Raw genomic sequence first — 45,455 nt, forward strand, 5'->3', positions numbered from 1 at the left:
CAACCGACGTGCCCAGGCCCCCCACCGGTGACGTTCCTGCTTTGCAGACCGGGTGACGTTTCTGGATGGTTGCAACATATAGAAGCTCGTAATTTCGGTATCTTATGAACCGTCCTTACCAAATACGCTGCACCCTTCCGCCCGGCACGGTATCCAGCGTCGTGTCCTTCGAGACAACCGGCATGGCGCGTTCGAGCGCGGTCGCGACGATGATCCGGTCGAACGGATCCCGGTGCGCCCAAGCGAACCGTCCAGCGAGTTCCATGACGGCTCCGGACGCCGGGATGACCTCGAACCCATCGGATCGGAGCCGCGCGTCGAGATCGATGGAAAGCAGTTTCTCGACCTTGGGCCATTTGCCGAGCATCGCCTTGTAGGTAATCTCGTAGACGCTCGCCGCACTCACGCAGCGTTCGGTCGCGTTCGAGAGTGCGTCACGCGCCGGACCTGACAGAAGGTCTGGCGCCAGCATCGCCCAGATCAGCACATGCGTATCGAGGAGCATCAGAGCCCCATGTCGTCGAGCGTCTCTGCATCGGTCGGGCCGACCATATGATCGAGCGATGACGCCTCGCCCCCGAGCGACCCCCATGCGCCGAACGGAAACGGCCCCCGGGGCCGCGCCGGCACGCAGGCGATCACGGGCCGACCGTTCCGACAGATCGTCACGGTCTCGCCACGCTCCACGGCCGCAACGAGCTTCGAGAACTGGGTCTTCGCCTCGTGGATGTTGAACTGCATCGACGCCTCCCGGTGGACTAAAGCTAGTCTAACGCTTCCAGTAAGACAATGATCGCATTGGCACGTGCTCCTGAAAAGTATGGGAACAACAAAAGATGTTATCTATTAGATACTTGTGTTTCGACCCTCATGTTATACTACATCGTTCATGCGCGGTTGTTGTAGCAGCGAAGAACTGGATCGAGAGCGATCATGCCGCCCTCAAGCGCCTTTTCGGAACGCGACAGTCTTTCCGCTCCTCGCGATCTGCCAAAGCAACCCTCGCCGCCATCGAGACGATCCGGACCATCAAGAACGGCCACTTCTCAAAGAAGGCACCCGGTGTCCGCAGTGAGATCGACTTTGTCTGAGATCTGTTTGGTCAATCAGCCACCAGGGGGCAGACCATACGGTCACGGGCTTCACCAGCAGCAGAAGCCGCCATCGACTAGGAGGTCGACGCCGGTGCAGTAGGACGCTGCGTCCGACAGCAGAAACACGGCGGGACCGACCATCTCGTCGACGCTCGCCATGCGCTGCATCGGGGTCTGGCTCTCGAACTCCTTGGTCTGATGGACCATCTCCGGGCGTGTGTTCATCGGAGTCGCCGTGTAGCCTGGCGAGATCGAATTCACGCGGATGCTGCGGTCGACCCACTCCATCGCCATCGACTTCGACATGTGGATGACACCGGCCTTCGAAGCGTTGTAATGAACCTGGTTCAGGCCGCGGTTGACGATCACGCCCGACATCGAGGCAATGTTGACGATCGAGCCACCCTTACCATGCGCCATCATGGCGCGCGCCTCGGCTTGGCAGGACAACCAGACGCCCTTCATATTGATGTCCATGAGGGTCTGGTACTGCGACTCCTCCATCTTTTCGCAAGGGTTGGCATTGGCGATTCCCGCGGCATTCACGGCCAGCGTCAAGGGACCTAGTTCGGATCCAGTCTGCGCTACGGCATCCGCCAGCGCCTCGGCGGAGGTCACGTCCGCGGCAATCTGCACCGACCTTCGGTTTGCCTTGCCGATGAAATCGGCGGTCTGGGCGAGCCCGTCGTCGCTGCGCCGATCCAGCAGCGCCACGTCTGCGCCGCACTGGGCGAGGCCCATGGCGATGCGCTGGCCGATCCCGCTGCCGGCCCCGGTGACAAGCGCCACGCGCCCGCTCAGGTCGAACAATGCAGGCGCGTTCAGAGTGATCTTGGCCATGCTCGGCCCTCCGTCTTCGAGTGTCGTTCTGCCCGAGTGTGCTCAGGACATGATGAGGCCGCCATCGACGTTGATGGTCTGGCCGGTGATGTAATCGGCGTCCGCGCTCGCTAAAAAGGCGATCAAGGCTGCGACGTCGCTACCCTCTCCGGCGCGCTTCATGGGGATGTTCTTTACCCAGCTCGCCATCAGCTCGCCCGGGCCGTACTCGCCCAGCATCTCGCCCCAGACGCGGTCATTGTAGTCCCACATGTCGGTCCTGATGATGCCGGGGCAAACGGCGTTTACGGTGATCCCGTCGATCGCCACCTCCTTGGCGAGGCTTTGGGTCAGACCGACAACGCCAAACTTCGAGGCCGCGTAGTGCGGCGTGTATATGAAGCCCTCGCGCGCTTGGCCGGAGGCGATATTGACGAGCCGCCCGCCACGCCCGGACGTGCGCATGCGCCGGATTGCCTCCTGACAACAGAGGAACGCGCCTTTGGTGTTAACCGCCATGGTCGCGTCCCAGTCGCGCTCGCTCAAGTCCTCGATCCGGGCAATGGTGATGATTCCGGCGTTCTGGACCGACACGTCGACGGGGCCGAACCGCTCGTCGACGCGGTCGTAGAGAGCGGCGACGGCCTCGCCGTCGGTCACGTCGCAGATTACGCCGATCGCGTCACCGCCGCCGTCGCGCAGCATCGCCGCGGCCTCCTCGACCTGTGGCTCGATGGAGGCGATCGCTACCTGCGCGCCCTCCGAGGCGAAGCGCTGCGCTATGGCGTAGCCGATGCCCTTATTACCTCCCGTCACGACGACGGTGCGGTCCGCGAAACGGTTCATGCTGTTCACTCCCGGGTGGTCAGGCGGTGGCAAGTTCTATGACAGAGACGTCGTTCGCCTCGGAATGGTCGAGGATGCCGGTCTGTCGTCCGGCGGCCATCACCATGATGCGGTTCGACACGCCGAGCACCTCCTCGAGGTCGGAGCTGACGACGATCACGGCGACGCCCTTCTCGGCCAAGCCGACGATGATCTCGTAGATCGAGGATCGCGCGCCGACATCGATGCCGCGGGTAGGCTCGTCGAGTACGACAACCTTCGGGTCGCGCGCCAGCCACTTGGCAATGACGACCTTCTGCTGGTTGCCGCCCGACAGTTCACTCGCGTTCTGATGGCCGCGGCCCTTTACGCCGAACCGCTGGATGTTGCGGTCGGCGAACTGCCTGATGCGCCCGCTCGTTACAATGCCGCCGCGACCGACCTTGCTTAGATTCGCGTAGCCGATGTTCTCGGCAATGGAATGCTGTGTCACGAGCCCCTGCTGCTTGCGATCCTCGGGGACCAGGACAATCCCGTTGCGGATCGCGTCGCGCGGGCTCCGCGGCGTGATGTCTTGGCCGTTCAGCAGGACCTGCCCGCCGGAAATCGGATCGGCGCCGGCGATAGCGCGAACGAGCTCGGTGCGCCCTGCACCCACGAGCCCCGCAATGCCAAAGATCTCACCCTTGCGAACCTTGAAGTTGACGTCCGCGAAGTGACCCAAACCGGAGCCAAGCCCCTTCACCTCCAGCACCGTCTCGTCGCTGGGCGTGGGCAGTGCGGGGAACATCCGCTCCAGGCTGCGGCCGACCATCGCTTCGACGATGGTGCGAACGGGGATATCGGCGCTTTCGAACTCCTGCACCTTCTCACCATCGCGCATGACTACGATGCGGTCGGTAATCTGGCGGATCTCCTCTAGCCGGTGAGAGATGTAGATGATGCCAACGCCCTGCTCGCGCAGGCGAGCGATCTGCTCGAAGAGCTTGCGGGTCTCCTCGCCGCCGAGAGCGGCGGTTGGCTCGTCGAGAATCAGCAGCTTCGCGTTGAGCGTTAGCGCCTTTGCGATCTCGATGAGCTGTTGGTTCGCGGTCGAAAGACCCTGAACCAACCGGTTCGGCGAGACGTCGAGCCCGAGACGGCGAAGCCCGCGGGCGGCCTCCTCCTGCATGGTGCGGCGGTCGATGCGGCCGCCTTTCCTGGGGTAGCGGCCGACAAAGATGTTCTCGGCGATCGTCAGGTGCGGCAGCAGCAATAGTTCCTGGTGGATCATGCCGACACCCGCATCTATCGCCTCGCGCGGGTTGGCCGGCGCATAAGGCTTTCCCTGCCAGGTCATCATTCCAGCGGAGGCGGAGACCGTTCCGGAGATGATGTTGGAAACTGTAGACTTTCCGGCGCCGTTCTCGCCAAGCAGGGCGACCACCTCGCCGGCATGGACGTCGAGGTCGACGCCATGCAGCACCTCGATCGGGCCGTATGATTTGCGGATCTCGCGGAGCGAGAGGATGGGCAATGCGTTGGCGGTCATGGGCGGTCCTCCCGGCAGATCCGTCGTCGGGTGGCCGAGGCCCGCGGTCGCGGGCCCCGACCGGAGCGTGCCTGAAGGATTAAGGATGCTCGTCGACAAATTCTTGAGCATTCTCCGGCGTCGTCAGATAGCCCGGCAAGAGCTGCTCCGACGGGAGCTCTTCGCCGGCCACCAGCTGGATCGCGCTGTCCACAGCAAGGCGACCGATGCCCCGCACTTGCTGCGTGGCAGTCGCATCGAAGCCGCCCTCGACGAGGATCGGCAGGGCCGTCGTGTCGCCGTCGAAGCCGCCGATGTAAACGCGCTGGTCGACACCCGAGACCTTCACCCCCTGCGCCGCACCAAGTGCCAGGCCATCTGCCTGTGCAAAGATGATGCTGACGTCAGGGTTCGCCTGGAGGAGGTTCTGCGTAATGTCGAGGCCTTCGGCTTGCGACCATTGCTGCGACCACTGCTGGGCGGCGAGCTCGACGCCCTCGTTCTCCTCAATGGCCCTCATGCAACCCTTGGTGCGCTCGACCTCCGGCGTGGTGCCGCGCTGCCCATGGATCATGATCATTTGACCCTCGCCTCCGGCGAGGCCGATGATGTGGCTGCAGACCTCGTAGGCCGAGGTGGCGTTGTCGGTGGCGATGAAGGTGTCGCCTGGCTCGCCTTCGGCGTTGCGGTCGACGTTGACGACGGGGATACCGGCCTGACGGGCGAGGCGCGTCGGCACGGTCGCGGCCGCGGCGCCGGCGGGGAGGTAGATCAGCGCGTCGATGTCCTGGGTCAGCAGATCTTGGACCTGGCTCACCTGCGTGGCGCTATCATTCTTGGCGTCGACGGTAATGACCTCGATGCCCAACTCCTCGGCGTACTGCTCCACGCCAATCTTGATTTGGTTGAAGTAATCGGCCTGCAAGTTGCTTACGGCGAGGCCGAGACGCTCGACTTCCTGCGCCTGGGCGCCGCCGAATGCAGTTGCCGCCAGCGCCGTTGCGGCCATGAGAGTTGCCTTGAGTTTCATGTAGTTCTCCTCCGGTGTGGTCCGATGCCTGCGGGACTGCGATGTCGATCGACGTCCGCGTCAGGCTCGGGTGGTTTTGGCGGCGGTCCTCCGTCCGCCAAATCTCTGGATCAGCGTTTCTTGAAGGCCTCGGCAGCGACAGCGAGGGCGATGACGACACCGATCACGACGGCCTGCGTGAACGGCGAGACGCCCAATAGGTTGAGGCCGTTGCGCAGGACGCCGATGATCAGGACGCCGACGATGGTCCCGGCGATGCCGCCCTGCCCTCCAGACAAGCTCGTGCCGCCGATGACGACTGCAGCGATCGTGTCGAGTTCGTAGGTAAAGCCGGCGGTGGGCTGGACCGAGTCGAGCCGCATGGCGAGGACGACGCCGCCCAAGCCAGCCAGAAGGCCGGACATCACGTAGACGCCGACCGTCAGGAAGTTGACGTTGATGCCGGCCAAGCGCGCGACTTCCGGATTGCCGCCAATGGCGTAGAGGCTGCGGCCGGCGGCTGTGTAGCGCAGGAAGAACCAACCCGCCAAGAACACGACCAGCATTACCGCGACGGTCGCCGTGATGAAGCCACCATGGCGGATGAAGGCCAGCATGCTGAACCAGGCAGGAAAGCCGACGATCTGCTGGCCGTCGGTGATCATGTTCGCGAGACCGCGCGCGATCGACATCATGGCCAGCGTGGCAATGAATGCAGGCACGCTGAAAATCGTGACCAAAAGTCCCGAGACGACGCCTGTCGCCGCGGCGACACCGAGCGCCAGCACGATGGCAAGCTCCAGTGGATAGCCTGCCACATTCGCGAGATAGCCCATCACCATCATCGCGAGCGCCAGAACGGATCCTACCGCAAGGTCGATGCCTCCGATCAGGATCACGAAGGTCATGCCAACCGCCATGATCCCGAGCACCGTGATCTGATCGAGTACGTTGAGCAAGTTTCGCGTCGTCAGAAACGAGTCTGTGGCGAAAGACAGGAAGACACAGAGGAGGATCAGACCAATGAGCGGACCAGTCGCGCCGCTAAGGGTAAAGAGATCGGGCAGCCTAGCTCGCTCACTAGTCCGCGTAGATGTCACAGCCATTCATTTCCCTCCCCACAGCATAAATATGCAATGCTGATAATAAATGCCTATGTGTATTAAGCGGAGCTGTCAACACCAGACCTTCAGACAGCTAACAGCCCCCAGGTAGGCTTCAGACTAACAACCAATCGCTTGACCACGGAGAGCGGGTATGATTAATTGATATAGAATAATTATGCAGGAACGAACATGGAAACCGAGGAACTCCGTAAAATTGCGAACCGCGTTCGGCGCCGCGATCTTCAAGCCGTCTTCGAAGCAGGGGCCGGTCACATCGGCGGCGAGATGTCAGTCACCGACCTGCTGACCGCCCTGTATTTTAAGACGATGTCGGTCGATCCGCAGGCGCCACAGGACCCCGCGCGGGACCGCTTGGTACTTAGTAAGGGGCATACAGCCTTGGCGCTCTACGTCATGCTCTCAGAGCGCGGCTTCTTCCCCAAGGGGGAGATCTCGACCTTCCTAAAGTACGGCTCAAGGCTCAACGGCCACCCGAACCGTGTCAAGGTTCCGGGCGTTGAGACCAATACCGGGCCGCTGGGTCATGGCCTTCCCATCGGGGTCGGCATGGCGAAGGCCGCGAAGCTCGACGGCGCGGCTTGGCGGACCTTTGTCATAACCGGCGACGGCGAGATGCAGGAGGGTTCCAACTGGGAGGCCATCATGGCGGCCGCGCAGTTCGGGCTCGACAACCTGACACTCATCATCGACCACAACCGCCTGCAGCAGGGCGCGCGGCTGGCCGACACCAACGACCTGGCTCCACTTGCCCCCAAGCTCGAAGCCTTTGGCTGGGCGGTCGAGGAGATCGACGGGCACGACATGGATCAGATCTGCCGGGCGCTGTCGGCTGAAACGGTCACCGCCGGGAAACCCAAATGCATCGTCGCCCATACCAACAAAGGTCAGGGCATCTCGTTCATGTCCGACGACGTCGCTTGGCATCACAAGGTACCGAACGAAGCGCAATACAGGCAGGCCATGGCTGAGCTCGAGGAGGCCGCAGGATGAACAAGCCATTTAGCGACGCGAAGCTGCACGACTGCCGCGACGCCTTCACCGCGATGCTGGAGTCGCTGGCCGTGGCCGACGACGCCATCGTCGCCGTCTGCAATGACTCCGTCGGCTCGTCGAAGCTCGGCGGGTTCCGGGAGAAGTTCCCCGAGCGGCTGATCAACGTCGGCATCGCCGAGCAGAACATGGTCGGCGTCGGCGCGGGCCTCGCGAACGGTGGCAAGATCCCCTTCGTCTGTGCTGCCGCTCCCTTTCTGACGGGTCGTGCGCTTGAGCAGATCAAGGCCGACGTTGCCTACTCGATGACCAACGTGAAGCTCGTCGGCATCAGTTCGGGAATGGCCTATGGTGAACTTGGCCCGACCCACCATTCGATCGAGGACTTCGCTTGGATCCGCGCCTTGCCCAACGTGCCTGTGATCGCACCGGCTGATCGGATCGAGACCGCCGCGGCTGTGAAGTGGGCCGCGTCCTACGAAGGCGGCTGCTTCCTCAGGCTGAGCCGCGTAGGCGTGCCGGACATCCTGCCCGAGGGTCACGTGTTCGAACTCGGAAAGGCCCAGGTCCTGCGCAATGGCAGCGACCTCACCATCGTGGCCAACGGTGTGCTTACCCACCGCGCGATGACGGCTGCAGTGATGCTGGAAGACCGAGGCATCTCGGCCCGCGTGGTCAACATGGCCTGCGTGCGCCCCATCGACGAGGCAGCGATCGAGAGCGCTGCTGAGGAGACCGGCGCAATTCTGACTTGTGAGGAGCACACGACATTCGGGGGTCTCGGCAGTGCCGTGGCGGAGATCGTGGTCGAGACCTGCCCCGTCCCGATGAAGCGACTCGGCGTTCCCGGCGTCTTCGCGCACACGGCCTCGGCCAACGTGCTGCTCGATGATTTCGGGATGTCGCCCGCGGCAATCGCCGACAGCGCGGCGGACCTCGTGAAGCGGAAACGCTGAACGATGGCGCGGCGGGCCGTTCTGGCGATTGACGAAGGCACGACCAACGCCAAGGCCGTCCTGGTCGCGGCGTCCGGCGAGATCGTCGCGAGCGGCTCGTCGCCTGTACCGATCGAGCACCCCCGCTCAGGCTGGGTCGAGCAAGACGCGACGGAAATCTGGGCGGCGACGCGGGCGGCCATCGCTTCCTGCCGCGCCGCCGCGCCCGACATCGAGGTCGTCGCGGTCGGCATCTCCAACCAGCGCGAGTCGGTCTTGATCTGGGACCGCCGCACAGGCACGCCCCTGGGCCCTGTCGTCTCCTGGCAATGCCGGCGCACCTCGGCGGCCTGCGCCACGCTGCGCGCTGCGGGGCACGAACCGGAGGTGATCGCGCTAACGGGCCTGCCTCTCGATCCGCTGTTCCCGCCGACAAAGATCCGGTGGCTCCTCGACAATTATGGCCAGTCCAGCGGCGATGTCTGCATCGGCACCATCGACACCTGGCTGATCTGGCAGCTTTCGGGCGGTGCGGTTCACGCCACCGACCGATCGAACGCAGCCCGTACGCAGCTCTTCAATCTTCCTGACGGAACGTGGGACGAGACATTGTGCAACCTGTTCGGCGTCGCTCGCCGCATGTTGCCTGAAGTGCGGGACTCCTCAAGCCTCTTCGGCGAGACCAAATCGGCCGAGGTGGTACCGGACGGCGTTCCGATCGCATCTGCCATCGGAGACTCTCACGCCGCCCTCTTCGGCCACGGCGCGTTCCACATCGGTGACGGCAAAGTCACTTTCGGGACCGGGTCTTCGGTGATGACGACCATCCGGGAGTTCGCCGCGCCACCCCGGGGCATCACGACGACCATCGCCTGGTCGTTCGACGGCCGGTCGACCTACGCACTCGAGGGCAACATCCTGATCAGCGCGTCGATCCTGCCATGGACCGCGAAACTGCTAGGGTTGGACGGGGTGGAGGCGCTGATGGGGCTGGCGCAGCAGGTGCCGGACGCGGGCGGTGTGGCACTCGTGCCCGCCCATGTCGGCCTCGGCGCGCCGCATTGGAACGCGGAAGCTCGCGGCCTGATCTGCGGCCTGTCCTTCGGCACCGAGCCGTCCCACGTCGCCCGAGCGGCCGCCGAGAGCATGGCCCATCAGGTGCGAGACGTGTTCGACATCATGGCGCAGGCGGGCGACGGGTTCGGCCGGCTCTTCGTCGACGGCGGGCCGAGCCGTAACAGCTTCCTGATGCAGATCGTGGCCGACATGCTCGACCACTCCGTCACGCCCTGCCGGAACAGCGAGGCGTCTGCCTTGGGCGCCGCGCATCTGGCTGGGCTCGCGGTCGGCTTTTGGCAGGACCTCGACGCCGTGGCGGCCCTGTCGGCCCATAATCCCGACATCGTGCCAGAGTTGCCAAGCGATCTGCGGGAGATGAGCGTCGAGCGGTGGCGCCGCGCCATTGCTGGAACGCTTGCCGCGGTGTAGTGCATAATTATTCCAACGAACGTGGGGATGACCCGGAATGTCTCGTGTCAACGAACTTCGGATGATTGCCCGCGTGGCCCAGATGTACCACGTCGAGGGTCAGCGGCAGGCGGAGATCGCGCGGCACCTGCGCATCTCCCAGGCAACAGTTTCGCGAATGCTCAAGCGCGCCTATGAGGAGGAGATCGTCCGTACCACTATCATTTCCCCCTTGGGCACTTACACGGAGCTCGAGGAAGGGCTCCGGTCGCGCTTCGGCCTTTCCGAGGCGATCGTGGTCGAATGCACCGAAGACCGGGACGCCGCCATCATGTCGCGGATCGGCGAGGCGGCCGCGCATTTCCTCGAGGCTACGCTGCAAGCGGGTGAGGTCATTGGCGTGTCGAGTTGGTCCGAGACGATCCTGCGGATGGTCGAGAACATCCACCCGATGAAGTCTGGCCGCGCCAAGCATGTGGTACAGACACTAGGCGGCATCGGCGACCCAAGCGTCCAGACCCACGCTAACCAGCTTACGACCCGGCTCGCCAAGCTGACGGGCGCCGAGCCGCATCTGCTGAGCGCCCCCGCCGTTGCGCAATCACGCGAAGCCAAGCTGATCTTGCTCGGCGATACCTATGTCCGCGAGACGATGGACCTGTTCTCCAAGATCAATCTCGCCATCGTCGGAATCGGGGCGGTCGAGCCATCGGGAATGCTGGCGCGCAGTGGAAACACGTTCTCCTCACGCGAGCTGGTTGACGTGGTCGAGGCGGGTGGCATCGGCGACATGAGCCTGAGGTTCTTCGACCAAGGCGGCGCGCCCGTCCGGACGCCGCTCGACGAGCGCGTGATTGGAATCACCTTAGAGGAGCTATCGAAGGTCGACCGCGTCATCGCGCTGGCTGGCGGATATGCGAAGACGGATGCCATTCGGGGCGCGCTGAGGACCGGCGTTATTGACCTGCTCATTACCGACAAGTTCACGGCTGAGCGACTTGTTTCCCCCGACGCTCAGAGAGAAGCGGCAGAGTAGACCCAAGCAAGTGTTGCCGCACTCCTCACACCGCTCGCTCCCCATATTTCTTCACCCTCGGAAATCTCTGATCCACGTGGTGCAATCCGTCGGCCGCATCATGCGTCGAGCTAAAAGGTTGTCGGTTATGTATTTTTATAACGGTAATCCGCGTTCGAGAACTTAAGACGATGGGCCTTCACTTGGCCTTTCCCTACAACTTGCCATGATGCCATTTGCCACTTCGCCAAGAGAGGCGACGTCACGTAGCAAGCTCCTCGACCTCGGCGGCCTGCTGGTCCGACAGCCCAAGCCGCTGACGGAGGTCGGACAGGTAAGCCCTGTTCGGGGCCGTCTCGCCGTCGACGGCGGCACGGGACGCCAGATAGAATTGTTCGGCCGTCTCTTCGTCATTCACCTCGGCGAGCAACTCGTCGAGGGGCTTCGGATTCGCGATCTCGCGTTCCATGACGCGACGATCTTCGTCGTCAGCGCCGGACTGCTCGACTTCCTGCATAATCCGCTGCCGTTCTTCGGTCGACATCGCACCATCCGAATAGGCGGCGGCGACCATTGCCCGGATGAGCAGAAGCGCGGTCTGGTCGCTGAAGCTTTCGGCCGCTCGCTTGTCTTCCCGCAGATCCTCTTCCGTGCCACCGCGTGTTGCGCCGGCTCCGCCGTGGTCCGCCTCCGTGTTACCGGTCAGGCGGTCTGCCACGTCCTGGATCATGCCGGAAATTCCGCCACTGGAGCTTGCTGACCGGCTTGCGGTCCCGGCGCTTCCACCGGTCCGGCTCTGCTGGTCCTGATAGGCGCGGTAAGCCATGTATCCGAGCGCGGCGAGACCCATCTTGCCACCCATCATCGGTCGCCGCCGATAGCCGAGGCCGCCCAGCATCGCCGAGGTTCCGAGCGATCCCTGTCGCCGTCCCCGCCCCGCCATGCGGCTGACAAGCATCGTTCCGAGTATACGCTTGAGGCTCATGCTGGCTCTCCTCTCCTGCACCGCGCACAACGCTCGCATGTACGAAGCGTTCCGCACACGGGGGATGAACAAAACCCGCATCGAGCGAGCACCTGCCAGAACCCCGCACCGAGGTTACCGGAGAGACCAGTGCCGCTCGAACGCGACTATCGGTTCAAGCCTCGGGACGGACAGGACGGAACACGCCGTCCTTGTCGAGGGCAACGAAAGTGAAGGATGCCTCGGTGACTTTCTCGGTCTCATCGCCGTCGCGGCAGCGGCGCCAGGCCTCGACGTGAATCTTCATCGACGTTCGGCCAACGGAGAGAAGCCTGGCGTAGAGCGAGACCTCGTCGCCCACCTTGACCGCCCGGTGGAACTTCATTGCGTCGACAGCGATCGTGGCAGCGCGGCCGCGGGCCGTCAGCGCGGCGAGGTTGCCTGCCGCGAGGTCCATCTGGCTCATCAGCCAGCCGCCGAAGATGTCGCCTGACGGATTGGTATCGGCAGGCATTGCGATCGTGCGGATTGCCGGGGCGCCGTGGGGATGCTCGGGATGTTTCTCCATAGGGTCACGTACCCGCAGGTCACGACAGGAGTTCCCGGGACAATGCCTCGGCTCTGCGAACTTCCGTAAACCGCCGTTATGATTATTCATCTCCGACGATAGGGCCCTTGAGCAGTGACCACGCCAGATGTATATGCATAACATATGCAACCTTGCGAGGTAAGTCGCCATGCCGCAGCAACACTCATCGTCGCGTGAGGCAAAGCTTTTTCGTAATAACAAGAGTCAGGCCGTTCGCATCCCGGCCGATTTCGAACTGCCTGGCACCTCCGTGATGATCCACCGGGACGGTGACCGGCTGGTGATCGAGCCTGCGCGACGGAAGAACCTACTCGAAGTGCTGGCCGGGCTGGATCCGCTCGAACCGCATGACGCGTTCCCTGACATCGACGACGATCTGCTGCCGATGAGAAACATCGACCTGTGAGCGGACTTTACATGCTGGACACGAACATCGTGTCCGAACTGGCTCGCAATCCCCAGGGGCGCGTCACGGAGCATATTGCCAAGGTAGGTCCAGATTCGATCTGCGTCAGCATCGTTGTCGCGGCGGAGCTGCGCTTCGGCTGTGCGAAGAAAGGGTCTGCAAGGCTGACGGCCCAGATCGAGGCGATACTGGAAAGTATGCCGGTACTCGCGCTCGACGCGCCTGCCGATGCGGAATACGGCCGCATCCGCAACGAGCTGGAATCCGCAGGAACGCCCATCGGACCCAATGACATGCTGATTGCCGCCCATGCCCTCGCTTCGGGAGCTGTCGTCGTGACGGCGAACATCGGAGAATTTGACCGGGTTCAGGGGCTCAGGGTCGAGAATTGGATCGATTGAACCGATAACGGCCGTTTCAGAACGTTTCCGTGCACCCCTCACCCGCCAATAGCTTGACCGTTCCACAACCCCCGTTCAAAACGCGATTAGTTCTGGAAGGTTTATGGGAGGGCGGCGGTGATCATAGGTTACGCGCGGGTGTCGACCGAGGGTCAGAGCCTCGAGGCACAGTTCGACGCGCTCGAAGCTGCAGGGGTCGAGCGGGTCTTCTCCGAGAAGGTCTCCGGATCGAAGCGGGCCCGTCCCGCGCTCGACAAGCTGATCGAGCAGCTCCGCGCGGGCGACGTCGTGACGGTCACGAAGTACGACCGACTCTCCCGGTCGCTGCAGGACCTCTTGGCCATCGTCGAGGCGATCCGTGCGAAGGGCGCAGGTTTTCGGTCCCTGGCCGAGGACATCGACACGACGACCTCCGCCGGTCGTCTCGTCTTCCATGTCTTCGCCTCCATTGCCCAGTTCGAGCGAGAGCGGATCTCGGAGCGGACGCGGGAGGGACTGGCCGCAGCGCGCAAGGCGGGCCGGGTTGGAGGCAGGCCCCCTGCCCTGTCCCGGCAGCAGCGTGACGAGGTCCGACGCCTGCGCGACGAGGAAGGCCGGCGGATCGCGGAGATCGCCCGGTTGTTCGGCGTCAGTCCGAACACGGTCAGGCGGGCATAGGAAGCGTCGTAGACTGCGTTCGGTTGATCGACACGGTTACAATGCAGCGAAGGATCAATCGATGAGACGGGGCGAGGCTGTTGGGCTCTTGTTCTCGCCAGTATGGAAATCGAGAAAGCACCTCATAACCCTCTCGCAAGTTCAGATCATCAGATCGCTAAAGCGGCGGACGTTCATTCGGACTCGGTTCTGGCGAACGGGACCGATGCGTGATTCACCTGAGTTGGGAGGTTGGCTCATGGGTGTATCGTTATCGATGGACGTCCGCTGGCGGTTCGCGCGGCTGATCGAAGGGGGGATGAGCGCGCGGGGAGCGGCGGCGCGGCTTCTGATCTCGCCGGCTGCGGGGACGCGGCTCGCGCGCCGGGTCCGGGCGGGCGAGGATCTTGCGCCCGGGCGCCGTGGGCGATGCCCGGGCGGCGGCAAGCTGGGTCCGCACCGGGCGTTCCTTTTGGAGGTCACCCGGGGCGACGCCGACATCACCATGCCGGAACTGGCGGGCGCGCTGGAGGATGCGACGGGCGTGCAGGTCGCGCCTGCCTCGCTGAGCCGCGCCCTGCGCCGCTGGGGCTGGCGGGTCAAAAAAAGTCGCTGATCGCCACGGAGACCCGCCGTCCCGCGATCCGCCAGGCCCGGCGGGACTGGGTGCGGCGCAGGTTGCCCTGGATGCGCCGGGAGCCTCATCGGCTCGTGTTCGTGGATGAGACCTCGGTGAAGACCAACATGACCCGCCTGCGCGGGCGAGCGCCCCGGGAAACGCCTGCGCGCCGACGCCCCATTCGGGCACTGGAAGACGCAGACTTTCGTTGCGGGCCTCACCTCCGACGCGCTGGTCGCGCCCTGGGTGATCGAGGGCGCCATGGACGGTCCCGCCTTCACGACCTGGGTCGAGACGCAGCTCGTCCCGGCCCTCGAACCGGGGACCGCCGTCATCCTGGACAACCTCTCCACTCACAAGGTGTCCGCCGCAGCGGACGCCCTGCGCCGGGCGGGATGCTGGTTCCTCTTCCTGCCCGCCTACTCGCCCGATCTGAACCCGATCGAGATGGCCTTCGCCAAGCTCAAGGCCCACCTGCGCCGCATCGGCGCGCGGACCTTCAACGACCTCATTACCGCCCTCGGAGACGTCTGCGACATGTTCAGCCCCGACGAATGCCGCAACTACCTCTGCCATGCAGGCTATGCGTCAGAATAATGGTCCGTCGCTCTAGCCGACGCGCTGGCATGGTTCGAGAAGGAACTGAGCTGGGGCGTGCCGCAGGCTGAGTTGCGGCACCTTACCGGACGGATCGGCGAGCTCTACGCCGCGATGATCACGCGGGGGCAGATGGCCCTGGCCATCAACCAGAAGGGCTACGATATCGTCAGCGCGGATGGCGAACGCATCTCGGTGAAGACGATCACGACCTCTACGCACGTGGCGTTCAACCCGGAAACCTTCGACCAGGTGGATCGCGTCATCGTCCTTCGCCTCGTTGTCGAAGAGAACGAGGTCTCGATCGAAGAACTGCTCGATCGCCCCGCTGCCGAGGTGCTGTCGGAGTTGAGAGAGTCTGGAGGTCGCCTCATCTACAGCCCCGGCACCCGGAGGCAGGGCCGCGATCTTTCCGAACTCAAGGTGACGTCTGCGGCGAAGTACAAAAACATCGAGATCCGTCAGTTCGAGAACGGCACGATCCTGGTCGAGCGTGACGGGGTGCCTGACAATCCTGCAAAACCGACGCTCCGTTCGGTCGCCAACGACATCGGCGTCGATGTCCTGAACGCGAACGGCAACCCGAAGAACACTCGCACTCTCGGGGCTGACATCCTGACCGTGTTGACCGCGCGTTTCGAGTAATGAGCAAGGCGAGCTGCAGGACCGCTGCTCAAAAATTCTTTACACTAGGCACCTTTCGTAAAGAATGGGACACAAACACTCCGGTACCGAAAAGAAGAAGCGATATTGAAGAGCGTTCGGCATGCTACTCCAAAGACATCCAAGCTTGCGGACAGGCCAAATTGCCGGACATCGATGATAAGAAGATCGCTGAAGCTCGTGCGAACGGGAAAAAGTTTCTAATTGTATGCGTCGATGCGCTCGATCGATTGCGCGGTGATCGTGACCTCGGCTACTATTACGCTTCATTCAATTTACCGTCGGAGGTAGCGGCCTTCATCAGGAACCATGCAACCGGCGATTGGGGTCCGATTGATATCCGCGACTATTGCACAACGGTGATCGAGCTGAAGGTAGCCGACCGAGCCATCGTGCATGACCCAGAAACCTGGCTCGCGGCGCTCGAGACGTAAATCGATGCAGCGCAGGCCGCACAAGACCAAGGGTCGCATACCTTCCGGCCTCTTGATCCGGGGAACGAGTCAAGCTCAAGATGCCGGTATGGCATAGCCGGAGCTCCTGAGATGCACCTGTCGGATCGGGTCCAGAGAACCAGAGGAAACCGAATGGATTCTTATCGATACCTTTTCATCATCGTTGCCTTGTCCGTCGGGCCGGCACCGACATTCGCGCAATCGGCGATCGAAGCCTTCCGCGCCCTTGATGAAGCCGCGCAGCAGGAGGGCGTCTCGGACGCCGAAATCGCAGAGTTCGAGCAGATCCTCAACGGGAGCGACGAGGAGCGGGCTCGGCGCGCCATGGACTTCATGCTGGCATCGGACGATCCGCGGCTTGTCCGTCGGGCCAAGGAGTTCGGATTGTTTTCGGCCAATGCGTTGTTCCGGGACGCCGCGCTCAGGGCAATTTTCGACGAGGGGGGGCCGTTCCAGATCGAAATCGACCTGACGGCAAAGGATGACGAAGAAACCGGAATGGTCGACTACATAAATGCCCTAAGGGGAGGTTTCAGCCAGGACGGCGAGACGGGCTATTTCACCTTCGCGCTGGACGCATACGACGAGGCAGATAACTGCTGGCCTTTCAATGGCTACAATAACTGCGCGTTCATGCTCGCCAATTCGGCGGTCTCCCTTGCGGGTTGGTCGAACGGAAAAGGACAGCTGACCCTTAATTCGGAAGGAGCGCTCGAGGGAACGCTACAATACACCTCAGGTATAAGAGAACCCGCCCCCGCACGGATCGTCCTGATTGAATGAGCCTTACGGGGAGAAGACGCGTAGCGCGTCGATCCGCAGGGGCAAAGCAGGGTTCCAGACGTCGGTGATCCGGATGTCGAGCCATTTCGTTTGCTGCTGACCGACATTGATTTCCCCTTGTCCGGTTGCCTGGACCCGGCCGGAGGTCAGCCGTCGGGGCGAAGTGTCGTCGACCGAGGCAGGGGCGAAAAGTAGGACGGAGCGCGGCGGCGTCGTCGCATCGTCCAGCGTCGTCTCGATCTCGACGCGGCCGAGGACCGGCGTTGGCTCGTCGCTCAGGAGCCGCAATCTCAGGGATACGGCCTCCGACAGCGGCCCGGTGAGGAACGGCGCGCCTCCGTCCTGTGCGAGCTCCGTGGGGGTGTTCTCGGCGGAAGCGGGGGTCGCGGACCAGCCGACGACCTCGAAGGGGATGCGATTGTTTTCGGCGACCACGGGGGCCGACGCATTTCTCAATCCCGGGCCCGCTCGGAGATAGCGCTCAAGCCGGCCCTTCATGGCATCGAAGCGCAGGATGCGCGCCTCCGCGCCCCAATCACCCCCCGGCAGGTCGATGGCGATGCCGACCGGCGTCTCGTCCACGCTGAGAAGCGAACCCGACCAGCCTTTCGCGATCCGTCCGCGCTCCGCCGGATCCACCGGGGTGATCCCGACATGTTCGTAAACGACGGGGGACATCACCACACGCATGCGTTCCGTCACGCCGTTAGGACGCACCTTGGTCAGCGTCGCCAGCCCGGCGTCCGGCAGCAAAGGGCCGAGATTGGAGGGCATGGCGTCCCAGGCGGGGTTGCAATCGACCGCGAGCGTCCCTTCGACCGTAGCCAAAGCGAAATCCGCCAAGGGAAACCGGATTTCAGTCATCGTGCCACGGCCTTCGCGAGGCGGCGTACCCGCCGTCATCAGGAAGCGGCTTCGCGCGCTCACGTGGTCCGGCAGAAGGGCATAGCACTGCCCCGAATGGTGGAACGTGAAGGCCTGACCTTCCTCACTGCCGCGCACATAGGCGGGCTCGGCCCGAACCGCAACGGAGAGGAGGTTCGCCAGAACGAACAGGAAGATCTGCAAGAACGCGAAGATGATACTATGCATGGCTGGCCCGGTCCGAGTTTCGCGACTATCAGTCTATCGACGCGATACCTTTTCCGCGAGGTGCCATATGGCGTTCCGCTACTTGGCCCTGAGCTTGCTCATGGCGCTGCCCTCTACATTGGTTGCCGATCCCGACGGGTATATCAATCCGGTCGACTGGACGCCCGCTTCCGAAGCCTTGGACAGCAGCGTGCAGATATCGGGCACTTTCGTCGCGGGCGCGGTATTCGACGAAGCGCAAATTCTCGACGAAAGACCGTCCTTGCGGGCGTATGTGCCGTCATCGCTGGCGGGAGAGGAAATCTGCATGCGGGCGGGATCGCTCGATGGGTCCTACGAGGCGCAGTATAGATACAAGCTTCCCGAGCCTTCAGACTGGCGGCAGGGGGGCGTGATCGATTTCGGCTACGAGACCAAACACGGAAACCTGCTCTCTGAACTGACGACGCCGGATTTCGCGGTCGCCCTCTCGGTCGGCGCGTGCGCAAGCGATCCCGATACATACCTCGTCGGCTACTGGAACGTCGCCGACGCAGATAGCCGCTTGCCGGTCCGCCTGTTGATTAACTCGCTTGGCGCACGAGAGGCCTACATCTACGTTGGCAGCGATCCGTCCGTTCCCGCAATCGACTGCACCTCGCTTCGAAGGGACCAGTCAGCGACGGACATACGAAGCTTCGACTTCTCCTGTGTCATATCGCCGGATGTACTCGATGGTGCCCGTAGCATGATCGAAATCAATACCGCTACGGCAGGCGTTACCGATCCCCCCAGGTTCATCGAACTGATCCTTCCAGAGGGGCGCTGAATGACGCGGAGGTATGGCTCGACGCTCTTCTGGAGCGGGGCCGCGCGCATCATTGCTTCGGTGGTTGTCGTCATTCTCGTCGTGTCGCTGGTCACGTATTATCTGTTGCCGCGGGAAAGATCGACGTTCATCGAGGCTCGAACTTCGATTGCGCGCCTGACAATCGCAGAGGACTCCGACTGGCGCTTGCCTGCGACGGCGTGGTGCGGACGCGTTCGGGCTTCGCGCAACGAGGATGGGCAAGTGCCCACCGGCCAGATTTGCGGCGTGGCGCCCGAGATCGCTCCGCCCGGCGCAGTCGATATTCGGTGGCCTGGAGGTGCGGTCATCGAATTAATCCGGCGCGGAACCGGGCCGCTAGAAATTCGGGTCGAGGATCTCCCCGGCGGCGGTCCGATCGAAGCCATTGGACTGCAGGGATCGGTTCGCGTCTCTCCCGGCGTCCGCGCTGTCATGCCTGCGGACATATTGCAAAACTTGGCCGCCGTGCCGTTCGCGGGAACGGTGGAGATCGGCGATCGAATAGAAAGCGGCGCCAACGAGATCCTGTACGAAGGCCGCTACCAGTTCCGCGAGCGACTGATGGCCCGGAAGAGTTCGGACGTGGTCGCGGCGGACGACCTCATGCCGGGCGACAGCGTCGTGATCTTCGACCAGAATGCCGAAAATCCGATGGAAGTCACGGGCTTCGTCTCCCCGCCGGAACCCGGTGAAAAGGGGTTTCTGGTGATCGCGAGCGCCGCCCAAAAAGGAATTTGGCCCGCACTCCGCGTCGGGCGTCACGGCTTTGCCACAAGCGACATCGTCCCGGGTTGGACCGACCGGGCTTTGGCCGACCAGTTCACCCTTGCCTTGGTGGCCATCTTGGGTTTCGGCGCCGCCATCATGACAATCATCGTGGGAATCCACGACCTCCTCGCTGGACGCAGCTCGACTGCGCAGCCCCGCTCGGAATCGGCCGTAGCCGAAGCGTCTCCTAAAGAACGCGCCGATCCTCCCGAGGATCTTAAGCCAGAAGGCTAGAGCATGGCCTCACCGCCGTATACAGAAGACAGAAGATCGGCGACAGCCCGCACCCGTTTCGCTCGCAGTAAACGGAATATCCGGAAAATGTTCAGCAATGGGTGCGAGCGGCGCTTTCCCACGGCCCTTACTTCATTGTTTCATAGGGACGGCACTACGGCAGGCGTGCGCCAACATGAACGCTATTGGTAATAGTGTTAAGCTGCTTTCAGCAGAAGGGGGCTGCGGCGCTTGGCATTGTCTTCGAACTAAACTGAAGATTTTGCGCCAGCACCGTCCAAAACCGTCCAGTTGCGAAAGAAAAATATGGACTAGCGGGGCACGAGATCGGTGAGGTATTCGGAGGGAGGCTCTGTTCCGGTAATCAGAAGATGCTCGCGAGCGCGTGTACATGCTACATAGAGCAAGTGTCGTTCGGTTTCGAACACCTCTTCGAGTTCCGTCTCGTCCTGAACCTCATCTACGCGGCTCGCGAGCGGCAACCATTCGTCGTCGCAGGCTATCACTGCCACCGCTCGAAATTCCAAGCCCTTGGCCGAATGCATTGTGCTTGCAAGTATCTTCGGGTGATCCCGAAGAAGCGCTTTCGCCCGATCGAGCAGAGCCTCGGACCTGACAAACACGCCGATCTCTTCGTGTCGAACGCCTTTCGAGACTAGGGCGCCGATCCATGCGCCGACTTGCATTTCCTCTTCTTGTATCGTTCCGACGACACGGATGTCCGGAACCGGACCGTTGAAGACCGACACGGTTCCGGCGCGGGTCTCTTCTTCGCCATCGACATCGCGTATGGATGGCGGCAGCAACCGATCTGCTACGCCACGGATCTGGTGAGATGTCCGATAGTTCACGTTGAGCGTGACCGAACGACCGCGGATATCAACGCCCAGCCCTGCCCAAGAGAAGGGTTCTTGGAAGATGCGCTGCCCGAGGTCGCCCGCGAAGAACAGCGCATCGGGGTGGTCCTTCGTCAGGGTTGCGAGCCATCTCAACTCCGGGACGCCGAGGTCTTGTGCTTCATCTACCACAATGTGCGAATAGGGGCGTCGATCGATGGCAGTGACGTCCGCGAATACTTTGGGCCAAGTCGTAAGGCCCAGTCTTTCTAGCTGGTTGCGGATTGCCACGAAGATCGGCCAGAGACGTGTGCGCTGCTTCGCGCCGAGTCGTGAGCGTCGGCCTAAACGCGGGACCCGGGTGTAGTCCTCAAGCGCGTCCAGTTGCCATGCATCCACTACCTTCGCCCACTCCGCTCGAACGAAGCGATACGAAAACTCGCTACTCTCGCACGCGTCTCGAACGGCCGCGTCGACATCCTTCTCGGATGCGATGCGGGGTGTGCGTCCGGTCTCTAGGGCGTAAAGTTCGGAAGCCGCATCGCGAAGCGAAGCGACCGTCGCGCGGTCCATCGCGGCGGGGTCGTCCAGAAGCAAACGTAGCTTGGTCTCGAGCATCTGGGCAAGGGGACGCGAGAAGGTCGTCAGGAGGACCTTCGTGGACGGATCAGCGCGCAGCGCAGCGGCGGCCCGGTGGAGCGCCACCACCGTTTTGCCCGTGCCCGCGGAGCCTGCGACGCGGGCAGGCCCGTCGAACCGACGCTCGACCACGCGCCGCTGGGATGGGTGAAGGTAGAGGATCCAGCGCTCCCACGGGGCATCGAGCGCGCGGGCGAACTCTTCTGCGTCGGCTTTGGAGCCCGACGGGATGACGCGGAACCGTCGCTGCGCATCGGGCTGCAGGAACGGATCGAGGTCTGGCACCGGGGGCGTTGACGGTGCGAGAGGCGTTCCATCGACTGCATAGGCGAGCAGCGCCTCCGCAGCTTCTTGTGGAATGTGATCAGCAAGCGCGAGGAGTTTATCCTCATCGGCAGCGAGCAGGTCCTCAACCCAGTCGCTCGGAACACCGATACCGGCGAGGTCATTAGGCTCTAGTCCTTTTAGGCAGGCCGGGCCCGGTGGCGGGGGCGTCGGAAGCTCGAACAGGTTACCTGCTCCGATCGGATCGACCGGACGATTTTCGACCAGCTCGCGAACCTCAACGATCTGCGCTGCGCGGGTCCTTGGATGGACATCTACTCGCCGGCGCTCGGCCCAGTCATAGGCGTCGTCGTGATGACCGATGAAAGCGATCATCAGGCTTCCGCCCGTTTTGTGGACGATGATGCGCAAGTCACGGCTTACCCGGACGGACCAGAAGTCCGGGTCGCGTGACTTGCTGATTCGGTGGAACTGGAGCCCTGGATGATCCGGGTTCGCCTGCAGCTCAAAAGCAGTCAACTTGCCGCGCTTCTGTTCGTCGCCTGTCAGCCCAGCGAGGGACTTGAGGAACGTGTCGGCGATGACGGTCCTCATCGACGCCATTCGGTCAACGTCTCCCCCGTGCCGACATGCGTCCAGAGATTTGGGCCGCTGGCGTTCCCGTCCTTCACCACCCCGGCCGCGGCACTTGCGCTCTCAAAGCGGTGATCTCTCGAGAAACGGTAGAGGTCTGGATCGGCGTCAGGAATGAGGACGCCCTGAGCCACGAGATTGTCGCGCAGCGGGCGATCTCGTTTCACGGAAGGCGAGCCCCCGCGCATTGCGGTGGAACCGGCGCGCACGACGAACCCCTTACCGTCAGGCGTTCCGAAGGCTTGTGCCCGTTCGGGACGGAAGACGAACTCATCCATCGTTGTTCACCGTGAAGACCTTCATCACTTCGTCGCCCAGATGGTTGATGACCTTCACTGCGAAGCGTCCCGTCTCGGGAGGCGCAAAGGGGCGGGAGGTGAGGCGGTTGAGCGTCTCCCAGGCGTCGCGGTCGATCTCATCGCGCAGGGTCGTCTTGAGCGACTTGTAGGGGTCGTTGGCACCGGTGAAGTAGGCGTGGCGGACGTGGAAAGCCTCCTCGTCGTAATCCGTGTCGATGAACCAGGCGGCGATCTCGTCCTTGCCGCTGGCACGCACCTCGGTAGTCTTGGGGTCGAAAACATCGACTCCGTGAACGGTGACCGCGATGCGGCCCTCAGCGTCGCGAGTCCAGCTCACGTCCGGCTCGCCGAAGACGACGAAGAGATTGCCAGCTCCGGTCGCCTTGAGGTCGGCACTCATGTGCAGGTCCGGGTTCATACGGGCCTTGAGGATCGGCAGCGGGCCCAGCTTGGTCAACTCGGAGCTGTGGGCGTCGAAGGCAAAGCCGCAGGCGATCAGCAAATCAAAGCCCGTATCCACCGCTTCGCGCGCGGCTGCAGTCAGATCGGTGCGGGTCAGCGTGCCGAATTCGGGGCCGATGAGGATGCCCGCGCGGCGCGCTTCGGGCGTGCCGTCGGCGCGGGGCACCGTGTAGGTGCCTTGTGCGCCCAGCCATTCGCCCGGCCAAGGGTCGAGTGCGTCGAAGGTGATGCGGTCCTCTTTGGCGGACTGCTGGACGCCGGCGGCGCGCAGCTGCTCAAGGATCATGGCGGCGAAGTCTTCCACAGGTGCGCCGGGGCCAGTGGGATCGGCGAGCATGTCGTCCTCGTCGGCAGGGACCATGCGGTGGGGCGAGAGGCTCTCGACGGTAAAGGGGCCTGCGACGCGAACGCGGGACGCATCGGGGATGGGGCGGTCGTAGAGCAGTTCCACGTCGGCCTTCTGCGCGATGGAGGCGTCGATGGCAGTCTGGCGAGCGATGCGCTCCTCCCACCATTCGGAATGCAGGCGTTCGGCCTCGGCATCGTTCCAGGGGTCGAGTGGATGCTCGGGTAGGTCGTCTAGATCGCGGGCGGGGGGGCCATTCCGGACAGAGAGCAGATCGGTGTCGGCACGGGCCGCATCCCAGTCGGCGAGCGACTTGCGCAGCGTCGCCATCGCCTTGATGCGGGCGGGCTTGCCCTTGGCCGGGTCGATAAGGATCGCATGGGCCTTGGCGGCGTCCTTAGGCCAAGGGTCGCCGGGGTGGCGGAGGATCTTCCATTCCTCCCAAGGGCCATCGGTGCCCGCGTCGGCGGGAGAGGCACGGTCGCCTGTGCGGCCCAAGGCTGCGTTGAGCATGTCGCGGAGCGGCTCCAGCCGGGTCTGGGCGTCCTCCCAGATCGTGTCGATCTCGGCGTTGTTGGCGATGGACTTGAGGGTGACGTGGGGCGCGCGCTCGTAGACGAAGCCCTCGCGCAGATCTCCGCGGGTCGGGGGGGAATGGGCGTCGGGGGGGCGGCACCGGTCAGGGAGGCCTCCTTGGCCTGCCCCTCAGGCGTGTCGCGCAGCAGGTAGTAGGGATAGCGCGCGCCCATCAGGCGGGCCCGGGCGAGGGCGAGGGCTACACGCGAGGTATCCATGGTGATCCAGCGGCGGCCCCATTGCTCGGCCACGGTGGCGGTGGTCCCGGACCCGCAGGTGGGGTCGAGGACCAGGTCGCCGGGGTCGGTGGTCATGAGGATACAGCGTTGGACGACTTTTTCGGAAGTCTCGACCACATACCGTTTATCGGAGCTAAAGCCGGCCACGACCGTGTCGTCCCAGTTATCGGTATACGGAAAAACTCGGTAGTCGTTGAACAATCGAACGTAATAAAGTGCATTCTCCGTGGCTTCTGCCCGATCAGCTTTCAATAGCCTCCCAATCGAAGATTCCTGCGTTTTCCAGTAACCCTTGGGAAAAAATCTTTTCCCATGCCATGTTACTTCGTATTTCGTACCGGGACTTTGGCTTGTAAGATTGTCAATGCGATAGGCAGAGGTGTCGGCCGGTATGGGCAGATCGCCTGATTTTTCTAAGCGTAGCAAGCGGCGCGTCTCGCCGTATACGTTTCGGACCGAGTTATAGGCCGTGCCACCTTCCCCATCGAGTTCCTTAAGCTTTAAAGCTTTGCGAAACTTCAACTTATGACGATCTTTCGAATACCAGACGAGATAGTCGGACACAGATGCAAGATAGCTGTCAGTCTGACCTGTCGTCTTACGAAAGGTTACTAGACGAACAAAGTTCTCCTCCCCGAATACCTCGTCCATCACCGCCCGCACCCGGTGCACGTTCTCGTCCCCGATCTGCACGAAGATCGACCCGCTCTCGGTCAGCATGTCGCGCATCACCGTCAGGCGGTCGCGCAGGTAGGTGAGGTAGGAATGGATCCCGTCCTTCCACGTGTCGCGGAAGGCGCGAACCTGCTCGGGCTCGCGCGTGATCTCCTCGTGCTTGCCGTCCTTGACGTCGCGCGAGCGGGTCGAGACCTGCCAGTTGGACTGGAACTTGATGCCGTAGGGCGGGTCGAAATAGATGCACTGCACCTGCCCCGCCATCCCCTCGCGCGCCGACAGCGACGCCATCGCCTGCAGGCTGTCGCCCAGGATCATCCGGTTCTTCCAGTCCACGTCGTGGGCGTAGAACTCGGTCCGGGCCTCGGGCTCCAGGTCGGTCGCAGCACCGCCGAAGAGGTCGGGCTCCGCCGCCGCCTCCTCGCGCCGCACGGCAGTGTCGTAGCGCAGCTGGTCGATCAGGTGCTTGGGTTCGACATGCTCCTGCACATAGATCGGCGGCGTCTCGACCACGAGGTCCGACCAGTCCGCCTGATCCTTGCCCCGCCAGGTCAGCTGCGCTTCGCCCAGAACGATCCTGTCGCCAGCTTTGAGGCTCTCGATCTGCGCGTCGGTCAGCACAATCTCCGCCCCGTTCCAGGTAATCTGCGGGTCGAGGTCGGTGTCGCGCGGGTGGAACGCGCCATGAGGTAGGGCCGTGGTACGCGAGTAGGCTTGAGGCGGGAACGGCTCAGCCGCCTCGGCGCGCTGCACCAGCGACTGCTGCTCGGCCGTGGGCACCAAGCGGCGGCGGACCTCGTCATGGGCGAGCGCCTCGACCTGCTTGGGGGCGGCGGGCTTGCGGGCCATCAGGCGTCTTCCTTCGTATGCTCGGCCAAGGCCGCATCGATCAGGCGCTGGAACTCGTGGGCGGCGGTGCGGATCTCTCCAAATTCTGCGAAGGCCCAGTGGCCCCAGATGCCGAGGTTGTTGACCCCGGGCACCCAGCGGTCGCGCATCGTGTCGGATTTGAGCCGCACCTCCTCGCCCCGTATACCCTTGATCTCGACGATTAGGTTGAGCGGTTCGTCACTCCCGACGTGGAGTTGCACGATGAAGTCCGGCTCGTAGTGACGCGTTCGCGTCCCGTCGCGCCAAGGTACGCGGAAGTCGAGGCCCTGGTTCTTCACGAAGGCCAGCACCCGGGGATGGGCCTCGCAGACCCGCGCGAACTCCCCCTCCCAGCCCGAATCCAGGACGGCCGCGTTAAGGTGGGACTTGGTGCGGATGTCGTAGACGTCCTTTGTCGTGTTGAAGCCCACATACCGGGTCGAACCCTTCGGATTGAACGGATCAAGTACGGCGAGGACGCGGCTCTCACCGGTCTCGGCCGTATGGCCCCGGACGATGGCGTTCTGGATGCGCTCGACCGCCTGGTCGGCGATATCCTGATAACAGAGCAGCCACCGCTCTGCGCCGCCCGCGCTGTCGTCGAAATATCCACCCTCGATCCACTGGCGGCAGGCGGCGCGTAGCTGGCCGAAGAGATGCAGCTTGGGTTCCCCGTCCTCGTCGCGCCAGTGCTTGGCCATGAGTTGGCGGGCAAGGTCCATCGTGATCGTGGCCGGACGCCGGTCCTTCGGATCAGCCAGTTCGATCGTCACCCCCTCACCCACGATGCCCTCCAGCAGGGTGCTGCGGGGGCCAACGTCGGCTTGGCTGACCACGAGTCGTGAATCCTCGGTGAAGACGGGCTTGGGCACGCGTTCGGGCGGCAGGTCGACCCGATAGCCCCTTACGCGTGGGAAGACGATTTCGAACTGCTCACGTCCGGGGACCGCCTGAACGCGCGTCGTCTCGCGGGGGGCCTTGGCGGGCGCGGTCTTGGCACCTTGGGTGAAATTGAAGGGGATGCCGAGGATGTCCGCGTGCTCCACGTCGAACAGACCTTCGTCATTGAGGTCGTAGGAGTAGCGCCGCAGCGCCCGGCCCACGACCTGCTCGCACAGAAGCTGCGTTCCAAAGGCCCGCACGCCCAGGATGTGTGTGACCGTGTTGGTGTCCCATCCTTCGGTCAGCATCGAGACCGACACGACACAGCGCACCCGCTCGCCCAACTTGCCCGGGCGGCCGATGGTGTTCATTACCTCGCGCATCAGCTCGGAATCTGAAGGCGGCTTGGTCCCCGCCCCGTCGCGCTGGCGCCGCTCGCTCTCGAACAGCTCGATCTGGGGCTTCATCGCCTTGAGGAAGGCCTCGTCGATCGCCCTGCCTTCCTCGATGGCGACCGAGTCAACGAGGAGCGTGTTCGGCTTGGCCAGACGGTTGCCGTATTCGTCGAAGTTGGTGAACAGTGGCAGGTTCGCGTCGGCCCGCAGGACGTCGTCACCGTCTTCGTTCGGGACTGCCCAGCCGGCGATCCAGTCGGCCACCAGCTTGGAATGGGCAGTGTTTTGACACACGACAATAAAGACGGGCGGGACGCCAATCCCAGCTCGGCGCCATTGCTCGTCCACCTCGCGGTAATGCGCGTAGAGCGAGGTTAGTGCGCTCTTAAGTAGCGTCGGCAGATCGTTCGGATCACCCTGCCCCCCGCCCTTAGTCGCTCCCTTCTTCTCCATGTCCGAGCCGATATGGGACCACAGTTCGCGATAGATGGGGCCCGTCTCTTGGTTGACGTCGTCGGCGACGGGGATGCGCGGCAGCTTGACGATTCCGCATTCGATGGCGTCCATCAGCGAGAAGTCCGACACCGTCCAGGGGAACAGTGTTCCCTCGTCGTAGCCCGAGCCCGAGAGGAAGAACGGCGTGGCCGATAGGTCGAAGACCGCCTGCAGGCCGAGCTTGCGCTTCACTGCCCCCAATCCGTTGATCCAGAGCCGCGCGTATTCGTTGTTGGCCCTGGCCTCCTTGAGGGCATCGCCCTTCAGCTTCTCGTCCTTGCCGTCCGGCTTCTCGCGATAGCAGTGATGTGCCTCGTCGTTGATCGCGATGATGTTGCGCAGCCCCATCAGCGGCTTGGCGACCCGGGCCACCATCTGGCCTTCGGTCTCGCGCGTATCGCGTGGCTGCCCCCGTCCGTCGAGAACCGCTTTGCCGACCTTGTTGGTCTCCTCGAGATCGCGACGTTGAAATGAATGGTAGTTCGTTATGACGATCCGCGCGTGACCCAAGTCGTCGAGCATGTCCCGGGGGACGATCTCGCGGGAGCGATAATAACTGTTGGGGTCACTTGGTTGGAGCACTTGCAGGCGATCCCGGATGGTTATTCCTGGCGCGACGATGAGGAAGCCATTAGTGAAGGTCTTCGATCCCGGACTGCGCTTGTGGTTTAGAGTATGCCACGCGATCAGCATCGCCATCACAGTCGTCTTCCCGGCGCCGGTCGCCAGCTTGAGGGCAATCCGCATGAGGGCTGGGTTGGCGTCTTTGTTGGCAGCTGTCAGCTGCTTCCAGAACCGCTTGTGGCGCGGATGATTGCGCGCCACCTCGGTTAGCCAGATCACGGTCTCGACCGCCTCGACCTGGCAGAAGAAGGGCCGGATACCGTTGCCTGATCCGAGGAAGTCATGTTCACGCCAGTGCAGCAGGAGGTTCTGCGTCACCGGCGTCACCTGCCATTGATGTGGTGGAAGACTACGCCAAGTTGCCACCTCTTGGCGGATTTCATTGACCATCGACGTCGGCGAATAATCCTGCCCGTCGTCCGGATATGTACTGGTTTCGAATTCGAGGTTCGTCTGCTCCCTGGGCTGGCGACGCGTACGGCTGCGCGGAATAGGCGTGCGTAGATCGGAGGGGCGCCGCCCGGATCGAGGCGGAACGTCCATCGGTTGGCCGTCAGCATCAAGGGCGTGATGTTTCGTGGGGATCTGGTAGGGCGAATTCAAAATGGGGCGTTCGAAGAAAGACAACTGGAAAGGTTTCCTCATTAATGTTCGCGACCGATGCAGACCGACTGGCCCAAGATACTCCTGCGCTTCAGCGCACTAGCATACGACGGAGCTGCTCCAATCATCTTCATAATGGAGTGGCGACGTAAACCTTTACTTTATCTGGTAACTTGAACTGTGCCGGGTTTCACTACGCCACTGCGATCGTCCAGTTGCAAAAACTGGTACTTCGGAGACAAGAGCTCACAACCAAGATGATCGGTTGGTTGGGGCCAGTTAACAGAACAGCCCAGTCCGTTAAGCGCAAAGCGATGTAAGGCTTATAGTACTCCTCGGCCGCTTTATCGTTTGGTGCCATTTGCGTTGGCACAACAAACAGGTAAACGAGGCTCATTCCGTCGGTTCCGCGGCCGCGGGCAGGCCGCGCCGCATTTTCCGTTCCCAGGTCTCGATCAGGAAGAGCGCGACGGTGCTCGCGGCGTGGATGGCCAAGCGCGCGATCCGTGGGTCGATCCGGCGGTGACCCCGCTCCCGGCCATGGGCATCGCCACCATGGGTGCGCAGCGCCCCGATCCCTTCCGTAGCCGTGGTCAGACCGCTCAGGACCTTCCGAATGTCGTTGACGATCAGGTCCGGCAGGTCCATGCGCCCGGGAGAGAGGCCGAGCGGCTCCTGCACGGCACGCACCAGCGCCGAGACGTCCTTCTTCGCCGGTAGGTCCAGCCTGAGCTCGACAAGGATCGACCGACAGACCGCCTCCAGCGTCGCGCAGGCGGCTGTCACGGCATCCTCGGGGTCGTCCTCCGCGTTCCGGGTGGCACGGTCGAGATCCCGACTCACCGTTCCGAAATCCAGTGTCGCGGTCTTTTCCGCGATGGCGCCGACAACCGCGGCCCCCGAGCCCCGCTTGCGCAGGACTGCCCTGCCCCCGAGCAGCGCCACCTCGAAGCCATCAGGGGCAAGATGCAGGTTCAGGTGGTCGAGCACGGCCTGCGTCTTCTCCGGCTCCCGCGAATGGTTTCTGGGGTCGGCGACCTTCTCGATCGCCCGGCCGATCAGCTCATCGCCGTTCTCCTGCCGAGCCGCCCAGTTCAGGCAACCTCTCAGCGCCGGCAGCCTGGAGCCTTCACCATGCGCCGGGTCGATGCCACAGGCCATGAGGAAGCCCTCGATCCCGGAGGCACTGCGATAGACGCCGATGGGCGGCTCTGTGCTGCCGAGGCCGGGACCCCCGGAAATCGTCTGGACGAGCGCTTCGATGGTGAAGGTCGAGAACGACGCCATCAGAGATCGACCTCGACGCCAGTGTGCTTGCGGATCTTCTCGCGCACCAGGCCCCGGGCCAGTGCTCCGAGCGCGTCGAGGCTGAAACTACCAACAGCCCGGGCACCCTCCTTGGTGCGGCGCCAGACCTCCTCATCGCGGATCGTGTCGAGGTATTCGTGCCCGGCCATGGTCAGCCGGGTTGGCCACATCTCATAGGGATCGTCGGGCGTCCGCACGTCCTCCGCAGCGATCAATCCGGCTTCCGCAAGTAGAAGCACATGGTAATCGGCTACGTGATGAGACGAAGCTAGATGCCGAACCTCCGCGTGATACGGTTCGGAAACCCCGTCGTAGGCCTCGACGGCCAGCAGGATCTTCCGTTCGAGATCTGGATTACGCTTCATCCGCCTGTCCTTCATTCTGTGCAGGCCGCCGGGCGTCGACGATGCGCAGCAGATGGCTGGCGAGCATGACGATCTCGATCGCCTCGCTGGCATCCTCCATGGTAACGTTCCGGTGCGAGTGCGGGTTCTTGTAGGAACCGACGGCGCCGGCGAAGAAATGCATGAGGGCCTCGCGCTCGGCCTCCTCCTGTTCAGGGTCCCGCAATGGCCCGTTGTCTTTGTGAAAGGCCCGGCGGATCATAGGAATGCCGTGATCGCCTTTGGGGAACCCGGCCGCCTCGCGTACGGCGATCTCCACAGCGCGCATGGCCTCGAAGACTGCGGCAGCGAAGCGTCCGCGGACAAAGGAGAGCCAGACCTCTTCGGCGATCGCCGGGTGCAGAAGGTCGCGATTCAGGCTCCGGGCCAATTCGAACTGCCGAAAGTCTTTTTCCGTCTCAAATCGACGTGCCCGGCGACTGAGAGCCATCCAGCCGCCAGTGCTTCCGGGATCCGGGACGATCAGTCCCTGCGCGCCGAGCCAGGCAAAAGCCTCCGAAATCGCGAGAATGATCTCGCTCCTGCGCTCCCGTGGGTATCCGGGAAGGCCTTGAGAGGGGCCGACGCTGTTCCTCACCTCCATGACGCAGTTGTGCGGACTGAAGGGTTGGTCCCGTGCCCGAAGCAGGAAGAGCATTTTTGCACCGAGTTCTTCGGGTTCGAGAGCAAGGAGCGCATTAGGATCGGGGATGATCGAAGCGAGTTCATTCATTCCCTATTACTATCCGACGACTCGTCCTATCGGATAGTAGCGGGGATGAGGGGGCCAGACCGATAATGCGCCTTTACGTTCAATTTTATCGAGTTCTCAAATTCCCGCTATCCGGAACCCGGCATTTCCGGCGGAGCTGTCGGGGTCGTTCCGCGTTCGGGAATGGACGTGGTAGCGGTCGCAGTAGCTGACATGGCAGAGGTAGGAGCCACCACGCTGGATGCGGGCGGTGCCCTCAGCCGGACCCGTAGGGTCGCGCAGCGGAAACGGTCCCTCCGGCGGGCCGGGCGTGTAGAAATCCCCCGTCCATTCCCACACGTTGCCGCAGGTGTTGTAGAGCCCGTACCCGTTCGGCGCATAGGCATCGACGGGCGCGGTGCCCACATGGCCGTCCGCAGCGTCGTTCTCGTGCGGGAACCGGCCCTGCCACGTGTTCATCGCATGACGTCCGTCCGGCATCATCTCGTTGCCCCAGGGGAACTTCTTGCGTTCGAGCCCGCCCCGGGCGGCGTATTCCCATTGCGCCTCGCTGGGCATCCGCAGCCCCGCCCAGTGGCAATAGGCCAGCGCGTCGAACCAGGCGACATGGACGACTGGATGATCCGCGCGTCCCGCGACATCGCTGCCCGGCCCCTCGGGCGCATGCCAGCAGGCGCCGTCCACACGGCGCCACCACGGCACGCCGGGCGGCGAGACCGGCCAGCGGGCGGGATCGTCGAGCAGCAGGTGGAAGACGTAGGACCAGCCCTCGGCCTCGGCGATAGTCTGGTAGCCCGTGGCCTCCACGAAGCGCGCGTAATCAGCATTGGTGCAGGCGGTGGCGGCAATGCGGAAGTCCGAGAGCTTCACCCGACGGCGGGGCGCATCGTAATCCTCCCTGAAGCGCGTTTTACGCGCGCCCATCTCGAAAAAGCCGCCCCTGATCGGCAAGAGGCATTCGGCCAGTTCCGCGCGCACCTCCGCCGGTGCCGCGGGCACCGCACGGGCTTCGGCAAGCCAGTCTGCGTCGCCGCGTAGGGTCGATCCGGTGCCGCAGCAGCCACCCTGCATCCGCTGTCTCCCTGTCCGTTTGGCAGCCCGCGCAACCTGCGATGTCGGGCCGCCCGAAGACAACCTTCGGCGAGACCGCGTCTCATCAGCTTGCCGTATCCTGCCGTCCAGACCGGACAAGCGTATAGACGATGTAGCAAAGCATGATCGCGACCACGGTGAGGATCGTCGCGCTGATCGGACGCTCGACGAAGATCATCGGCCCGTCTCGTGACAGCAGCAGCGAACGCCGGAAGTTGTTCTCCAGCACCGGACCGAGAATGATGCCGATGATGATTGGTGCAAGCGGGTATCCTGCCCGGCGCAGAAGGAAGCCGAGTCCTCCAAAGACCAGCATCACGTAGAGATCGAAGACCGAGTTCTGCAATGCGTAGGTGCCCATCGTCGACAGCAGAAGGACGATCGGCAGTAGCCATGCTTTCTTCAGCTTCAGGACTGTGCCGAAGAAAGGGACAAGGACGATACCGAGTATGAGAAGGATCACGTTGCCCGTCAGATAGGCAAGGAAGATGCCGCCCGCGACATCCGCGTTCGACCGGAACAGCTCCGGGCCCGGAAAGAAGCCGAGGAGGAACAGCGCCGCAAGAAGGACAGCCGTCGAGGCGTCGCCCGGGATGCCGAGCGACAGCGACGGGATCAGTGCGCCGCCGCAGCAGCCGTTGTTCGCCGCTTCGGTCGCGACGACACCGCCCTCAGCGCCCTCGCCATAGCCGTCCTCGGGCTTCGAGAACTTGCGCGCCACCGCGTAGGAGACGAACGCGCTGACATCCCCACCCGCTCCCGGAATGGCGCCCAGTCCTGTGCCGATCAGGGCAGAGCGAACGAGGTTGACCTTGTGAGAGGCGATCAGGCGCAGGGCGCGGAACGAGATCACGAGCTTCTGGAGGCGGGGCGTGTCGAGGAAACCGCCGCCGCCGATCTGGAACAGGAACTCCGAGATTGCGAACAGGCCGACCACGACCGCGACGATGTTGGGCCCGCTGGTCAGGTTGAAGTTGCCGAATGTGTAGCGGTACGCATTCGTGAATTCGTCCGTACCTATCGTTGCGATGAGAAGGCCTAGCCCACCGGTCAGCAAGCCCTTGATGGCGGAGCCCTCCGACACGACAATGATCGTCGTCAGTCCGAGCAGCGCCATCGCTGCGTATTCCGGCGGTCCGAAGCGCAGCGCGAAGGCTGCGAGCATCGGCGAGAAGAACACGAGCATCACACCGCCGATCAGCCCGCCCAGAGCAGACGCGGTGATGGAGAGGCCGATTGCATCCTGGCTGCGACCCTTCTGTGCCATCGGGTAGCCGTCGAAGAGCGTCGCTGCGGCGAGCGGCGTTCCGGGAATGCGCAGCAGGATCGCCGAGATCGAGCCGCCGGCGGACCCGCCGATATAGACGGCGATCAGCATACCCATCGCCGGAATCGGCGGCAGGTGGAACGCCACCGGCAGGAGAAGCACGATCCCCATCAGCGGCCCGAGCCCGGGCAGCACGCCGATGACGAGTCCGCCAACGATGCCAGCGGCGATCAACAGCATCGTCTGCATGGTGAAGAGGAGCGGCGCGCCCTGCAGGATCAGATCGAACATCTTGCGCTCAGCCGAAGACCGTGAGGCTGAACATGCCAACCGGCAAAACCACGTTCAGAAGCCCCTCGAACACCGCCGCCACCGTAAGCGACACCGCGACGCCACCGAGAAGCGCCGTCCAGAACGACAGGCCGAAAGCCCGTAGCAGCACGGCGAGCAGGACAGGTGTGGTCAGGTGGTAGCCGAGCGGGCGCAGCGCAAGGAGATAGACAACGAAGAGTAGAACGGTCCCGATCGCCAGCATCGTCGTCGGCCCGGTTCGGATCGGCGAGGGCCCGGCGACCCGGCCGGCGAGGATACGGACGCCGTTGACCCCCGACAGGACGACAAGGATCCAGGCGATCAGACCGGGATACATCGCGGCGTCGGTCATCGGCCCGCCCCCGGCGACACCCTGCTCCTCGAGCGAGGTGGTGTTCTGCCACAGAACGATCAACGGGATCGCGAGGAGCACGACCCAGGCGATCCAGTCGTAGGCATAGCTGCGTAGCGGCATCCCGCCCTCCTCCGAAAGTCGCGACCGGCGAAACGGCTGCGCGGCGATGGATGATCGCGGCCGATCAGAGACCCTGCATCCGCTCTACTTCCCAGGCAATCGCATCGACGGCACCGCTCAGCTGTTCCTCGACCGGTCCGACGATCTCGTCGTAGCGCTCGGGGCCGTAGAGTGTTGGAACGTAACCCATGTCGAGGAGCTTCTGCTGAACGTCCTCGCGTGCGAGCGCAGCGCCCATCGCGTCCTGCAGCGTCGTCACCACGTCGTCGGGCGTGTCGTTGCTCACCAACCACCAGTCCCAGCCCATCGGCGACAGGTCGGTCATGCCCATGTCGATCCCGAGCGAGCCGATCAGGGGCGCGCCGTCATAGGTCTCCGACGAGCGATCGAGCGTGGAAAGCACGGCCAGGATGTCGACGTCATCCTTGTTGACCCGGTACACGCCCGGATTGATGACGATGAAATCGAGGATGCCGCTGCGAAGATCGCGAACCGCATTGTCGATCTCCGGATAGGGAACAAGCTGCGCGAGCGCGTCCTCGGTCTGCATGACCTTCGCCGCCACCATGTGCGGCAGAGAGCCCGATGTGCCGGGGGAATAGCGCAGGTCGCCCGGGTTTTCCTGGGCGTAACCCATCAGCGCATCGAGGTCCGGAAACCTTTCGTCCCCCTTGCGGACGGCGATCGCGAACGCGTTGGACGTGGCCGACCAAAGCGGCGTGAAATCCTCGTAGGACCAGTCCGCGTTGCCCTGCATCGGCTGCAGGACGAGCGGCGCGACATAACCATCGATGAGCGTGTATCCATCGGCCTCATTGGCCATTGCGGTCTGGAACGCCTTCACGCCCCCCGCACCAGGTGTCGAGACAATGGAGACGTTGACGCCGAGCTCCTCACCCATTGCGTCGGCGATGACCTGGCTTGCCGCCATCGTCGCGCCGGGCGCCCAGGGATAGATGGCCTCGATGTTGCGCTCCGGGAACTCGGCGAGCGCCGGTCCTGTTGCAATGGCCGCGCCGACGGCCAGCGCCAGCATTCTAAGTGACGGTTTCATGATGGTCCTCCCTCTCGTGTCGGTATTCAGTCGCGAGGCCATACCAGTCGTAGACCTCGTTCGGGGTGTCGTGCGCCGTAAGCACGGCCACGGCGGCTTGGCGTAGATCGGCTGCGCGCCGGGCATCCTCGATCGGCGTCTCCTGGCGCGGGTCGCGGTGCAGGTCGTAAAGCCGCGTGCCGGTGTCCTCGAAGCCCAGTCCGTCGTTCATCGGCACACGCTTGGCGTCCGGCAGTGCCGCGTAGGACAAGAGCGGCACGCCGCGTGTGAAGTCGAAGCCCGGAACGAGTTCCGCGGTGGCCAGCTCCTTTTCGGTGAAGGGTGCCGACATGTGATGCGGCGCGAGCGTGTATTCGCGCAGGCCCGGCGCCGTCCAGTCCGGCGGGTAATGATAGAGCACCGATGCGCCGTCGGTGATCCCGATCGGGCCGCCGAAGACGCCGAAGACGGCGACCTCACGCCCCTCGGCCCCGGGGTCGGCGAGGAACACGTCCAAATCTTGCGCACACACCTCGACCGGCACCTCCGCGTCGTGGAGGCCGAGAAGGGTCGGCATCAGATCCGTCGTCTGTGTCAACGCCCCGGTCCGCCGTCCGGCCGCGCCGGGCTGGCGCGGATCGTGGATCATCAGGGGTATGTGACTGACTTCCTCGTAATAGGGCATCCGACACTTGCCCCACCAATCGTGCTCGCCCAGCAGGAAGCCGTGATCAGTGGTCACGATCAGCGCGGTGTCGTCCCACATGTCGTGCGCATCGAGATAGTCGAGCAGGCGTCCCAGATATTCGTCGCACATCGTCAGGAGCGCCGCGTAGTTCGCCCGGATCTCTGCGATCTCATCGGGAGTCTCCGCCACGCGCTCGTAATACGGCCAGTCGAGAACGCCACCCTCATAATTCGTCCGGAACGCCTCGCGGAAGCGGTCCGGTGCGTGGAACGGCTCATGTGGGTCGAAGCATTCAAGCATGAGAAGCCAGTCGTCGGCCGCCCGGTTGCGGTCGAGGAACTCGAATGCTTTTCCGAAGCATTGCGGACCGGGGAAATCGCCCTCTTCCCGCATCACCTCGCAATTCACCATGTGCTGGAAGCGTTTGCTGTCACGCGTGGGCGGGTAGTGACTCTCTGCGAAGGTCTCGCGGACGCCCTCAACCTTCGGATCGACGCGGGCGATCCAGGGATCGTATTCCTGCCCGCGGACATATTCCCAGCTGTTGAACCTCGTGTGAAAGCCCGCGCCGCCGTCCTCGAAATAATGCAAGTGGTCGGTGATCATGTGCGTGTAGGTGCCACGCCACTTCAGGATTTCCGCGAAGGAGTTGTCGAACGGCTCGAGCGGTCCCCAGCTGCGATGCATGAAGTTCAGACGACCCGAATGCATGTCACGCCGGGCGGGCATGCAGGGGAGCGAGCCGACGTAATGGCGGTCGAAAGTCATCGAACGGGCGGCAAGTCGATCAAAGTTCGGCGTCGGGATTGCCGTGCCGCCATAGGCACCGAGCGCGCTTCGATTGAGCGAGTCGAAGAGCAGAAATATTGTTCGCAAGTCCGTTCCTCCCACCCCCGGATACATCGACAGGAGCGATAAAACCTAATAGAAAGAGAAGATGTCTCGATAGACCGAGTTTATCAGTGAGTGACGATCACCTCTTTCTCAATCGGCAGACGATCCAGTTCCTGACCGTGTTCGAGATGCAGAGCCTGCACAAGGCGGCCGACACACTGAGGATCTCCCAGCCTGCGCTCAGCGTCGGCATCCGCAACCTCGAGGAAAAGCTTGGCGCGCCGCTCTTCGAGCGGACGAGCAAGGGAATGGAGCCGACGGCGATCGGGCAGGCCTTCTATCATTACGCCACAGCCGCGCGGCAGACCGGACGCACGGCGATCGAGGAGGTCCGGGCACGAGACAGCGGCGAGCTTGGGACCCTCCGGCTCGGGGCCGGCGTGGCTTTCACCACCACCGTCCTGCCGCCGATCCTGCGGCGCCTGCGCGACCGCTATCCTGGCCTTACGGTCGATCTCCTGTCGGGTGTCGGCGACCAACTCGCGCCGCGCTTCCTTGAGGGGGAGATCGACGTCCTGCTTGCCAGCACCGCCCTGCCCGGCCTCGACGCACCCGGTATCCGGCGGCAGTACCTGACTAATCTGCCGATGTATGCGTTCTGCGACGCGGGCTCGGTGCTGGCGCGCCGAACGCAGGTCACACCAGCAGACCTGCTGACAGTCGGCTGGGCGGGGTTCTACGAGGACGAGAGTTCGATCCATGCGGCTGCGCATTACATGGGACTCCACGGCCTACCCCCGCCCCGCACCGCCATCCGATCGAACTCGGTCGCGGCACTGACGGCCTTCGTTGGCGGCACGGACCTCGTCCTGATCCTCGTGTCCCGTCTGCTCGACCACGCCACGAAGGCCGGGCTTGTCCAACTTCCACTGGCGGTTCCGCTGTGGGAAATTCCCGTCAGCCTCTACCTTCGGGAGGTTGCTGCGACGTCTCCGATCGCCGCGGCGTTCGTCGATGCCGTTCAAGACGAGTTTCGTTGCGGCACATGACGTCCGCCCTTCTAGATATCAACCGGCCCATCCTGGCTCCGCCGCTGTCGCATTGCCGTATAGACAGGTAGCAGCAACAACAGAGCCGACGCGATCACGAAGACGGCGCTGATCGGCTGTGTGAGGAAAGTCGACCAATCCCCGCGAGACAGCAAAAGCGCCCGGCGAAAGTTCTCCTCGAGCATCGGGCTCAGGATGAACCCGAGCAGCAGTGGCGCAGGCGGAAAGCCCAGCATCTTCATGCCGTAGCCGACGACACCGAAGGCGATCACGAGGAAGATGTCGAAGACGGCGTAGTTGATCGAATAGACGCCGATGCAGATGAGCGCGAGAATGACGGGGTAGAGAATGGAATAGGGGATCTGGAGAAGCCGGACCCAGATCCCCACCAGCGGGATGTTCAGGATCACCAGCATGAAATTCCCGATCAGAAAGCTGACGATGAGGCCCCAGAACATCTGAGGCTGTTCCGAGATGAAGCCCGGCCCCGGATTGATGCCGTGGATCATCAACGCGCCGAGCATGACGGCCATCACCGCGTCGCCCGGTACGCCCAGGGTCAGCGTCGGGATGAACGCCGTCTGTGCGGTCGCATTGTTGGCCGCCTCCGGCGCGGTGACGCCCTCGATCGCACCGCGCCCGAAGTTCTCCGGCGTGCTGGAGATACGTTTTTCGAAAGCGTAGGCGATGAACACCGCCATGGACGCACCCGCGCCAGGCAGGATGCCGCAAACCGCGCCGAACAGCGAACCTCGGCCCATTGCGGGCCCTGCCCACCGGATCTCGTCGCGGGTCGGAATCATGTCGCGGATCCGAAGGGCTTGCGAATTGCCTTGGCGGGGCCGATGTGCGCTGGCCATGACCTCGGAGACGCCGAAGATGCCCATGGCCACGGCCACGAGGGACAGACCATCAGCGATCCCGGGAATGCCGAAAGTGAAGCGGAACTGGCCGGACGTAATGTCCTGTCCGACGATCCCGAGGAGAAGCCCGAAGGCCACCATCGCGACCGAACGCAGGAAGCTGTCGCCGCCGATGGCGGCCGTGCCGATCAGGGCGAAGAGGATAAGCGAGAAGTATTCCGCGGCGCCGAACTCGAGCGCAAACCGGGCCAGGATCGGCGCGAAGATCGCCACGAGTAGGATCCCGAAGAGCGACCCCACAAGGGACGCGATGGCGGTGATGAACAGCGCCACGCCGGCGCGTCCCTGCCGGGCCATCGGATAGCCGTCGAGGCATGCGACCGCGGCGGGCGGCGTGCCGGGAAGGTTGAGGAGGATCGACGCGATCGAACCGCCGTACTGTCCTCCATAATAGACCCCGGCGAGCATGATGATTGCATCGGTCGGGTCGATGTAGAACGTGATCGGGAGCAGCATCGCGATGGCGGGCAGAGGGCCGATGCCGGGAAGAACGCCGACGACCATTCCCAGGCACACGCCGAGAAAGCAGTAGAGCAGCGCAGAGGACGTGAATGCGACCTCCGCCCCAAGCGCGAAGTTCGCGACGAGGTCGCTCATAATCCCTCCACGGCCTGGAGCGGCAGGCCGAGGCCGAACACGAAGATCCCCCAGATGAGGGCGGGCGTGACGACGATCAGCGTCATCGTACGCCGCAGGGATAAACTCGGCGCGGCGAGACTCGCTATCCCGACGAGCCCGACACAAGCCGGGACCAGGCCCGCGGGGCGGAGCAGCAGCGCGAAGACCACCATCGCGAGTGGAACGAAAACCCGGGAACGCCAGACGGGCACGCCGCGCTCGGTGAGGGTATCGTCCGCTTCCGGCGCACGCCGTGCTTCGAGAACGCAGATCAGCGCGCCGAGAAGGATCAGTGTTCCACCGAGAAGCATCGGGTAGTAGCCAGGGCCCATCCGGCTCGGCGTGCCGAGTTGCATTCCGAGCGATTGCCACAACACGTAGGCCCCCAGCAGCGTCACGACGGCACCGGCGAAGAGCGTGCTGCGATCCAGCGTCGGCGTCGCTGCGTCGGCTTCGCAATCCATCAGAACGCCCCGACCTTCTGGCTGGCATCCGACGGCGGCACTTCGGGGTAATGAATACCGCGCTGACCGGACAGCCCGCGATTGTCGGCGACTGCAAGGTCCGGCGCGTCGATCCCCGTCAGACGGCCATCCTCGACCCATTCGCGATCCTCACCGTAGAGTTCCGAGACAAGGACGGTCTCCAGCCTCGAACGTCGTTCGGCATGCTGTTCGTCGTCTGCGAGGTTACGGCATTCGCCGGGATCGTCCTGCAGGTCGAAAAGCTGCATGCGATTGCCAGCCGGGTACCAGATCAGCTTGTATCGCTCGTCGCGGACCATGCGGGATGCACGCGCCCCGCTATGGGATTCGCCGTAAAGATGCGCCCGGCGTCGATCGGATAGAAGGCTGAGACCCTCGCAGGTCTCCGGCACCGGCACACCCGCCATGTCCAGCATCGTCGGCATCAGATCGTGCAGGGCGACGAGCCTGTCGTCGAGAATACCCGGCCCGCCGAGCCGATGCTCGCCGACCCGGTCGGCGATCAAGAGCGGGACCCGGGCAGAGGGATCGTACATCAGCCGCTTTCCGTAGAGCCCATGGTCCCCAAGCATGTCCCCGTGGTCGGAAGTGAAGACGATGATCGTGTCGTCGAGCAGACCGGCCTCGCGGAGCGTTCCGATCAGCAGCCGGATCTGGTGATCGACATGCGTGCAGAGGGCATAATAGGCCCTTCGCATGTCAGCGAGTTGCGCCGGGGGAAGCGCCGCATAATAGGCACGCACGGCACGCAAGACGAACGGCATGTCGGCGTCGTCCTCCGACCAGTCGGCCGAAACCGGCTCCGGCATCTCGCGACGTGCGTAGCGCTCGAGGTAGCTGGCGAGCGGTACGATCGGAGGATGCGGATGGGTGTAGGAAACATGCCAGAATCCCGGACGCGTCGGGTCGCGGCGACGAATGCTGCGGGCGGCGGTCCGCGTCGTCCAGTTCGTGACATGCGTCTCCTCCGGCAGGTGCCAGGTCCGCCAGGAATACTCGTTGTTGCTCATCCCGTGGAGGAACTGGGCGCCGGCATGACCGCTATCGGCGAGATACATCTCGTAATCGTCGGGCCCACCAAGATGGCCGCGCCCTTCCTCGGCGAGGATCGCGTCGTCGAAGCCGATCCGATCCCGCGGCGGATAGACGTGCAGCTTGCCAATCGCGGTGGTCTGGTAGCCCGCGTCACGGAAGCAGCCAGCCAGGGTCGGGGTTTGCGGCGGCATCGGAAGGCTCGGCTGGAAGTCGCGGTCTCCGTGTCCACGGGACGTGAGCCCCGTCATCAGAGAACGACGCGATGGAATGCAGATCGGGGTCTGCGCGTAGGTATTGGTAAAGCGGGTACCGACCTCGGCGAGACGATCGAGCGTGGGTGTCTCGATCGTGTGGTGGCCCGCGCATCCAAGCAGGTACGACGGCCATTGATCGACGGTCACGAACAGGACGTGGGGATTCACGGTATCGATTTCCTTGCAATGAGAGAAGCCCGGACGCTTGTCGAAAGACGCCCGGGCATCGGCGTCACTGCTGCGCGGCGCCGGTTTCCTCGACAAGCGTGCCGAGCGTATCGTACTGGCTCTCGATGAAGCTCCTGAACTCGTCGGGTGAGCCACCGACGAGGCCGATATTCAGCGCATCGAAACTGTCTTGCACGTTGTCCTGGGAGATGGCTGCATTCACCGCCTCGTTCAGCGCGGACACCACGCCGTCATCCGTTCCGTCCGGAACGCAGAAGCCGTGCCAAGATGTGAAATCGACGCCCTCCACCCCGGCTTCGGCGAAAGTAGGAACGTCCGGCAGGGTCTCGAGCCGTTCGTCGCCGGTCACCGCAAGGGCGGTCACCTCGCCATTCTGGATCGAAGGAATCAATGTTCCGTCCAAGAAGGCTCCGACCTCGCCGGAGATGAGCGCGGTCCGTGCCGGGGCCGCCCCGTTGTAGGGGATCTGGAGCGCCTCGAACCCGGCTTGGCTTCGCAATTGTTCAAAGGCCAAGTGTTGCGCGGACCCGACGCCGGATGACGCATAGGCGATTTCCGGGTCCGCAGTCCGGACCATCGACAGGAAATCCTCGATCGTCGTCACCCCAAGCTGCGGACCGACGCCGAGGACCAACGGCACAGAGGTGATCTGCACGACCGGCTCGAAATCCGCGACCGGATCGTAGGTCAGGTTCGAATAGACATGCGGATTGATCGCCATGGTGCCGATCTCGCACATCACTACAGTGTAGCCGTCCGCGTCGGCGTTCGCGACCTCGCCGGTCGCAACGGTCCCGCCGGCACCGCCACGGTTCTCCACGACGACGGGGACCCCGAGCGTCTGTGACATCGGCTCGCTCAATGTACGCGCGATCCGGTCATTGTTGCCTCCGGCGGCATAGGGCACGATGATACGGATGGGCTGCGTCGGCCAGTCTTCCTGCGCGGACACGCTTCCGGCGACAGCGGTGGTCAGTGCAAGTGCGGCGCAGGTCGATACTTGAACGGCACGTTTCATTTCATTCCTCCCCTGAATTCTCTCCCGTCGGACTTTCGTCCACGAATTGCATATCTTCCTGCTTTCTATTCTTATAAGCAAATAAGCATCTCTTATCGATGAGACCGCGATGGATATAGCTCAGATCGAAGCCGCAATCGCCCTGAGCGAGGAACTGCATTTCGGTCGTGCGGCCAAGCGACTTGGGATCAGTCAGCCGGGACTGTCACAGCGATTGCAAAGGCTGGAAGCCGATCTCGGGGTCAGCCTCTTCTTTCGAAGTCACAAGCGGGTGACGATCACCGAAGCCGGTCAGGCATTCCTCCCGCAGGCGCGGGCAGCGTTGAAGGAGCTCGATAGCGCGGTCGAAACGGCGCGTCGGGTCGCCGCCGGAAAAAGCGGAAGTCTTCACGTCGGCTTTGTCGAGAATGCCAGTCTGAACGTCTTACCTGCCGCCGTCTCGGCGTTCAGGAAGTTGTTTCCAGACATCCATCTGCGGCTGAGCGAATTGATCTCTGCGGAACTGTTCGAGAGAGTGCGTACAGGACGCCTCGATCTCGCGCTGATGCGCCCGCTTTACAACGACACGGACATCGAAACCCAACTCATACTTCGCGAACCGTATCTGGTTGCCCTTCCTGAGCAGAGCGATCTTGCCAGGAACTCGGAGGTGCAGATCGCGGAGTTGGCACGACTTCCGATGATCATCGCAGGCGGAGCGAAAGCAACATATCTGCGGACTCAGTTCTCCCCGATCTTCGCTAAAGCCGGATATGAAATCCTTGTCGGTCAGGAAGTGAACCAGTTACCTGCGATCCTCGGTCTCGTCAGTAGCGGCATCGGCTACGCGATCATTCCGCGATCGGTCTCCGAACTGCGCACGGAGGGAATCGCCTATCGTCCGCTTGCCGCGAAAGCTCCCTCGGCCGAGCTCGTTGCCGCTTGGTCTCGGAAGTCGGACAATTCAAAGATCAACGACTTTCTCCGCTGCATTCCCACGGGTAGAAACGATATTTCGTAAGAAACAATATTGAAAATATGCTGTTACGTTGCTGACCGGTTGGCAAGACACAGTTACGCAGCCTCGGCCTTAATTCGACCCCCTAGTACATGGTCCCGAAGCGGTCCTAGCAGCGCAGGGATCGATTCTGCTGCAGCGGCTCAAGCCGACAAAAGCTGTTGAGCCGTCAGGATCTGTACTGTCCTCTTAGACCGAGGATCCATCCTTATCGGATACAATACAGCTGAAGTCAGATTTCGCTGATCAGGTCTATTTATCCGTCCAGCGGATGACCTGCGTCATTCCAGAGTTCCGTTGTGATTTCTCAGCTCTCGGACCCTGTCCTGCAGATGGGACCCGCCACGTTCTGCGACGAGGTGAACGAACCGTCTATCGGCCGTGACAAACACGTCGCCCCGCGCGACTGCAAGAGCGAGGTACATGCAATCATAGGCCGGGTGATCGAGGTCGAGGGACAACGCCATGGCGGCCGAAGCGAGGGCCCGTGTAGGGGCGAGCTCGATATCAGCCCGGACGAGCAGATCGATGGCCAGCAGGGCTTCGTTCCGGGTGAGCTCGCCGCGTCGGACCTTCTTCCAGAGGATGTTGGCGCATTCCGACATGAGAAGGTCGGGCGCACTGAGCCTGGGGCCGCCGATGAGACGCACCGCGTCCTCGGAACCCTCCTCGCCCACCACCCATTTGATCGCGACGCTGGCATCGATGACGATACCCGTCACCGTTCCCCCCTGCCCTCGCGCTGAAGCTCCTCGGCCGGCGTGTGCGCCCGCTCTCCTGACATGGCTCGGAGGCGGGCTGCGAGATCGGCGAAGGACGGGTCAATCTCGGCCGACAAGGCATGGCGGAGGATCTCCCGGTGCTCCGCCTCGGCCGATCGACCGTGCCGCGCGGCTCGGGCCTTCAAGCGCTGTATGGTGTCGTCGTCGAGGTTACGGACTTGCAGGGAACCGGGCATCATCGCCTCCAGCGTATGTCGAAAGTGACGTCACATATATCACAAGAGCCGAAAGAGGTGACAACTCCTTTGAAGGCGTTACGGAAACACTGGACGCTACGCCTGAACACGAAATTCCTTTTTCAATGCACCCTGCCCTCCCGGCCCCAGATGCCGAAGATGCTGGCGCGCAGATCGAGCTCTCCGCGCAGGTAGCGTTTCGTGAAGGCCCGCAGCGCGCCGCCGGGGTTCCCGATCGGCCGGGTCGGATGGTCCTGGTTGCGATCGATGACGATGACCGACAGCATGGCCCGGAGCCAGCCCATGGTCTCGACCGCCGCCTCGAAGGCGGACGGGTTGATCCCGAGGTCCCGCAATCGTTGCAGCACGGCCCAGTCGATGTCGGAGAGTGTCGGAGGACCGCCTTCGCCCGGCGCGTGGTCGATGTAGAGGCGCAGGTCGGCTGAGGCGAGGTCGCGCAGGCTGGCGATCGTGAGATGCGGCATGAATTCGTCGTTGACGCCGGCATCGGACGCTTCACGCTTCTCTTCACCACTCTTGGCGCCGTGAGGCGTCCTACAGGATTCAGATAAGGTCTCAGTTGTGCTCTGTTTATGGCACCGGTCATTCGCGACCGCCGCGCCGGTCATATTCGACGACAATTGAACAATTTCCCCAAGCCGCTTCACAAGGGAATCGAGTTCGCAGAGATGTGCTTCGGCCCGTTCGATCGTGGTGTAGCCGCGCGGGGACAACCAGACTGCGCGAGCGTCCGCGATCTCGGCCACGACAGAATGATCCCCGAGATCGCTCTCGAGCCGTCTGACTTCGCGACGCGCCTTGCTGATCTCGAGACGACACAGGGCCAGCCGCTCGGTCGCCTCGAGTTGCCACGCTTCGATGTCGACGAGCTCGTCGAGCCGGGCGACGAGCGGCTCCAGGGACAGGCCCGCGCAGCTCTCCAGGCCGATCGACCCGGAGACGCGGCCTCGGTGACCGTTCGCGGCGGTCTCTCGGACGATCAGGCGCAGACGCTCCAGCTTCCGCTCCACCCGTCTCCATTGCTCGGTGCTCAGGCCGATACTCGCGGCCATGTCGATCTGGCGCTCGAAGCAGATCGGGCTGCGCGTCGGGTCCGCGTAATCCGGCGCCCGCGTCTT

General features: G+C 63.3%; 45 protein-coding genes and 1 pseudogene. 16 read left to right on the forward strand and 30 right to left on the reverse strand.

The genetic code is table 11. From position 1 onward, the window contains the following. Positions 1–115: 115 nt before the first annotated feature. Together Q1A87_RS16870 and Q1A87_RS16875 are read right to left on the reverse strand one after the other, a co-directional pair. A complete protein-coding gene (locus Q1A87_RS16870) occupies positions 116–505 on the reverse strand; it encodes a type II toxin-antitoxin system VapC family toxin (protein WP_299653817.1) in 390 nt (129 codons plus the stop codon). Next, positions 505–741 (reverse strand): type II toxin-antitoxin system prevent-host-death family antitoxin, encoded by a 237-nt coding sequence (locus Q1A87_RS16875; RefSeq protein WP_299653820.1) that lies wholly within the window; start codon positions 739–741, stop codon positions 505–507. The genes Q1A87_RS16870 and Q1A87_RS16875 overlap by 1 nt, the downstream gene beginning before the upstream one ends. Before the next feature lie 95 nt (positions 742–836). Here Q1A87_RS16875 and Q1A87_RS16880 point away from each other — a divergent pair, with 95 nt between their 5' ends. Further along, a complete protein-coding gene (locus tag Q1A87_RS16880) occupies positions 837–1,091 on the forward strand; it encodes a DDE-type integrase/transposase/recombinase (RefSeq protein ID WP_299653823.1) in 255 nt (84 codons plus the stop codon). A gap of 51 nt (positions 1,092–1,142) precedes the next feature. Here the strand turns inward: Q1A87_RS16880 and Q1A87_RS16885 are convergent, their stop codons facing one another. The 5 genes from Q1A87_RS16885 to Q1A87_RS16905 form a co-directional block, all read right to left on the reverse strand. Further along, positions 1,143–1,934 carry an SDR family oxidoreductase gene (locus Q1A87_RS16885; RefSeq protein WP_299653826.1) on the reverse strand — a complete coding sequence of 264 codons (792 nt, stop codon included), beginning with the start codon at positions 1,932–1,934 and terminating at the stop codon, positions 1,143–1,145. A 42-nt stretch (positions 1,935–1,976) separates the two neighbouring features. After that, a complete protein-coding gene (locus Q1A87_RS16890; RefSeq protein ID WP_299653828.1) occupies positions 1,977–2,759 on the reverse strand; it encodes an SDR family oxidoreductase in 783 nt (260 codons plus the stop codon). Positions 2,760–2,778: 19 nt separating this feature from the next. After that, positions 2,779–4,269, reverse strand: coding sequence for a sugar ABC transporter ATP-binding protein (locus Q1A87_RS16895; RefSeq protein WP_299653831.1), 1,491 nt, complete (start codon positions 4,267–4,269; stop codon positions 2,779–2,781). Between the two features lie 79 nt (positions 4,270–4,348). Further along, positions 4,349–5,278, reverse strand: coding sequence for a substrate-binding domain-containing protein (locus tag Q1A87_RS16900; RefSeq protein WP_299653834.1), 930 nt, complete (start codon positions 5,276–5,278; stop codon positions 4,349–4,351). A gap of 110 nt (positions 5,279–5,388) precedes the next feature. Then, positions 5,389–6,363: an ABC transporter permease gene (locus tag Q1A87_RS16905; protein WP_299653837.1), complete on the reverse strand. Its 975-nt coding sequence runs from the start codon at positions 6,361–6,363 to the stop codon at positions 5,389–5,391. A gap of 189 nt (positions 6,364–6,552) precedes the next feature. Between Q1A87_RS16905 and Q1A87_RS16910 the strand changes: the two genes are divergently transcribed. From Q1A87_RS16910 to Q1A87_RS16925, 4 genes are all read left to right on the forward strand, one after another. Then, on the forward strand, positions 6,553–7,374 hold the full coding sequence (locus Q1A87_RS16910; protein WP_299653840.1) for a transketolase: 822 nt from the start codon (positions 6,553–6,555) through the stop codon (positions 7,372–7,374). Further along, positions 7,371–8,330: a transketolase family protein gene (locus Q1A87_RS16915; protein WP_299653843.1), complete on the forward strand. Its 960-nt coding sequence runs from the start codon at positions 7,371–7,373 to the stop codon at positions 8,328–8,330. The genes Q1A87_RS16910 and Q1A87_RS16915 overlap by 4 nt, the downstream gene beginning before the upstream one ends. Before the next feature lie 3 nt (positions 8,331–8,333). After that, positions 8,334–9,797: an FGGY-family carbohydrate kinase gene (locus Q1A87_RS16920; RefSeq protein WP_299653846.1), complete on the forward strand. Its 1,464-nt coding sequence runs from the start codon at positions 8,334–8,336 to the stop codon at positions 9,795–9,797. Between the two features lie 61 nt (positions 9,798–9,858). Beyond that, on the forward strand, positions 9,859–10,812 hold the full coding sequence (locus Q1A87_RS16925; RefSeq protein ID WP_299653849.1) for a sugar-binding transcriptional regulator: 954 nt from the start codon (positions 9,859–9,861) through the stop codon (positions 10,810–10,812). A gap of 241 nt (positions 10,813–11,053) precedes the next feature. Here Q1A87_RS16925 and Q1A87_RS16930 read toward each other — a convergent pair whose 3' ends face one another. Further along, positions 11,054–11,776 carry a DUF533 domain-containing protein gene (locus Q1A87_RS16930; protein WP_299653852.1) on the reverse strand — a complete coding sequence of 241 codons (723 nt, stop codon included), beginning with the start codon at positions 11,774–11,776 and terminating at the stop codon, positions 11,054–11,056. 154 nt (positions 11,777–11,930) lie between these two features. Further along, on the reverse strand, positions 11,931–12,323 hold the full coding sequence (locus Q1A87_RS16935; RefSeq protein ID WP_299653855.1) for an acyl-CoA thioesterase: 393 nt from the start codon (positions 12,321–12,323) through the stop codon (positions 11,931–11,933). A 169-nt stretch (positions 12,324–12,492) separates the two neighbouring features. Between Q1A87_RS16935 and Q1A87_RS16940 the strand changes: the two genes are divergently transcribed. From Q1A87_RS16940 to Q1A87_RS16970, 7 genes and pseudogenes are all read left to right on the forward strand, one after another. Beyond that, positions 12,493–12,750 carry an AbrB/MazE/SpoVT family DNA-binding domain-containing protein gene (locus Q1A87_RS16940; protein ID WP_299653858.1) on the forward strand — a complete coding sequence of 86 codons (258 nt, stop codon included), beginning with the start codon at positions 12,493–12,495 and terminating at the stop codon, positions 12,748–12,750. 11 nt (positions 12,751–12,761) lie between these two features. Continuing rightward, a complete protein-coding gene (locus Q1A87_RS16945) occupies positions 12,762–13,151 on the forward strand; it encodes a type II toxin-antitoxin system VapC family toxin (protein ID WP_299653861.1) in 390 nt (129 codons plus the stop codon). Positions 13,152–13,268: 117 nt separating this feature from the next. Beyond that, positions 13,269–13,808: a recombinase family protein gene (locus Q1A87_RS16950; RefSeq protein ID WP_299653864.1), complete on the forward strand. Its 540-nt coding sequence runs from the start codon at positions 13,269–13,271 to the stop codon at positions 13,806–13,808. Positions 13,809–14,046: 238 nt separating this feature from the next. Continuing rightward, positions 14,047–15,003: pseudogene (locus Q1A87_RS16955) on the forward strand (IS630 family transposase). Positions 15,004–15,060: 57 nt separating this feature from the next. Further along, positions 15,061–15,648, forward strand: a complete 588-nt coding sequence (locus tag Q1A87_RS16960; RefSeq protein ID WP_299653867.1) for a hypothetical protein — start codon at positions 15,061–15,063, stop codon at positions 15,646–15,648. Beyond that, positions 15,648–16,100 carry a hypothetical protein gene (locus Q1A87_RS16965; protein WP_299653870.1) on the forward strand — a complete coding sequence of 151 codons (453 nt, stop codon included), beginning with the start codon at positions 15,648–15,650 and terminating at the stop codon, positions 16,098–16,100. The genes Q1A87_RS16960 and Q1A87_RS16965 overlap by 1 nt, the downstream gene beginning before the upstream one ends. A gap of 153 nt (positions 16,101–16,253) precedes the next feature. Then, entirely contained in the window at positions 16,254–16,904 is a 651-nt protein-coding gene (locus tag Q1A87_RS16970) for a hypothetical protein (protein ID WP_299653873.1), read from the forward strand. 3 nt (positions 16,905–16,907) lie between these two features. On the opposite strand, the gene Q1A87_RS16975 is transcribed toward Q1A87_RS16970, so the two are convergent. After that, on the reverse strand, positions 16,908–17,996 hold the full coding sequence (locus Q1A87_RS16975; RefSeq protein WP_299653876.1) for a hypothetical protein: 1,089 nt from the start codon (positions 17,994–17,996) through the stop codon (positions 16,908–16,910). Between the two features lie 67 nt (positions 17,997–18,063). On the opposite strand from Q1A87_RS16975, the gene Q1A87_RS16980 reads away from it, so the two are divergent. Continuing rightward, positions 18,064–18,804, forward strand: coding sequence for a hypothetical protein (locus Q1A87_RS16980; RefSeq protein ID WP_299653879.1), 741 nt, complete (start codon positions 18,064–18,066; stop codon positions 18,802–18,804). Beyond that, entirely contained in the window at positions 18,805–19,827 is a 1,023-nt protein-coding gene (locus Q1A87_RS16985) for a hypothetical protein (RefSeq protein ID WP_299653882.1), read from the forward strand. 311 nt (positions 19,828–20,138) lie between these two features. Here the strand turns inward: Q1A87_RS16985 and Q1A87_RS16990 are convergent, their stop codons facing one another. The 13 genes from Q1A87_RS16990 to Q1A87_RS17050 form a co-directional block, all read right to left on the reverse strand. Next, positions 20,139–22,181: a 3'-5' exonuclease gene (locus tag Q1A87_RS16990; RefSeq protein ID WP_299653885.1), complete on the reverse strand. Its 2,043-nt coding sequence runs from the start codon at positions 22,179–22,181 to the stop codon at positions 20,139–20,141. Further along, a complete protein-coding gene (locus tag Q1A87_RS16995) occupies positions 22,178–22,498 on the reverse strand; it encodes a DUF4357 domain-containing protein (protein WP_299653888.1) in 321 nt (106 codons plus the stop codon). The genes Q1A87_RS16990 and Q1A87_RS16995 overlap by 4 nt, the downstream gene beginning before the upstream one ends. Beyond that, entirely contained in the window at positions 22,491–23,432 is a 942-nt protein-coding gene (locus tag Q1A87_RS17000) for a hypothetical protein (protein ID WP_299653891.1), read from the reverse strand. The genes Q1A87_RS16995 and Q1A87_RS17000 overlap by 8 nt, the downstream gene beginning before the upstream one ends. A gap of 128 nt (positions 23,433–23,560) precedes the next feature. Next, positions 23,561–25,666, reverse strand: a complete 2,106-nt coding sequence (locus Q1A87_RS17005; protein WP_299653894.1) for a site-specific DNA-methyltransferase — start codon at positions 25,664–25,666, stop codon at positions 23,561–23,563. Then, entirely contained in the window at positions 25,666–28,710 is a 3,045-nt protein-coding gene (locus Q1A87_RS17010; RefSeq protein ID WP_299653897.1) for a BPTD_3080 family restriction endonuclease, read from the reverse strand. The genes Q1A87_RS17005 and Q1A87_RS17010 overlap by 1 nt, the downstream gene beginning before the upstream one ends. A 369-nt stretch (positions 28,711–29,079) precedes the next feature. After that, positions 29,080–29,973 (reverse strand): abortive infection family protein, encoded by an 894-nt coding sequence (locus Q1A87_RS17015; RefSeq protein WP_299653941.1) that lies wholly within the window; start codon positions 29,971–29,973, stop codon positions 29,080–29,082. Next, positions 29,973–30,359 (reverse strand): DUF2513 domain-containing protein, encoded by a 387-nt coding sequence (locus tag Q1A87_RS17020; protein WP_299653944.1) that lies wholly within the window; start codon positions 30,357–30,359, stop codon positions 29,973–29,975. Before Q1A87_RS17020 ends, Q1A87_RS17015 begins: the two co-directional genes overlap by 1 nt. Next, positions 30,349–31,110, reverse strand: a complete 762-nt coding sequence (locus Q1A87_RS17025) for a TIGR02391 family protein (RefSeq protein WP_299653947.1) — start codon at positions 31,108–31,110, stop codon at positions 30,349–30,351. Before Q1A87_RS17025 ends, Q1A87_RS17020 begins: the two co-directional genes overlap by 11 nt. A gap of 96 nt (positions 31,111–31,206) precedes the next feature. Continuing rightward, the gene (locus tag Q1A87_RS17030) at positions 31,207–32,160 is read right to left on the reverse strand and encodes a formylglycine-generating enzyme family protein (protein ID WP_299653950.1); all 954 of its coding nucleotides are present in this window, start codon (positions 32,158–32,160) and stop codon (positions 31,207–31,209) included. Positions 32,161–32,245: 85 nt separating this feature from the next. Continuing rightward, positions 32,246–33,739: a tripartite tricarboxylate transporter permease gene (locus tag Q1A87_RS17035; RefSeq protein ID WP_299653953.1), complete on the reverse strand. Its 1,494-nt coding sequence runs from the start codon at positions 33,737–33,739 to the stop codon at positions 32,246–32,248. A 7-nt stretch (positions 33,740–33,746) separates the two neighbouring features. Further along, positions 33,747–34,235: a tripartite tricarboxylate transporter TctB family protein gene (locus Q1A87_RS17040; RefSeq protein ID WP_299653956.1), complete on the reverse strand. Its 489-nt coding sequence runs from the start codon at positions 34,233–34,235 to the stop codon at positions 33,747–33,749. Between the two features lie 64 nt (positions 34,236–34,299). After that, entirely contained in the window at positions 34,300–35,289 is a 990-nt protein-coding gene (locus Q1A87_RS17045; protein ID WP_299653959.1) for a tripartite tricarboxylate transporter substrate-binding protein, read from the reverse strand. Further along, positions 35,273–36,832 carry a sulfatase gene (locus tag Q1A87_RS17050; RefSeq protein WP_299653962.1) on the reverse strand — a complete coding sequence of 520 codons (1,560 nt, stop codon included), beginning with the start codon at positions 36,830–36,832 and terminating at the stop codon, positions 35,273–35,275. Before Q1A87_RS17050 ends, Q1A87_RS17045 begins: the two co-directional genes overlap by 17 nt. Positions 36,833–36,918: 86 nt before the next feature. Between Q1A87_RS17050 and Q1A87_RS17055 the strand changes: the two genes are divergently transcribed. Further along, positions 36,919–37,839, forward strand: a complete 921-nt coding sequence (locus Q1A87_RS17055) for a LysR family transcriptional regulator (RefSeq protein ID WP_299653965.1) — start codon at positions 36,919–36,921, stop codon at positions 37,837–37,839. An 11-nt stretch (positions 37,840–37,850) separates the two neighbouring features. On the opposite strand, the gene Q1A87_RS17060 is transcribed toward Q1A87_RS17055, so the two are convergent. The 4 genes from Q1A87_RS17060 to Q1A87_RS17075 form a co-directional block, all read right to left on the reverse strand. Beyond that, positions 37,851–39,359 (reverse strand): tripartite tricarboxylate transporter permease, encoded by a 1,509-nt coding sequence (locus Q1A87_RS17060; protein ID WP_299653968.1) that lies wholly within the window; start codon positions 39,357–39,359, stop codon positions 37,851–37,853. Continuing rightward, positions 39,356–39,844, reverse strand: a complete 489-nt coding sequence (locus Q1A87_RS17065; protein ID WP_299653971.1) for a tripartite tricarboxylate transporter TctB family protein — start codon at positions 39,842–39,844, stop codon at positions 39,356–39,358. Before Q1A87_RS17065 ends, Q1A87_RS17060 begins: the two co-directional genes overlap by 4 nt. Continuing rightward, positions 39,844–41,322, reverse strand: coding sequence for a sulfatase-like hydrolase/transferase (locus tag Q1A87_RS17070; protein ID WP_299653974.1), 1,479 nt, complete (start codon positions 41,320–41,322; stop codon positions 39,844–39,846). Before Q1A87_RS17070 ends, Q1A87_RS17065 begins: the two co-directional genes overlap by 1 nt. Before the next feature lie 64 nt (positions 41,323–41,386). Further along, positions 41,387–42,361 (reverse strand): tripartite tricarboxylate transporter substrate binding protein, encoded by a 975-nt coding sequence (locus Q1A87_RS17075; RefSeq protein ID WP_299653976.1) that lies wholly within the window; start codon positions 42,359–42,361, stop codon positions 41,387–41,389. 109 nt (positions 42,362–42,470) lie between these two features. Between Q1A87_RS17075 and Q1A87_RS17080 the strand changes: the two genes are divergently transcribed. Then, positions 42,471–43,361, forward strand: a complete 891-nt coding sequence (locus Q1A87_RS17080) for a LysR substrate-binding domain-containing protein (RefSeq protein ID WP_299653979.1) — start codon at positions 42,471–42,473, stop codon at positions 43,359–43,361. 278 nt (positions 43,362–43,639) lie between these two features. On the opposite strand, the gene Q1A87_RS17085 is transcribed toward Q1A87_RS17080, so the two are convergent. The 3 genes from Q1A87_RS17085 to Q1A87_RS17095 form a co-directional block, all read right to left on the reverse strand. Further along, complete coding sequence (locus Q1A87_RS17085; RefSeq protein WP_299653982.1) at positions 43,640–44,080, reverse strand: type II toxin-antitoxin system VapC family toxin; 441 nt, start codon at positions 44,078–44,080, stop codon at positions 43,640–43,642. After that, the gene (locus Q1A87_RS17090; protein ID WP_299653985.1) at positions 44,077–44,316 is read right to left on the reverse strand and encodes a plasmid stabilization protein; all 240 of its coding nucleotides are present in this window, start codon (positions 44,314–44,316) and stop codon (positions 44,077–44,079) included. The genes Q1A87_RS17085 and Q1A87_RS17090 overlap by 4 nt, the downstream gene beginning before the upstream one ends. A 122-nt stretch (positions 44,317–44,438) precedes the next feature. Then, positions 44,439–45,455, reverse strand: a 1,017-nt coding sequence (locus Q1A87_RS17095; protein ID WP_299653988.1) for a helix-turn-helix domain-containing protein, incomplete at its 5' end; no start/stop codon positions are given.

The sequence above is a fragment of the uncultured Jannaschia sp. genome (assembly GCF_947494055.1).
Lineage (GTDB): Bacteria > Pseudomonadota > Alphaproteobacteria > Rhodobacterales > Rhodobacteraceae > Jannaschia.

Excerpts from the sequence above, each read along its gene's own strand:
- Q1A87_RS16870 (WP_299653817.1), bottom strand. The coding sequence starts at position 505 with ATGCTCCTCGATACGCATGTGCTGATCTGGGCGATGCTGGCGCCAGAC.
- Q1A87_RS16875 (WP_299653820.1), bottom strand. The coding sequence starts at position 741 with ATGCAGTTCAACATCCACGAGGCGAAGACCCAGTTCTCGAAGCTCGTT.
- Q1A87_RS16880 (WP_299653823.1), top strand. The coding sequence starts at position 837 with ATGTTATCTATTAGATACTTGTGTTTCGACCCTCATGTTATACTACAT.
- Q1A87_RS16885 (WP_299653826.1), bottom strand. The coding sequence starts at position 1,934 with ATGGCCAAGATCACTCTGAACGCGCCTGCATTGTTCGACCTGAGCGGG.
- Q1A87_RS16890 (WP_299653828.1), bottom strand. The coding sequence starts at position 2,759 with ATGAACCGTTTCGCGGACCGCACCGTCGTCGTGACGGGAGGTAATAAG.
- Q1A87_RS16895 (WP_299653831.1), bottom strand. The coding sequence starts at position 4,269 with ATGACCGCCAACGCATTGCCCATCCTCTCGCTCCGCGAGATCCGCAAA.
- Q1A87_RS16900 (WP_299653834.1), bottom strand. The coding sequence starts at position 5,278 with ATGAAACTCAAGGCAACTCTCATGGCCGCAACGGCGCTGGCGGCAACT.
- Q1A87_RS16905 (WP_299653837.1), bottom strand. The coding sequence starts at position 6,363 with ATGGCTGTGACATCTACGCGGACTAGTGAGCGAGCTAGGCTGCCCGAT.
- Q1A87_RS16910 (WP_299653840.1), top strand. The coding sequence starts at position 6,553 with ATGGAAACCGAGGAACTCCGTAAAATTGCGAACCGCGTTCGGCGCCGC.
- Q1A87_RS16915 (WP_299653843.1), top strand. The coding sequence starts at position 7,371 with ATGAACAAGCCATTTAGCGACGCGAAGCTGCACGACTGCCGCGACGCC.
- Q1A87_RS16920 (WP_299653846.1), top strand. The coding sequence starts at position 8,334 with ATGGCGCGGCGGGCCGTTCTGGCGATTGACGAAGGCACGACCAACGCC.
- Q1A87_RS16925 (WP_299653849.1), top strand. The coding sequence starts at position 9,859 with ATGATTGCCCGCGTGGCCCAGATGTACCACGTCGAGGGTCAGCGGCAG.
- Q1A87_RS16930 (WP_299653852.1), bottom strand. The coding sequence starts at position 11,776 with ATGAGCCTCAAGCGTATACTCGGAACGATGCTTGTCAGCCGCATGGCG.
- Q1A87_RS16935 (WP_299653855.1), bottom strand. The coding sequence starts at position 12,323 with ATGGAGAAACATCCCGAGCATCCCCACGGCGCCCCGGCAATCCGCACG.
- Q1A87_RS16940 (WP_299653858.1), top strand. The coding sequence starts at position 12,493 with ATGCCGCAGCAACACTCATCGTCGCGTGAGGCAAAGCTTTTTCGTAAT.
- Q1A87_RS16945 (WP_299653861.1), top strand. The coding sequence starts at position 12,762 with ATGCTGGACACGAACATCGTGTCCGAACTGGCTCGCAATCCCCAGGGG.
- Q1A87_RS16965 (WP_299653870.1), top strand. The coding sequence starts at position 15,648 with ATGAGCAAGGCGAGCTGCAGGACCGCTGCTCAAAAATTCTTTACACTA.
- Q1A87_RS16970 (WP_299653873.1), top strand. The coding sequence starts at position 16,254 with ATGGATTCTTATCGATACCTTTTCATCATCGTTGCCTTGTCCGTCGGG.
- Q1A87_RS16975 (WP_299653876.1), bottom strand. The coding sequence starts at position 17,996 with ATGCATAGTATCATCTTCGCGTTCTTGCAGATCTTCCTGTTCGTTCTG.
- Q1A87_RS16980 (WP_299653879.1), top strand. The coding sequence starts at position 18,064 with ATGGCGTTCCGCTACTTGGCCCTGAGCTTGCTCATGGCGCTGCCCTCT.
- Q1A87_RS16985 (WP_299653882.1), top strand. The coding sequence starts at position 18,805 with ATGACGCGGAGGTATGGCTCGACGCTCTTCTGGAGCGGGGCCGCGCGC.
- Q1A87_RS16990 (WP_299653885.1), bottom strand. The coding sequence starts at position 22,181 with ATGAGGACCGTCATCGCCGACACGTTCCTCAAGTCCCTCGCTGGGCTG.
- Q1A87_RS16995 (WP_299653888.1), bottom strand. The coding sequence starts at position 22,498 with ATGGATGAGTTCGTCTTCCGTCCCGAACGGGCACAAGCCTTCGGAACG.
- Q1A87_RS17005 (WP_299653894.1), bottom strand. The coding sequence starts at position 25,666 with ATGGCCCGCAAGCCCGCCGCCCCCAAGCAGGTCGAGGCGCTCGCCCAT.
- Q1A87_RS17015 (WP_299653941.1), bottom strand. The coding sequence starts at position 29,973 with ATGGCGTCGTTCTCGACCTTCACCATCGAAGCGCTCGTCCAGACGATT.
- Q1A87_RS17020 (WP_299653944.1), bottom strand. The coding sequence starts at position 30,359 with ATGAAGCGTAATCCAGATCTCGAACGGAAGATCCTGCTGGCCGTCGAG.
- Q1A87_RS17025 (WP_299653947.1), bottom strand. The coding sequence starts at position 31,110 with ATGAATGAACTCGCTTCGATCATCCCCGATCCTAATGCGCTCCTTGCT.
- Q1A87_RS17030 (WP_299653950.1), bottom strand. The coding sequence starts at position 32,160 with ATGCAGGGTGGCTGCTGCGGCACCGGATCGACCCTACGCGGCGACGCA.
- Q1A87_RS17035 (WP_299653953.1), bottom strand. The coding sequence starts at position 33,739 with ATGTTCGATCTGATCCTGCAGGGCGCGCCGCTCCTCTTCACCATGCAG.
- Q1A87_RS17040 (WP_299653956.1), bottom strand. The coding sequence starts at position 34,235 with ATGCCGCTACGCAGCTATGCCTACGACTGGATCGCCTGGGTCGTGCTC.
- Q1A87_RS17045 (WP_299653959.1), bottom strand. The coding sequence starts at position 35,289 with ATGAAACCGTCACTTAGAATGCTGGCGCTGGCCGTCGGCGCGGCCATT.
- Q1A87_RS17060 (WP_299653968.1), bottom strand. The coding sequence starts at position 39,359 with ATGAGCGACCTCGTCGCGAACTTCGCGCTTGGGGCGGAGGTCGCATTC.
- Q1A87_RS17065 (WP_299653971.1), bottom strand. The coding sequence starts at position 39,844 with ATGGATTGCGAAGCCGACGCAGCGACGCCGACGCTGGATCGCAGCACG.
- Q1A87_RS17075 (WP_299653976.1), bottom strand. The coding sequence starts at position 42,361 with ATGAAACGTGCCGTTCAAGTATCGACCTGCGCCGCACTTGCACTGACC.
- Q1A87_RS17080 (WP_299653979.1), top strand. The coding sequence starts at position 42,471 with ATGGATATAGCTCAGATCGAAGCCGCAATCGCCCTGAGCGAGGAACTG.
- Q1A87_RS17090 (WP_299653985.1), bottom strand. The coding sequence starts at position 44,316 with ATGCCCGGTTCCCTGCAAGTCCGTAACCTCGACGACGACACCATACAG.